This window comes from Actinoplanes sp. NPDC048796 (assembly GCF_040650035.1).
Taxonomy (GTDB): Bacteria; Actinomycetota; Actinomycetes; order Mycobacteriales; family Micromonosporaceae; genus Actinoplanes.
This window is the reverse complement of sequence record NZ_JBEZGO010000008.1, coordinates 328,932-382,044: the sequence shown is the minus strand read 5'-3', so window position 1 is coordinate 382,044 and position 53,113 is coordinate 328,932. Positions and strand designations below refer to the sequence as shown.

Here is a 53,113-nt window from a genome sequence, read left to right as displayed (position 1 = left end):
AACCCGCTGCGCGGCGTCGCCTCCGACGCCACCGCCGTGCGCGCCCTGCTCGACAGCATCGACGGGCCGATCGTGCTGGTCGGTCACTCGTACGGCGGCAGCGTCATCTCCAAGGCGGCAGCCGGCGACAAGGACGTCAAGGCACTGGTCTACGTCGCGGCCTTCCTGCCCCAGGCCGGCGAGAGCGCGGCCGACCTGTCCGGCAAGTTCCCGGGCAGCACGCTCGGTGACACGCTCAAGCAGGTGCCGCTGCCCGGCGGCCACGTCGACCTGTACATCGACCAGGACAAGTACCCGCGGCAGTTCGCGGCCGACGTCCCGCTCAAGGACGCCAAGCTGTCCGCCGTCTCGCAGCGCCCGATCGACCAGGCGGCGCTGGCCGAGGACGCGGCCGGCGCCCAGGCCTGGCAGACCATTGCGAGCTACGACCTGATCAGCGGGGCCGACAAGAACATCCCGCCGGCCGCCCAGCAGTGGATGGCCGAGCGGGCCCACGCCAAGGTGCGGACGGTCAAGGGCGCCTCGCACTCGGTCTTCGTCTCGCACCCCGGCACCACGGCCTCGTTCATCGAGAAGGCCGCGCGCGAGACCGTACGGTAAACAAGGAGAAAGACCACCTGCACCGGGTCGACGGCGCGGCGCCGGGGTTCAATGGCGAACGTGGCTGCGACGACGTTACGGTTCAGCGTTCTGGGCCCGGTGCGGGTCCGCAACGGCACGGTGGACCTCGAGCTCGGCGGGCGCCAGCAGCGGTTGCTGCTGGCGCTCCTGCTGGCCCGGGCGGGCACGGTGGTCGGCCTGGCTGAGCTGGTCGACGCCATCTGGGGCGACGACCCGCCGGCGAGCGCGGTGAACAGCATCCACCGCGCGGTCGGCACGCTGCGCCGGCTGATCGAGCCCACCCTGCCGGTACGGGCGGTCGGTGAGCACCTGGTGCGGCACTCGGCCGGTTACCGGCTCGAGGTCGACGAGGACGCACTCGATCTGCTGCGCTTCCGGGCCCTCGTGCGGCGGGCGCGGCAGGCGGCGGGCGAGGCCGAGGCGGTGCACCACTACGCCGAGGCGCTGGCGCTGTGGCAGGGTCCGCCGGCGGCCGGGCTCGAGCCGGTGTCCCGTACTCACCCGGCCTTCATCGCTCTCGAGGCCGAGCTGGCGCAGACCGTCCGTGAGGCGGGCGACGTGGCCCTGCGAGCCGGTCACGCCCGGCTGATCCTGCCCACGCTGCGGCGGATCGGCGGATGGCGGCCGTTCGACGAGGCACTGCAGACCCGCGTCATGCTGGCCCTGGCCGCCGAGGGCCGCCAGGCCGAAGCCCTGGAGGCCTTCCAGGAGATTCAGCGCCGCCTCTCCGAGGAGCTGGGTCTCGATCCCGGCCCCGAGCTCCGCGCCGCCCGCGACCGCGTGCTGCGCCAGCAGCCGGCCGCGGCGCCCGCGCCCGACGATCGGGCCGCGCCGCCGCGGGCGTTCGTTCCGGCTCAGCTGCCGGGCGACCATCCCTACTACACCGGCCGGGCCGACGTGCTCGCCCGGGCCGAGGCGATTCTGGCCGACGACCGCCGGCAGGGCCGCCCGACCGTGGCGCTCGCGTTCGACGGCATGCCCGGCGTCGGGAAGACCACCTTCGCCATCCACCTGGCCCATCGGCTCGCACCGTCCTATCCGGACGGGCAGCTCTACGCCGATCTCCGCGGCTTCGCCCCGGAGGGACCGATGACTCCGATCGAGGCCGTGCGGGGGCTGCTGAGTTCCCTGGGGGTACGCGGTGACGACCAGCCCGCCGAACTCCAGGCCGCGGCCGGGCTCTTCCGGAGCCTGCTGGCCGGCCGGCGGATGCTGCTCGTGCTCGACAACGTCCGCGACTTCGAGCAGATCCGCCACCTGCTGCCGGGCACGCCGGGCAGCCTCGTGCTGGTGACCAGCCGGGCCCGGATCACCGACCTGATCACGGCCGGGGCCCACCCGCTGCCGATCGAACTGCCCTCCACCGCCGAGGCCCGGGAGAACCTGGTCAGCCGCCTCGGCCGGGCCCGGGTCGGCGCCGAGCCGACCGCCGTGCAGGCCCTGATCGAGCGCTGTGGCCGGCACCCGCTGGCCCTGGCCATGGTGGCGGCGCGGGCGATGGCCCGGCCGGACACCCCGCTCACCGAGATCGCGGCCGACCTGGGCGTGAGCCCGGACCACCTGGACGGCTTCGACGACACCCTGACCGCCGTCTTCTCGTGGTCGTACCGGGCCCTCTCCCCCGCCGCGGCGGCCCTGTTCCGCCTGCTGCCGCTCTATCCGGGCCCGGAGATCACCGTGGACGTGGCGGCCGCCCTGGCCGGCACCGGCGAGCGGACCGCCCGGTCGCTGCTGGGCGAGCTGGCGCAGCAGATGCTGACCCAGGTCCGCGGTGGCCGCCACCAGGTGCACGACCTGCTGCGCGCGTACGCGGCCGATCTGAGCGCGGCCGAGGACACGCCGCGGAGCCGGGACGCGGCCGCGTCCCGGCTCTACGAACACCTGGGCTGGATCGATCAGCCGCGTCGCGTGCCCGCTCGGCGAGAAGCCGCCCGGCCGCCCGGATGATGCGCCCCCGCGTGTTCCCTGCCACGGTCCGCACCTAAACGACCCCCTTTCCTGAACCCGGGCGGGACAACCACCGTCGTATGGGTGACTGTGCAAAAAGAAAGGACCGGGACAATGGCCGATAATTGGCTTCCGCAACGCCAGGGACCGCGGGTCGCCGAGCAGGCTCTGTCGGCCGAGGAGATCGCGTTCCTCGACGCGTTCCTCAGCGCCGCGGTCACCGTGCAGCGCAACCTCGACTCCGACCTGAAATGTGAGCAGAACCGCACCCTCAGCGAATACATCACGCTGCGCCGCCTCGGTGACGCGCCGGATCGCCGGATGCGGATCAACGAGCTCGCCGCCACCGCCTTCCTGTCGCTGAGCCGGATGAGCCGCATCGTGGAGAAGCTCGAGCAGCAGGGCCTGGTCACCCGGGAGCAGGTGCCGGACGACCGGCGCGGCTGGAACGCGGTGCTCACCGAGGCCGGCCTCGAGTGGCTGCGGCGCGGCGACCGGGCGTACGCGGCCAGCGTGCACCGCCACGTCCTGGACCAGCTCGACCAGCGGGACCTGCCGGCGCTGACCAGCGTCGCCCGCGTGCTGGCCAACCTCCCCGACCGCAAGCCGGCCTTCATGCGCGCCGCCTGAGCGTTCCCCCGCGAGAAAGGGCCGGCGCAGCGCCGGCCCTTTCTCGTGAAGCGGGCTACTACTCCCGGTGGGCGGCGATGAACTGCAGCACGCTGTCCTGGAAGCGCTCGGGCTCCTCGACATTGCCGAGGTGACCGCTGTGCTCGAGGATGACCAGCCGCGAGCCCGGGATCAGGTCGTGCATCTCGCGGGCCCAGCGCTCGCCGCAGATGATGTCGTAGCGCCCGGCGATGACCAGGGCGGGCACCGCGATTCCGGCCAGCAACTCCCGGTCGTCGATCGGTTCCGCGTGCCCCTCGGCGTCACGGCCCGAGATGTAGTTGACCCGGATGTGCTCGCGGAACGGCTCGAACTCGGCCTCCCGGCCCCAATAGTCGGCCAGGTACGAGGGCAGCAGCCCGCGCAGCGCGAGGGTCAGCTGCGCGTCGTCGGTGATCGAGCCGACCGCCTGCAGCGACTGGAGCACCGCCGGCAGCTCGGGGTTGCCCTCGTTGCGCTTGACGAACAGCTCGACCTGGCGCCCCACCTCGGCGCCCTGTTCGGCCCCGGTGACCGGGGCGCTGTCGTACAGGATCACGCCGGCCAGGCGCCGCGGGCGGGTGGACGCGTAGTACTGGGCGACGAAACCGCCGTACGAGTGCCCGAGCAGGAAGACCTTGTCGGCGCCGAGGTCGTCGACGATCCGGTCGATCGCCGCCGAATAGAGCTCGCGGGTGTAGCCGTCCGGGTGGGTCGGCAGCCGGCCCGACTCGCCGGTGCCCAGCGCCTCGACGTACGCGACCCGGGCGTGCTCCTCGACGGCCGGGATCCGCAGGTAGTCCCAGAAGACGCCGGGGCCGCCGGGCATCGCCACGACGACCGCCGGCCCCTGCCCGTACACGTGATATCGCTGCTCGACGCCGTTGACGTCGACGGTGTGAATGGCCATGTCCGGTACAACGCGGCGGCCCCGGACCAGCTCACCGGTGTGACCGGCGGCATCACGCCAGCGCCTCGCGCAGCGACCGCAGGGCGTAGTGCGCGCGCGACTTCACCGTCCCGGCCGGCACGCCCAGGCCGCGGGCGATGTCGGCCACCGAGCGGCCCTTGACGTACAACTCGTCGAGGATGATGCGATGGGCCTCGCTGAGCGCGCGCAGCCCGTACCGCAACTGCTGAATCGCCACCGCCGTCTCCGCGGTGTCCTCGGCGTCCGGCATGGCGGCCAGGTCGAGGTTCTCCACCTCGGCCGGGCGGGCTTTGCGCATCCGCAGGGCGTCGATCGCGGCATTGCGCGCGACCGTGTAGAGCCACCGCCGCGCCGACTCGCCGTCCGCCGGCATGGCGTCCATCCGGCGCCAGGTGCGCAGCATCGTCTCCTGGAGCAGATCCTCGGCGAACGACCGGTCGCCCCTGGTGAATCCGCGCAGATAGCTCAGCAGGGCGTCACCGTGTTCCGCGTGCAGCGCTGTGAGCCGGGAACTGTTCTCGTTGGCCACGAGACGAAAGCTAGGTCGTGGCGATGGAGAAACAGTGGGGTTCGAATGGGCCGGCCGCGGCGGCGGAGGTTCAGTCGCCGCGACGGTAGAGGTAGACGGTGGGCCGCTCCGGCGCGGGCTTGCTGTCCGGGCCGGGCGCGGTGACGGCGGCCGCGTCGGCCGCGGTCCGCTCCTCGCCGCAGGCCGACGCGAAGGCGAGGCCGAAGCTCGCGACGATCGCTAGGGGTGCTATCCGGGCGAGACGCATGGTGGAACTCCTTCGATAGGTGCCGTAACTCCTCCACAACGGCTCGGGAACGCCCGGGTTCACCGGGGGCGACTATCTCTCAGAAGAGTTCGGTACGCCCGTACGGGCCGCTATCTTTGGCGCCGTTGTGAGCCAGAACCCGATCCGATTCACCGTGCTCGGGCCGGTACGGGCGTTCAGCGGTGACCGCCGCTACTCCGTCTTCCTCTCCATCGACGCCGAGTACGCGACGGTGGCCCGGGACGCGGCCCGCGCCGCCGTCGCCTTCGACCGCGTCGGCCAGATCCTGCCCGCCGTGCGCCGGGCGGCCGAGAGGAACCCGCTGGACGAGTCGCTTCAGGCCCGGCTGATGCTCATGCTGGCCGCCGACGGCCGGCAGGCCGACGCGTTCGCGCTGTTCCAGTGGGTCCGCGACACGCTCGCCCGGGAGCTGGGCGTGGACCCGGGAGCGGAACTGCGGGCCGCGTACGACGAGGTGCTGCAACCCCGGCCGCGGGCGGCCGAGCGGGCGGCGCTGGACGCGATCGTCGAGGCGTGCGGGCGGTGGCCGGCCGCCCTGACGGCGGTCGCCACCGAGACCTGTGGGCGCCTGGACGGACTGGCCGCGCGCCTGCGCCGGGACAGCCTGGACGCCCTCGGTGGGCTGCGGACGGCCTTCGCCGGGTCGTACGAGGCGTTGCCCGAACCCGCGGCCCGGCTGTTCCGCCTCCTGTCGCTGCACCCGGGGCCCGACCTGACCCCGGCCGCCGCGGCGAGTCTCGCCGGGCGGCCGGAACGGGAAACCGTACCCGTGCTGGCCCGTCTCACCGGCGAGAACCTGCTCCTGACCACACCGTCGCAACGACTCGCCTCGCATGCGCTGCTGACGGCGTACGCGAAAGAACTCTCGCCCAAGCGGGACCAGCCCGCCGAGCTCGACGCGGCGGAAACGCGCCTGTGCGCCCATTACCGCCACACGGCGTACGAGGCGAACCGGCTCCTCTGCCCTTTGCTCGAACCCCCGGATCCGGGTGTACGGCCGGAGGACGTGACCGTCGAGGAGTTCGGCGACCACCGCGGGGCGTTCCGGTGGTTCCGCGCCGGGCATCGCGTGCTGCGGGCGCTGATCGAACGCCGGGACGGGCCGGGCGTGTGGCAGCTCGCCACCACGATGGTGCCGTTCTATCAGGGCAGCGGGCTGCGGCACGAATGGCTCGCGACGGCACGGGCGGCACTGGTCTCGGCCGAGCGGACCGGCGACCGGCTCGGCGAGGCCCACATGCAGCGCTGCCTGGCCGGCTCTCTGCGCCTCGGCGACCGGCGCGGAGTGGCCGGCTGCCTGCTCGGCCTGGGCCGGCTGCGGCAGCGGGCCGGTCAGCCCGAGATCGCGGCCGGCCTGCTGCGCCGCTCGGTCGAGCTGCACCGCGAAGCCGGCCACCGGGCCGGGGAGGCCGAAGCCCTGATCGCGCTCGGCGACGCGCTCACCGGCGGCGACGCCCACCCGGCGTGGCGCGCGGCCCTCGACATCCCGGCCGAACTGCGGCTCCCGGCGATCCGGGACGTGCAGCGCCGATTGCACAGTGGAAGGGGAAAGACATAGAAACCGTCGCCGTGGTCGCGGCCGACCCGATCGTCCGGGCCGGCCTGACCCGCATCCTGACGTCGTCGCCCGGCCTCACCGTGCGCCACGAACTGGCCGACCTCACCGCCCTGCGCGCCGTGCCGCCGCCGACGCTGGTCGTCGTCGACCTGGACGAGCGGGTTCCGCCCGCATCCTGGCAGCGGCCGCGCGTCGTCGCGCTGGTGCGCCCGCCGAGCCCACCGGACCTGCTGGCCGCGCTGCGCGGCGGCGCCATCGGCCTGATCACCCGGCGCAGCGCGGCCACCGACCTGGGCCTGGCCGTGGAGGCGGTGCGCCGCGGCGGCGCCTACGTGGCGGCCGAACTGCTCACGGCACTGCCCACGCCCAGCCACGAACCGCGGCTGACCGACCGTGAGGTGGAAACCCTGCGCTGGGTGGCGCAAGGCCTGACCCACAGCCAGATCGGCCGCCGCATGGGCCTGACCGAGTCGACGGTCAGCACCTACGTGAAGCGGATCCGGACCAAACTCCAGGCCGGGAACAAGGCGGAGCTCACCCGGCGCGCCATCGAACTCGGCTTCCTCACGCGGTTTCCCCAGGGTCCCGGGTCACACATCTGAACACGCACGGAGGGGACGCGTTCAAGCGGTGAGGAGACACGTTCGTAAGGAGACCGACATGAGCCGCTGGACGCTCTACCTGTGGCAGGCGCTGGCCGCGCTGGGCGAGGCCGACTACCCGATGGACCGGGTCACCGCCGAGTACGAGAGGGAACGCCACCGCCGCTTCGAGGTCGACCTCGACGACGACCGGTCGGTACGGGCGGCGTTCCGCTCCATCATGGAATGGGAGTACGGGCCGAGCGCCTTCAAGTGACGGCTACATCCGTCCCGGCAGCGTGGCCAGCGCCGCCGACCGTTGCCGCACCAGATCGTCGTACGTGCCGTCGCGCTCGGCCCACCGGTGTGTGAGCACGCCCTTCACCAGGACCTCGTGCGGGGTCGGGCTCTGGCCGAGCTGCTCCAGGACCTCGTCGAGGAACGGCTCCAGATCGAGCGCGTGCGGGTTCAGCCGCTTCGCCTCGGGCACAGTGGCGACCGCCGGCGGAACGAGCTCGGCCACCTCGACGCCGGTGCCGTCGAGCTGCGCCCGAAGCGCCTCGGAGTAGGCGTGCACACCGGCCTTGGACGCGGCATAGGTGGGCATGAGCGGAAACGGCAGAAAACCGATCCCCGACGTCACGGTGACGAAGGCCCCGGCTCCGCGCCCGATCAGATGCGGGGTGAAGGCGTCGACGACCCGGATCGTGCCGAGCAGGTTCGTCTCGACGATGGCACGGGCGGTATCAAAGTGCGCGGGGTCCCGCAGATCCTCGGTCGCCATGAGCCCGGCCGAGACGACGACCAGGTCAAGCCCGGGGTGGCTGGCCAGCACAGCATCGCGGGCCCGCAGAACCGACTCGGCGTCGGTGATGTCGATCGTCACATCCGCGTCCTTACGGGCGGCGGTGACAACGGTGCTGCCGGCGGCGGCGAGGCGCCGCGCCAGCCCGGCCCCGATGCCCGTACTGCCACCAACGATGAGAGCGGTCCGATTCATGATGTCCATGGAGCCAATCTCCGTCCGGACGGCCACCCCAGTAAGGGCCCCACCGATCCTGGGACCGGCAGGACCACTTTTACGCGGCATCACCGACGTACGGCGCAAGGCCCGACGCGTGGCTCAGAATCGCGCTGGTCCTCGATACGCGACTTCGCCCGCCTCGGTAGCGGATCACCTTATAGGTGTCCGCGAAGGAGCGGGCATCACCTCAACGACGAGGAGGCACCCCGTGTACTCACGCGAATGCTTCTGCCTCCGCGACGCTGATGCTGCTTCCACAGCCGCCTATTTCGCCGGTCAGGAATAGCCTCTGATTGGCATGATCCTTCCTTTGATTTCGATCTTCGGGGTGCGAGATAATGCTTTATGGCACAGCTGGAGTTTTTCTCGAGGTCACTAGTTTCTACTATGCGGGATCGGACTAGGGCGCGGAATTACTCGCCGTCCCAAGCTGGTTTTCGGCGGGATCAAGCGGAGCGTCGGCGGTGGGGCCTCAAACGGCGCCATGCGTTGAAGTTGTGTCAGTTACATGGTTGTTCGCGGGCGTGCGGGGAGGTGGGCCTGCATGATCCGGTCGAGCGCATACCTCCGCTGATCTGGGACGACGAGGCCCCTGGCCCGCCGGCGCCGACCGGCGAGGCACCCTACGACCACGCCCAGTGGCCAGGTCCATGCGGCCCGGCTGACCGAGTGACGCCTGCTCGCCAGCTCGAAGGCCCAGCGCAAGCCGCGCCCGCGCGATCCACGAGGAAGACGTCCCACGCCAACCCGACGCCCCAGGCCGAACCGGTGACCAGGCCCGAGCCTATTGCCGAGCCCAAGCCTGATCCGGCAACCGAGGCGGAACCCGTAGCCGAGGCCGAACTGATGCCCAGGTCCGATCCGGTGACCGAGCCTGGACGCAAGCCCGAGCTGGCAGCCGAGCCCAAGCCCCAACCTGGACCCGAGCCGACAGCCGAGCCGACAGCCGAGGCCGAGCCGACAGCCGAGGCCGAGCCGACAGCCGAGGCCGAGCCGACAGCCGAGGCCGAGCCGACAGCCGAGGCCGAGCCGACAGCCGAGCCGACAGCTGGGGCCGAGCCGGTAGCCGAGGCATTGACCCAGACCGAGCCAGTGGCCAGCGAAAGCTCGACGATCGACGCCCAACCAACGGCCCAGACCGAGCCGGTGGTCGGAGCCGAGGCGCTGGCGGAGATCGAGGCGTTGGTCGAGACGGCCGCCAGCGCCAAGGCGGGGGTCAAGACAGAGGCGACAGCCGATGCCAAGGCGGAGGTCGAGGCCGAGACGGCCGCCAGCGCCGAAGTGAAGGCCGAGGCCGAGACGGCCGCCAGCGTCCAAGAGAAGGCCGTGACGGAGGCGACGGCCAGCACCCAGGAGAAGGCCGTGACGGAGGCGACGGCCAGCGCCCAGGCGGAGGTCGAGGTCGTAACGCGGGCTGAGGCGGCGGCGGTTCGGGGCGAAGCCGAGACTGTCTTGCCAGGCTTCTCAGCGGCCGGTGATGACGATCGAGCGCTGGCTATGACAGTGCCGTTCGCCGCTTACTTGTTCTCGCCGTGGCGGTGGCTTGTGGGAATGTCGCGCAACAATGGTATTACGGATCGATCGTCGGCTGCGGCGCGAATATGGCGATATCCGTGCCGCGCGTTATGCAGGTTGCGCCATACGAAGACATTCTCGAGTAACGAGCCAAGGGAGCCGCGCCCGAATACACAATAGCTAATCCGGTTGGCGCTGGGCAATGGCGGCGCTTGGTGGCATCGGGTAGGGCGATAGGAAGTCGCGCGGAGGCATGGATTGGCCACTGTCTCGAAGCAAGGCGCGCGTAGAGGGACTCACCGTCGGGATGGCCGGGCGGCGCGCGTGCTGCAAGGTGGCTCCGGTTGGGAAGCGAGGGCGTAGACGCCGACCGGGTGAGGGGCCCAGGCCCAGCTCAGCGGGTAGTTCGGTTGGGCGCGCTCCCACGTTTCCGGTGTACGCTCCGGCACGGACTAGGGGGAAGACGTGCCGGGTGAAGTGATGTTGCGTGGGCGCCGGCGCGAGCAGGAGACGCTCGACCGGCTGGTGCGTGACGTCCGTGCGGGGCAGAGCCGGGTGCTGGTTCTTCGGGGTGAGGCCGGGGCCGGCAAGACCGCGCTGCTGGATCACCTGGCTGAGCACGCTGATGGCTGCCGGGTGGTGCGGGCGGCGGGGGTCGAGCTGGAAAGTGAGATCGCCTACGCCTCGCTTCAGCAGCTCTGCGCGCCGCTGCTCGGGTACCTCGACGCCGTGCCGGAGCCGCAGCGGGATGCTTTGTCTGTCGCGTTCGGGCTCCGCGGCGGCAACCCGCCTGAGGCGCTGGTGCTTGGGCTGGCCGTTCTGCATCTGCTCGCTGAGGCGGCGGCCGAGCGGGCGCTGGTCTGTGTGGTCGACGACGCGCAGTGGGTCGACCGGATGTCGGCGACCATTCTCGCCTTCGCGGCTCGGCGGCTTGAGGCCGAGTCGGTGGCGCTGGTCTTCGCCGTACGGACCCCCGCCGATGACCAGACGCTGCGCGGGCTGCCCGAGCTGAGGGTCGACGGGCTGGCCGACGCCGACGCCCGGGCGCTGCTCGACTCGGTGCTTCCCGGTCCCGTCGACGACCGGGTGCGCGACCGGATCGTCGCCGAGACCCGCGGCAATCCCCTCGCCCTGCTCGAACTGCCTCGGGGGCTCACCCCGGCCGAGCTGGCGTTCGGCTTCGGCGGGCGGGGCAGTGCCCCGCTGGCCGGGCGGGTCGAGGAGGGCTTCCAGCGGCGTATCGCGGCCCTGCCCGCCGACAGCCGCCGGCTGCTGCTCACCGCCGCCGTCGAGCCGGTCGGGAACGTACCGCTGCTCTGGCAGGCCCTGGAACGTCTCGGCATCGGGCCCGAGGCCGCGGCCGCCGCCGAGTCGGCCGACCTGATCGAGGTGGGCGCGCGCCTGCGGTTCCGGCATCCGCTGGTCCGCTCGGCCGCCTGGCGGTCCGGGCACGCGGCCGAACTGCGCGAGGTGCACCGGGTGCTGGCCGAGGTCACCGACCCCGAGCAGGACCCGGACCGGCGGGCCTGGCATCGCGCGCACGCCACCCTCGGCTTCGACGACGAGGTGGCGGCCGAGCTGGAACGTTCGGCCGAACGGGCGCTGGCCCGGGGCGGCCGGTCGGCCGGCGCCGCCTTCCTGGAACGCGCGGCCGAGCTCACCCCCGACCCCGGCCGCCGGGCCGACCTGCTGCTGCGGGCCGCCCGGTCCCGGGCCGACGCCGGCTCCCCCGAGCTCGTGCCGGCGCTGCTGGCCACCGCCGAGCTGGCCCCGCTGACCCCGTTGCAGCAGGCCCGTGTCGAGCGGCTGCGGGCCCGCGTCTCCTTCCTCACCAATCCGGGCGTGTCCAGCGTGCATCCGCTGCTGGCGGCCGCCCGCAAGCTGGAGAAACTGGACGCGGACGGGGCCCGCGAGACCTACCTGATGGCGATCGGCGCGGCCATGTACTCGGGACGTCTCGGCGGGGCCGGCGACCTGCGCCTGGCGGCCGAGTCGGCACGCGGCCTGCCGCCCAGCCACAGCTTCGCGGGCCGGTTCCTGGCCGCGCTCACCACCTGGGCGGTGTCCGGGCACGCGGCGGCCGCGCCGGAACTCGTACAGGCGCTGGAATCGATGAACGACCGTGAGGACCTCGGATTGTTGTGGCTGGCCGCGCCGGCCGCGCACGAGGTGTTCCGGATCGACCTCGCGCGGCGGCGGGCCGAGCAGGCCATCACCTTCGCCCGGCGGATCGGCGCCCTGTCGATGCTGCCGACGGCGCTGAGTTTCCGGGCCGGCAACCTGATCATGCTGGGGCGGTTCTCGGACGCCTCGGGCCTGCTCGACGAGTGCGCGGCCGCCGCGGCGGCGACCACCATCCCGACGATCCCGTCGGCCGCGCTCACGCTGGCCGCCTACCGGGGCCGCGAGCGGGAGGCGGCCGAACTGTTCGAGCGGACCCGGGCCGACGCGCGGGCGCGGGGTCAGGGCCGGCTGATCGGCCTGACCGCGTACGCCGAAGCCGTCCTGCGCAATGGTCTCGGCCAGTACGCGGCGGCGCTGGCGGCGGCCCGTGAGGGCGTGTCCTATCCGGACCCGGCCGTCTACCAGTGGACGCTGGGCGAGCTGGTCGAGGCGGCGGTCCGGGCCGGTCAGCCCGCCGTCGCCGCCGAGGCCCGCGAGCGGCTGGCCGTGCGGACCGCGGCCGTCGGCAACGACTGGGCGCTGGGGGTTCAGGCGCTGGCCGACGCGCTTCTGGAGCCCTCCGACGAGCTTTTCCGCGAGGCCGTCGCGCGTCACGGCGCAGCCGCGATGCCGGTGCCGCAGATGAGGGCCCGATTGCTGTACGGCGAGTGGCTGCGCCGCGACAACCGGCGCGCCGAAGCGCGGGTCGAGCTGCGGGCCGCCCACGAGGCGTTCACCACCATGGGCGCCGAGGCCTTCGCCGAGCGGGCCGGCCGCGAGCTGACGGCGACCGGTGAGACCGTGCGCGCCCGCACCCCCGGCGCGCCGGCCGACCTGACCGCCCAGGAGGGCCAGATCGCCCGTCTGGCGGTGGCCGGCCGGACCAACGCCGAGATCGCCGCCGCGTTGTTCCTGAGCCCGCGCACCGTCGAATGGCACCTGCGCAAGGTTTTCACCAAGCTCGGCATCGGCTCACGCCGCGAGCTGGCCGGGGCCTTGGGCGATCACTGACCCGGGATCAGCGCGGCGATCGCCGCGGGGTCGGCCAGGTGCGGGAAGTGGCTGCCCGGCATCACGGTCACCGCGACCGACGGCAGGGCGGCGGTGAGCCAGCCCAGGTAGGGCAGGGGCGGCTCGCCGGCGGTCACCCAGCGGTAGCCGACCTCCCGTTCGCGCAGGGCGGCCAGGTCGGTCTGGCGCTCGGCCCGGATCGCCTCGTCGGTGTGGTGCAGGAGCTCGTCCCAGTAGCCGAGCAGCAGGTCGGGCCGCGGATCGGTGTCGTTCTCGACGATTTTCCGGGCCTCCGGCGGCAGGGTGCCGATCGCCATGCCGGCCAGCATCCGGTCCCAGAACTGGCGCCAGTCGGGACCGCGCAACAGCGGCTCGGCCTGGCGGACGGTGGCCCCGAACGGGCCGGGCAGCAGCGGCTGGTCGAGGTTGATGACGGCCCGGGCCGGGTAGAGCGCCGCGTACTTGGTGGCGATGATCCCGCCGATGGAGTGTCCGATGAGGACCGGTTCGGTCAGGCCGGCCGCGGTGACCTGGTCGTGGATGATCCCGGCGACCTCGGCCATCCGGTACGTGTCGCGGCGCGGGGCGTCGCCGTGGCCGGGCAGATCCGGGGCGAGCACCGGCCGGCCGGCCGGGAGCACCCGGCGCAGCGGGTCCCAGTGCCGCTTGTCGAAGGTCAGGCCGTGCAACAGAACGAGCGACATGGAGTCGTCCTCTCAGGGTGTGGTGAGCAGTTCGCGGATGAGGCTCTCGGTCTCGTCGTAGCCGCCCTCGCCGACCGCGATGTGCCGGACCTGGCCCATGGCGTCGACCAGGAAGAGCGAGGGCCAGGCCTGGACCCCGTACGCCTGCCAGGTCTGGTAGTCGTTGTCGACGGCGACCGGGTACTCGATGCCGTACCTGCCGACGGCCTTCCGAATTCCGGAGTATTCGTGCTCGAAGCTGTACTCGGGGGTGTGCACGCCGATCACCTCGAGGCCCTGGGCGTGGTATTTGGCGTACCAGTCCTCGATATGCGGGATGACGTGCCGGCAGTTGACGCAGTCGAAGGTCCAGAAGTCGACCAGCGCGACCTTGCCGCGCAGCTGGGCCAGCGTGACCGGGTCGCCGACCCAGTTCGTGATGCCGGTCAGGGCGGGCGCGGGCCCGCAGTCCTGGGCCCGGTCCGAGGGCGCGGTGGAGAGCGCCTGGCTGACGCACGCGGCCAGCACCGGCGGGGCGTCCGAGCCGGTCGGCACGTTCGCCGGGAGCAGACGCTGGATCTCGTGGTTGACGGCGGTCCCGTAGTCGGGCAGGTTCACGTTGAAGGTCAGCCCCAGGGCGAGCAGCACCACGGCTACGCCCGAGGCGACCCGGATGGCCCGCTGGCGGCGGCGGAACGCGGCCACCCGGACGGTGACGGCCCGCCCGGCCAACGCGAAGATCATCAGCGTGACGCCGGTGCCGACGCCGAAGCCCACGGCCAGCGCCACCGTCCCGGCCCCGACCCGGCCGGTGGCGCCGGCGACCGTGATGGCGGCCAGGACCGGGCCGGCGCAGGGGACGTAGACGGTGCCCAGCACCAGCCCGAGCACGAAGCCGCCGCGGTCGCGGCCCACCCGGCCCCGCGGCAGCCGGGCGAACGGCGCCTCCAGGATCGCCGCGAACCGCGGCACGATCAGCCCGGCGCCGAGCAGCAGGAGGGCCGCCAGCCCGGCCCAGCGGATCGCCCCGGGCGGAATGGGCAGGGCGGCCAGCAGCACCGCTCCCAGCAGCGTGAGCAGGCTGAAGCTCGTCACCAGCCCGGCCACCACCGGGTAGGGCCGGCGGTTCTGATCCGCGCCGGACAGGAAGATCACCGGGAGTACCGGCAGAATGCACGGCGACAGGGCGGTGATCACCCCGCCGACCAGGCCGATCAGTACGAGAGCGACATCCACACCCACCTACGACGCGCTTCGGCCGTCCGATCTCACGGCTGTGACCCGCGTTATAGGCGCCCCGATTCCTCAGCCGCCTCACAGCGCACCCGGACAACGCTCGGGCCGTGTCAATCGGGGAACTTGTCGTCGTGCTGGGCTCGGTCGCTCTCGTGGTGAGCCGCTGGCTGCCGTCCGCCGCCCGCCGTCCCACCGCCGTCGCGGCGGTCGTCGTGGTACTGGCCGGCGTCGCGGTCGGCCTGCCGGAAATACGCTGGCCGGTGATGTTGGTGCTGGCCGCCGACCTCCTGGCCGCGGCGGTGTGGCTGCTCCGCCGGCGCCGGTGGCCGGCCGTGTCCGCGTCCGTGGCGTGTCTCGCCCTCATCGCCGCGGGTGGTGGCGCGGCCTGGGCGCTGCCCGTGCCGGAGTTCCCGGAGCCGTCCGGGCCGGCCGCGGTCGGCACCTCGGTCATGCAGTGGGCCGACCCGGCCCGCGACCAGCGCCCCGTGGTCGTCCAGCTCTGGTACCCGGCGCAGGCGGTCAGCCCCGGCGCGCCGCGCGCGCAGTACCTCGGCCGCACCCGGCGGGAGGCGAAGACCGTGGCCGCCGCCGAGGCCGCCTACCTCGGAGCGCCCGCCTTCGTGCTGGACGGGCCGACCCGGGCCCACAGCCACGCGGTGGTCGACGCGACCCCGGCCGCCGGCCGCTTTCCGGTCGTGCTGTTCTCTCCCGGCCTCGGCGGCGTCCGCACCCAGAACACCGCCTGGGCCGAGGATCTGGCCAGCCGCGGCTACCTGGTGGCGGGGGTCGACCACCCGTACGACTCGGCCGCCGTCATCCTGGCCGACGGCCGCACCCTGCGCACCCGGGTCACCGCCGACGGCGACCGCGCCGCCTGGGTCGCGGCGCGGGCCGCCGACCTCCGCTTCGTCCTCACCCGGCTCGGTGGTGTCGGCCCGGCCGACACCACCCGGGCCGCCGCGACCGGGCACTCCATCGGCGGGGCGGCCGCCATGCGCGCCGCCGAGCAGGACCCCCGGTTCACCGCCGTCGTCAACCTCGACGGCGGTCCCGACCCGGACCAGGGCCCGCTGCGCCAGCCGGTGCTCGCCCTCACCCACGAGCTCAAGGACCGGGCCGACACCGACTACGTCGCACTCCTGTCGAAGATCCTCGGAGGCGGCTCCGCGACCAGCTACCGGCTCACCGTGCCCGGCAGCGCCCACCTCACCTTCACCGACGCCCCGCTTTTCCTGCCGCCCGTCCCGTCCCTGGCCGGCTCCCTCGGCCGTACCGCAAGCGTGCGAATGACCGTCGAGACCACCGCCGCGTTCCTCGACACCACGCTGCGCGGCAGCACGGCCGACCTGCCGGCCGCCCTGTCCCGCCACGGTGAGCTCCACACGATGCCGGCGGGTTAGGGCATGGGGGTCATGTGCTCGACGTCGAGGCGCAGGTCGATCAGGAGCGGGCCGCGGCGGTCGGCGATCACCTTGGCCACGTGGTCGAGGTCGTCGCCGTCGTGGACCGTGAAGCCCTCGCCGCCCGCGGCCGTGGCGACCGCGGCCAGGTCGGGCCAGGCGAACAGCGACAGCGACGGGTCCAGGCCGCGGCGGGTGAACTGGATGTGTTCGGCGCCGTAGCCGCCGTCGTCGCAGACCACCACGATCAGGTCCTGCCCCTCGCGGACGGCGGTGGCGAACTCGGCCACGCCGCCGTGCATGAAGCCGCCGTCGCCGGTGACCATCACCACCGTACGGGTGGGCTCGGCCGCTGCGGCGCCGATGGCCGTGCCCATGCCGAGCCCGATCGAGCCGAAGTTCGCCGGGAGCACGAAGTGGCCGGGGTCGGTGTGCAGGTAGCGCAGCGACTCCATCATGAAACGGCCGCCGTCGCTGACCACCAGGCGCCGGGCCGGCAGCACCTCGTCGAGGCGGCGCAGCGCGGTCGGCGCGTCGACGGTGCCGGGCGCGGTCCGCGGGCTCTCCCCCGGCTCGTCCTGGGCCGCGAGGGCGGCCGCCATCTCGGGCGTCCGGAACGCCCGCGCCGGCGTACCGCGCAAGTCCACAGCGTCGACCAGGGCGTTCGCCACCGCGCCGGCGTCTCCGACGAGGATCGACCCGGCCTCGGCCGGTACCGCCTCGGGCCGGGTGTCCACCGCGATCACCTTGCCGCCGGCCAGCAGGGAGCCACGGCGGGTGGTGTACGAGTTGAGCCCCGCGCCCAGGCTGACGACCAGGTCGGCCGAGTCGATGATGTCCCGGGTGGCCGGGCCGCCGAGGCTGCCCGCGATGCCCAGCGCGAACGGCTCGCCCCGGAACAGGTCACGCGCCTTGAGCGTGGTCGCCACCGGCGCTCCGATCCGCTCGGCCAGCCGCAGCACGGCGTCGCGGGCGTTCATCGCACCCCGCCCGGCCAGCACCACCGGGCGTTTCGCGGCCGCGATCCGGGCGGCCGCCCCGGCCACCGCGACCGGGTCGGGGAACGCCCGCTGCTCCTGGGGCAGGCGCAGCGGCACGTCGCGGTACTCGACGTCGGCCAGCATGAAGTCCGACGGCACGTTGAGCACCACCGGGCGGCGTTCCAGGATCGCCCGGCGCAACGCGACGGCCAGGTCGTCCAGGGTGCTCTCCGGCGTGCGGGCCTGCTCGAACCCGGCGCCGGTGGGCAGGACCACGTCGCGCTGGGCGATGTCCTGGATGTTGCCGCGGCTTCCGGTGGCCGTGTCGCCGGCGATCAGCAGCATCGGGGCCCGGCCCCGGACGCCCTCGACCAGCCCGGTCAGGGTGTTCGTCAGCGCCGGTCCGTGGGTGACGGTGACGACGCCGGGCCGGCCGGTCAGGTCGGCGTATCCGAAGCCCATGACAGTGGCGCCCGCTTCGTGGGCGGCGCCGATGTACTTCCCGTCGTACTCGTGCACGAAGCTGTGCACGAGGAACAGGTTCGCGTCGCCGATCAGGCCGAACATGGTGTCGACCTGGTGGGCGGCGAGGGCGCGTGCGAGCGCGGCGTGCAACTTCATCTCGAAACTTCCCTTCTCACCGTCCTTCCCGACGGATAAGCACCTTTCGTGTTCAAGATCCGTCCTGTGTCGAGTCTCATGCAATGCAACCTCGGCCACACACCCCAGCCGTCACATGAGGCAGGCTCGTACGGCGGAAAGGGGACGAACATGTACCGATGGGTGATCGCGGGGTTGCTGTGCGCCTCCGTGGCGGCGTGCGGAACCTCGAACCCTCCCGTCGAGGCGACCGTGCACACCCCACAGGCCCCGGCCCCGGCCCCGGCCACCGCGGCGCCGCCGTCGCGGCAGAAACTCGTCACCTACCCGGCCCACGGGGCCGCGAAGTGGTTCGTGGCGGCCGGGCAGGAGACGCCGGCCGCGGGCACGGGCGGGCGGCTGCTGCGCTATCGGGTCGCGGTCGAGACCGACATCCACAACCTGTCCACGCCGGCCTTCGCCGAGGCGGTCACCGCCATCCTGTCCGACAGGCGCAGCTGGGTGGGCGGCGGCACGCTACGGCTGCGACGGGTCGGTCCCGGCCAGCCGTACGACTTCACGATCTTCCTGGCCACGCCGGACACCCGTGACCGGCTGTGCGGCGACATCGCCGACGGCTACACGTCGTGCCGCAACGACGACGCCGTGGTGCTCAACGTCGCCCGCTGGGTCAAGGGCGTGCCCGGCTACGCGGCCGGCCTGGGCGTCTACCGGCAGTACATGGTGAACCACGAGGTCGGCCACCGCCTCGGGCACGGCCACGAGCTCTGCCCGGGGCCCGGCAAGCCGGCGCCGGTGATGCAGCAGCAGACCCTGGGCATGCACGGCTGCCGGCCCAACGCGTGGCCCTACCCGTCGGGGAGCAAGCTCTACCACGGGCCGTCCGGGCAGTACGACGACCAGCCGCCCCACCGCGACGAGGGCCGGCTGTCCTAGCCGGATTCAGCGGCCCGGGTAGCGTTCGGTGACCTCCTGCAGGAGGAAGCCGTTGCCGTCCGGGTCGCTGAACGAGGCGAACGAGCCGTACGACGCCCGGCCCGGGTAGAGCCCCGGCACCCGCTTGTCGGTGCCGGCGTGGTGGAACACGCCGTCCTCGTCGTGGAAGATCTCACTGACCTCGACGCCCCGGCCGAGCAGCTCGGCCCGGGCCTCTTCGATGTCCCGCACGGTCAGGTGGATGTTCTCCACAGTGCCCGGTGCGGCCGTGCCGATGCCGATGCCGACCGCTATCGAGCAGGGTGAGCCGGGCGGCGTGAAGTGCACGACCCGGAAGTCCTCCCCGTCGATGTAGTCGAGGTCCTCGCGGAATCCGATGCGCTTGAAGAACGCCTTGGACCGGTCGACGTCGGTCACCGGCAGAACGATCAGCTCGAGCTGGTAGTCCACCATCGTGCACTCCCCTTGGTGTGGAATCGGATCCCACGATCCCGCGCCGGGCGCTCCGATCGCCCCAGGGTGACACCCTGGGTGTCCCCCGTAAGTCACCGGTCACCGAGCGCCCGGGCGAGCTCCCGTCGCGAGGTGATGCCGAGCTTGGTGAAGATCTTCCGCAGGTGCCATTCGACGGTGCGCGGGCTCAGGAACAGCACGGCGCCGATCTCCGGGTTGGTCCGCCCGGCCACGGCCAGCCGCGCGATCTGCGACTCCTGGCCGGTCAGCGAGTCCGGGGCGGCGCCCGCGGTACGGGAGCGGACCGTCTCGCCGGTCGCGGTCAGCTCGCGGCCGGCGCGTTCGGCGAGGGCGACCGCGCCCATGGTGGTGAAGGCCTCGTGGGCGGCCCGCAGCTGGACGCGGGCGTCGGTGCGGCGGTTCTCGCGGCGCAGCCACTCGCCGTACAGCAACCGCACCCGGGCCACCGCGAGGCCGAGCCGCGACGCCGGCAGAAGCCGCAGCGCCTCGCGGAACTGTTCCTCGTCCTGATCGGCCAGCGCGCCGGCCAGGGCCAGCTCGCCGCGGGCCCACGCCGTCGGATTAGCCTCGGTCAGCTCGGCGATGCGATCGCGGGTCGCGGCGGCCGTCGCCGCGTCACCGGAGCGGGCGGCCGCCTCGACGAGCTCGTTGAGCACCCAGCGGTGAATGCCGAAGTCGGGATGCTCCAGCGAGGCCTGGGCGGCCGCCACCGCGGCCTGGTAGCGGCCGTGCTGATTGTGCAGCAGCGCCCGGTGGTACAGGACGTGGCCGACGACGCGGCCCTCACCCCGCTCGGCGGCGGCCTCGGCGGTCGCGTCGAGCAGGGCAAGCGCCTCGTCCTCGGTCTCGCGGTAGACCACCAGCGACAGTTCGGCGCCCGGCGGCGCGTACATCCCGGTCGCCTGATGGAACGCCCGGGCCTCGTCGACCAGCACCGACGCGTCGGCGAAGCGCCCGGCCTGCAGCAGCGCCCCGGCCCGGAAGGTCAGCGCCGCGGGCCGGCCGGAGAGGGCGGCGACGCCGTCGCGGACGAGCTTGACGGCGCGTTCGGTGAGCCGGTGGAAGGCCTCGTCGTCGCGGGCCTCGTGCAGCGCCGGCACGGCCATCCAGAGCGAGGCCAGGTCCTCGTCGTGGACGAACGCGGCGACCGCGCGGGCGATCAGCGGGATGGCCGGGACCGGGCCGTCGAGGGCCCAGCTGGTCATGCCGGTCAGCAGCAGCCCGGCGGCGCTGTCGTCGGCCGGCACCGTGCGGGCCTCGGCCGCGACCCGGCGCAGGTCGTCACCGCCGAGCCGGCCGGCGTGCACGGCCGCGCCCGACGCGGCGAAGTAGGTGCGGCTCGCGGCCGCCGGGTCGAGGTCGACGAGCCGGCGGGCCGCGCCCAGCAGCGGCTCGACGGCCGCGCGGCCCGGGTTGAGCGCGAACGCCAGCTGCGAGCGCAGGACCTCCACGTCGGCCCGCTGAAGCGGGTCGAGCGGGCCCAGCTCGGCCGCGGCCAGCAATTCCGGGACTTCGGCGGGGGCGCCGGCCGCGAACTGGGCCCAGGCCGCGGCCAGGGCCCGGCCGGCGCGCGGTTTCGGGTCGGGGGTCAGCTGGGCCGCCCGCTCCAGGAAGGCCGCGGCCGCCGACCGGCCGCCCCGGGCGAGGGCCCGGCCGGCCGACTCCTCCAGCTCGGCCGCGACCTGTTCGTCGGGGCCGACCGCGGCGTGCGCGCGGTGCCAGGCCCGCCGGTCGGGCTCCTGGGCCGGGTCGGTCACCTCGGCCAGCGCGGCGTGCACCCGCCGCAGGCCGGCCAGCGGCGCCGACCGCCAGGCGGCCGAGCGGACCAGGGGATGCCGGAAGCGCACCCGGGTGCCGATCTCGACCAGGCCGGCGGTCTCGGCCGGGCCGGCCGCGTCCACGCCGACGCCGAGCCGGTCGAGGGCCCGCCACAGCAGCGGCACGTCGCCGATCGGCTCGACCGCGGCCGCCAGCAGAACCGTGCGGGTGTCCTCCGGCAGCGCCGCGATGCGCCGTTCGAAACCGGCCTGGACGCGATTGGCCAGCGGCGCCGTGCCGGGGGCCCCGAAGCCGAAGGCCAGCTCGGCCGCGCTCATCCCGCGGGGCAGCTCCAGCAGGGCCAGCGGGTTGCCGCGGGTCTCGGCCACGATCCGGTCGCGGACCCGGGCGTCGACCCGGCTCGGCAGGACCGAGTCGAGCAGGGCCCGCGCGTCCGCGTCGGGCAGACCCTCCACGCGCATCTCCGGCAGCCCGCCGAGGAGCCGTTCGTCGCCGGGGCTGCGGGCGCCGAAGACCAGCGCCACCGACTCGGCGTCGAGCCGGCGGGCCACGAAGGTCAGGATCACCTCGGACATCCGGTCGAGCCACTGCACGTCGTCGACCACGCACAGCAGCGGCTGATCGGCGCCGGCCTCGGCGAACAGCCCGAGCACGGCCAGCCCGACGATCAGCGCGTCCGGCGGGTCGCCGGCGGCCAGCCCGAAGCCGGTCTCCAAGGCCTGGCGTTGCGGTTCGGGCAACCGGTCCAGGTAGGTCAGCAGCGGCGCGCAGAGCTGCTGGAGCCCCGAGTAGGCGATCTCGGTCTCCGGCTCGACCCCGGCCGTGCGGGCGACCCGCTCACCCGTCGCCGTCTCGGCCAGGTAGTCGAGCAGGGCCGTCTTTCCGGTGCCGGCCTCGCCCCGCAACACCAGCACGCGGCTGCGCTCGGACCGGACGTCGCGCAGCAGCCGGTCGAGTTCCTCCTGTTCGTGGCGCCGCCCGCGCAGAAGCGTCTCCATCTCAGATACCCAGGGCGTTGAACAGGTTGAGCCAGATCTCGCTGCGGGTCGGGAAGGCGGGGATCGCGTGCCGCAGCCGCCGGACCGGCACCTCGCCGACGATCGCGATGGTGGCCGCCTGGAGGAAGTCGGCCACCGCGGCGCCGGTGATGGTCACACCGACCAGCACGTCGCGGCCGGTGTCGATGACGAACCGGCTGGTGCCGCCCGCGCCGCCGGAGAACCGGCCGCCCGCGTTGCCGTCGGTCTCCACGTCGACCACTCGGACTGTGAGGCCGGCCTGTTCCGCCGCCCTCGCCGTATAGCCGACCGCGGCCACCTGGGGCTCGGTGAAGATGACCCGGGGCGAGTTCGGGCCGTCGGCCAGGTGCTCGGTGACGATGCTCCGGCCCAGGATCTCGCCGGCGGCGATGCCGGCCTGGTCCTTGGCCATGTGCGTGAACAGGGCCTTGCCGTTCAGGTCGCCGATCGCATACAGCCAGTCGTGCCCGGGCACCCGCATGCGCTCGTCGACCTCGATGTAGCCGTCCGTCTCCAGGCCCAGGTCGCGCGTCTGCGGCGTCCGCCCGGTCGCCACCAGAACCTCGTCGGCCCGCACCGAGCCGCCGTCGCTGAGGCCGACAGTCACGCCGCCGTCGTCACGGCGTACGGAAATCGCCATGGCTTTCTCATGGATCTCCACACCCTGTTTCCGCAGGTACGCCGCGACCTGCTCCCCCGCGAAGGGCTCCTCCCGGGGCAGCAGGCCGTGGTCGCCGACGATCACCGTGACCCGCGAGCCCAGCGAGGAGTACGCCTGGCTCAGCTCGGCCCCGACCACACCGCCCCCGATGACGATCAGCGAGGCGGGAACCGTCCCCGCCGTCGTCGCCTCCCGGTTGGTCCACGGCCGCGCCTGCGCCAGGCCCTCGATGTCCGGCAGCGCCGCGCGCGTGCCACCGGCCAGGATGACGGCCCGCCGGGCCTCGATGATCTCGTCGCCGACCGCGACCCGCTTCTGCCCCGCGAGCCTCCCCCAGCCCCGGATGAGCGTGATGCCACGCTCGGTGAGCCAGGGCACCTGGTAGCCGTCGTCGAGGTGGCCGATGAGCTCGTCCCGGTTGGCCAGCACGGCCGGCACGTCGAGCGGACCGGCGACCACACCAGCCGTCGTCCGTGCCTCGGCCAGCAGCTCCCCCGGCCGCAGCAGCGCCTTCGACGGGATGCAGGCGTAGAACGAGCACTCCCCGCCGACCTTGTCGCCCTCCACGATCGCCACACTCAGACCGGCCTCGGCCAGCTTCCCGGCGGCCACCTCGCCGCCGGGACCCGCACCGACCACCACCACGTCGAAACTTCGCATACCCCGATCTTCGTACACCGGGGCACCCGGCAGGCCCCCGTGGCCAACCCTGGTACTCCGGGACCAGGGTTCGCCTACTCGTCCCAGGTGCGGCCGGGATGCCGGGTGGTGACCTCCTGCACGAAGAAGAGGTTCCCGTCGGGGTCGGCGAAGGAGAACCAGGAGCTGTACGACTTGCGCTCCGGATGCGCCCCCGGAAGGCGGTCGCCGGTGCCCGCGTGGTGGAAGACACCACCCTTGTCGTGGAACACGTCGCTCACCTCGACCCCCTTGCCGGCCAGCTCGTCGCGGGCCTCGTAGATGTCGGACGTGACCAGCGTGATGCTCTGCGCGGTGCCCGGCTTCTCCTGGGTGACGGCGTTGCCCAGCATGATCGACGCCGCCGACCGGGGCGGGGTGAAGGCGACCAGCCGCAGGCCGTCGGCCCCGGTGTAGTCGGTGTCCTGACGCCAGCCCAGGCCGGCGAAGAACTCCTTGGACACCTCGACGTCGGCGACGGGCAGGACCACGACCTCGATCTTGAAATCAGCCATGACCCCAGCGTCGCCGCCGTCCTACTGGTCCCGCCCCGGTCGCGGTCCCTGGCTCGGCCACTGGCCCTCTTCTCCCCCGCGTGGTCGGCGAGCGGACGGAGCGAGAGAATGGCGGCGACAGGTGACGCCGGGCCGGACGTCGTGTTCGACGGTGTCGACGCCGAGAGCGGAAATCGGTTGACCGGGGTCGCATGCTGGCGGCATGGACGACAGACGAGAGCGGGCCCGGGCCTACCGCCGTCATCACGGCGGCGCCGTCGACGGCCTGTTGATGCTGGCCGTGGCGGCGCACCCGCCGGCCCGGTGGCCGGCCGGGGTCGAGGTCGACGTGGTGGACCACGCCTCGCCGCCGGCCCTCATCCGGGAGAACCTCGACGTCAACGAGCAGGGGTTCGATCCGATGGCGGCGCCGGTCGGCGACGAGCAGGCCGAGGCGTTCCGGTACGAGCTGGAAGGCGCCCGCGCGGTGACCGTGCGGGCCGGCGGGCGGCCGGTCGCGGCCGGGATGGTGCTGCCCGTCTGTGCCGGGGTCACCGAGGTCGCCGGTGTGGCCACCCTGGAGCCGTACCGCCGGCGTGGCTACGGGCGGATCGCCACCGAGGCCCTGCTCGCGGCCGCCGCCGGGCTCGGCGCCGACCTGGTGGTGCTCAGCACCGGCGAGCCGGTCGCGCGGCGGCTCTACGAACGGCTCGGATTCACCGCCGTCGAGTGACCCTCGTTCACCACGTACGCGCCCGTGGCCGGCTCGCCGGCGGCCGGGCTCAGGGTCATCGCGACGACGCCGCCGGGCAGCGCACGCGCGGTGGTGGCGAACGTCGAGGGTGCCGACCCGGCCGGGACCAGTAGCCACCGAGCAGGCCGTAGCTCGTACGGCCGAAAAGAAAGGCCCCGGCCTCGCGGAACCACCCCTCGACGACCTCGCTGGTGTGCGCCGAGGCGAACGGGACGACCCACCCGCCGCGGTCGAAGCCGTCCGAACGGTCCTCGTCCGGGTTTCCCGGTCCTTGCATGACGCCGTCGAGGCTGACGAAGACGTTGACGCTGAGCAGCACGAGATCCTCCGGATGGCTGACGTGGCGATCGGAGGCTAGTGAAGGGGTGAGCCTGGTGGAAGTGTACGAAGCGGTGAGCAGCCGCCGGACGGTGCGGGCGTTCAGCGATCGGCCGGTGCCCCGCGAGGTGCTCGAACGGGTGCTGGCCGCGGCGGCGCGGGCGCCGTCGAGCGGAAACCTTCAACCCTGGCACCTGTACGTGGTGACCGGCGCTCCCCTGGCCGAGCTGAAGCGGCGGGCGACGGCGCGGGCACTGGCGCGGGATCCGGGTGACGAGCGGGAGTACCCGATGTACCCGGCGGAGCTGGTGCCGCCGTACCTGGATCGTTTCTCCGCCGCCGCCACGCAGCGCTACGCCGCACTCGGCATCGACCGCGACGACCCGGACCGGCCCATGCGGATCGCCGCCCTGAACACGGGCGCGTTCGGTGCCCCGGCCGTCCTGTTCTGTTACCTCGACCGGAGCATGGGGCCCGGCCAGTGGGCCGACGCGGGGATGTACCTGCAGACGGTCATGCTGCTGCTCCGGGCGGAAGGCTTGCACAGCTGCCCTCAGGTGATGTGGACCATGTACCGCCGGACCGTCAGCGAGGCGGTCGGGGCCGGCGACGACCGGGTGCTGCTCTGCGGCGTCTCGGTGGGTTACGAGCGGGCGGGCGCGCCGGCGGTGCGCACCGGCCGGGCGGACCTGGCCGAGACGGTCACCTTCATCGAGGCGTGACGCGGGTGTCGACCGGGGTGCCGAGCTCGACCGTACGCGAGACGGTGCAGAGCCGGTCGTGCGACATCTTCGCGGCGCGGGGCAGGGCTTCGCGCGCCGCGTCGCCGGCGGCACCCTCGGGGAACGCCACGTCCAGCTCGATGGCCAGGTCGACCAGGCGGTTGGCGCCCCGCTCGTCGCGGAACTTCTCGCCGCTCACCTCGACGGTGAAGCTGTCCGGCTCGGCCCGCTTGCTGGTGATGTAGTCGACGTCGGCGCCCGTGCAGCCGCCGAGCGCGGCGAGCAGCAACTCCACCGGAGTGAAGTCGGCGCCGTCCCCGGTGCCGATGGTGATCGTGCCTCCGCGCGCGTTGCGCACCTCGTACCGGCCCAGGCTCGTGCGCCGCAGGGTCACCGAACGCAGGTTCTCATCCGCCATGCCGGCAAACCTATCCCAGGCTGATCACATGCCACGCGGGTGCCGTGTTCTAGCCTTTCGCTCGATGACTGACATGCATACCGACAAGGCCTGGGCCAGATTGGCACCGGCCGACGGCCTCGACCGGCGACTGGCCCTCGCCTGGCTTTTCGGGCTCGGATTCAACCGCTCGGCGCCCGAAGACGTGCTTCTCGGCCTGTTGGACGCCGGCGAGACCAGCCTTCTTCACCGGCAGGACGTTCCGGCCGGGGTCCTGGACGCCGCGATCGTCCACGACGCGGCGCAGGTGCGGGCCGCCGCCGCGGAGTCCGCCCATCTTTCGGCTGAGCAGTGGGACAGACTCGTCGCCGGCACGCCGGATCCGCGCCAGCGAGACATGTTCGCGGAGCTGGCGGCCGAACAACTGGCCGCTCGGCGGCGCTCCCGCGGTGGCCGGGGCGTCGGCCTCGCCCCGCACCCTGACGCCGCACCACCCGCGACGCCGCGGGAGATCGAGGCGATGGCGGCCGAGGTCCCCGACATCGACCCCGCTGACGTCACGACCGCGCTCTGGTGGATCGGCGCCCTCCACGGGAACGCGGAGGCCATGCGCCAGCTCGCCGCCTCGCCGAAACTGCTGGTCCGGCGCAGCGTCGCCCGGGCGCCCCGGCTGCCCGCCGATGTGGTGGCGGCGCTCTCCCGCGACGAGGACCGCATCGTGCGGCTCTTCCTCGCCGAGTCGTGCGACGACGCTCCGCCGGACATGCTCCTGGAGGTGGCCGCGTGGTGGGAGGGAAGCCTGTCTTTTCCCGGCCGGCCGCACACCCATCCCCGCTTCCCGCGGGACGGGCTGCTGCGCTACGCGGACGATCCGAACCCCCGGATGCGGATCCTCGCCCTCGCCGACCCGGCCTCCACCAGCGCGGTCGTGGAGGAGTTCAGCCACGACCCCGACCCGATCGTGCGCCGGGCCGCGGCCGCTGACCACCGTCTCTCGCCGGGGTCACTGCGCAGGCTCGCCGCCGACACCGATCAGCGGGTCCGCCTGCGCGCCTGGCTCAACCCGTCGCTGTCGGCCGGCACCCTGGTGACGCTGCTGCTCAACGCGGGCAGCGCCAAACACGCCGCCCGCAATCCCGGCATCCCGGTCCCCGTCCTGCGCCAGATGGTCACCACCGCGAGGCTGTCACGGCAATAGCAGCGACCCACGCTGCTGGACGGCGCGGGCGCCCACCTCGACGGCGGCGGTGACCGCGTCCGGGAGGGGGCGGTTGCGGGTCAGGGCGAGGGTGAGGGCGGCCAGGAAGGCGTCGCCCGCGCCGCTCGTGTCGACGGCCCGGACGTGGGGTGCGCTCACCGTGCCGGTTCCGGTGCTTCGGCCGTACGCGGCGCCGCGCGGGCCGGCGGTGACGACGACGGCCGGGATGCCCAGGTCGAGCAGGCCGTCCACGGCCTCGGCGGCGTCCACGCGGGTCGTGTCCAGGACGGCCGCCGCCTCGTGCTCGTTGACCACGTACAGGTCCAGGGTCGCCAGGAAGGCGCGGTCGAGGCCGGGGCCGGGGACGAGGTTGCCGATCAGCAGCGGCGGCCGGGGCAGCGCCCGTACCGCCGCGGCGGGGATGTCGAGCTGGGTGACCACGGTCTCGGCGCGGATCCCGGCCGCGTCCGCCGCGGTCGGGTCGGTCTCCGGTGAACGGGCGAACGTCACGTACGACTCGCCGTCCGGGGTCACCTCGATGATGGCGGCGCCGGTCGGCGTGGCGGGCAGCAGGCGGAAACCCGTACCGTCCACCCCGAACCCGGCCAGGGTGCGGGCCAGCATGCGGCCCCAGTCGTCGTCGCCGGCGTTCGCCACCAGGGCCGCCCGGCCGCCCAGCCGGGCCACCGCGCAGGCCTGGTTGAACGCCTTGCCGCCGGGGGTCACGGCCAGCGGCGAGCCGAACGCGGTGCGGCCCACCGACGCCCGGTGCGGGACCCGGACGGTCAGGTCGGCGTTGGCGCGGCCGAGGACCGCTATCTGTTCCGTCATGGCCTTCCCTCGGAGAGCTCGATGTAGCGCTTGCGCAACCCGGCGGCCTCCGGGCCGGTCAGCGCCAGGGTGTCATGGCCGACGCCGAGCGACGCCGGCAGGATCCAGGTGAGCAACCGCTGACCGCAGGCCTCAGCGATGCGCCGGGGCACGGTGACGGCGGCCACCGGGTCGACCACGCCGTCGGTCTCGCTGATCGCGACCGCGATCGAGCGCAGGCGGGTGCGCCGCGGCGGATCGGGCAGGCGGTGCACGATCGTCAGGTAGCGCGTGACCGCGGCCAGCGAATAGCCGCGCGACGTGATGCGGTCGGGCAGCAGTCCACGCCCGTACAGGAAAGTGAGAGGCCGGACCGCCCAGGCCGGCACGGACGAGGGGCCGAAGAACGGCGAGAGCAGCAGCAGACGGCGGACGGTGTCGCCGCGGTTCTGAGCCAGCCAGGCGGCCAGGACCGCGCCGCCGGAGATGCCGGCCACTGTCACCTCCTCACCCAGGCCGGCCACGACGTCAAGGGCTTGCGAGGCGTACGCCACGAGGGAAGCGGCTGTGACGCGATGATGCGCCAGCGGGTCGGTCGTGCCGTGGAACGGCGCGCGCGGCACCCAGACGTTGTAGCCGCGCTCGAAGTAGTCGCGGGCGAGGTCGTCGTACTGGCCGGGGCCGAGGGTGTAGCCGTGCAGCAGCAGGACGGCGCGGGGGGTGCGGCGGCCGTGGCTCAGCAGGCGGCTACGCGCCCCGGGCCGCACGGTCGCGTCGAGAAGCTCCATATCTCCCTACGAACGGACCCGGCGGCGCGGTGTTCATGTCGGTTGCCTCACACGGGCCCGCGCCGCCCACCGGCCGTCCTCGTGGGCCACGCTGATCGGGTGGCCGAAGGCGGCCGAGACGTGCTCGGTCGTGATGGTGGCCGCGGCCGAGCCGGCGGCGACCACGCTGCCGCCGCGCAGCAGCAGGGCGTGGCTGGTCGCGGTCGGCAGTTCCTCGAGGTGGTGGGTGACCACGACCGAGGCGAGCTCGGGCCGCACCGCGAAGAGCACGTCCAGGGTCTCGAGAAGTTGCTCGCGGGCGGCCACGTCGAGGCCGGTCGACGGCTCGTCGAGCAGCAGCAGGCGCGGCTGGGCGACCAGCGCCCGGGCGATCAGGGCCCGGCCGCGCTCGCCCTGCGACAGGGTCGGCCAGCGTTCCCCGGCGACCCCGGCCAGGCCCAGGTCGGCGATCAGCCCGTCGGCCCGGGCCTGTTCGGAGGGGCTGGGGCGCCACCGGTTGGGCGATTCGACCGAGCCGGTGAGGCCGGTCAGCACGACCTCGCGCGCGGTCAGCGGGGAGCGCAGCGGGTGGCGCGGGTCGACGTGCCCGATGCCGCGGCGCAGGGTCTGCAGGTCCACGCGGCCGAGCCGGTGGCCGAGGATCTCCACCGTGCCCGAGGTCGGGTGGGTCTGCGCGCCGCAGAAGCCGAGGATCGTGCTCTTGCCGGCGCCGTTCGGGCCGAGAAGCGCCCAGTGCTCGCCGGCGCGGACCGTCAGGTCGATCCCGTGCAGGATCTCCTTGCCCTGCCGGCGGAACCGCACCTCCCGCAACTTCACGATGTCGATCACGCCTGAACGCTACTCACCGGCGTGGGCGGCCGGCCGGGCGGCCGCCGCGCGGGCGCTCGTTGTCCGGGCCGGCCATCGAGCGGCGCAGCGACTGCAGGGCGTAGAAGGCGCGCGACTTGACCGTGCCGACCGGCACGCCCAGGCGCTGGGCGGTCTCCCGGGTGGAGCGGCCCTCGAAGTAGAGCTCGGTGAGGATGCGCTGGTGCATCAGGCTCAGCGAGCCGAGCGCCGAGCGCAGCGACTCCATCGCCACCACCATCTCGGTGATGTCGTCCATGCCGGCTGACGGGAACGCGTCGACCAGTTCGACGCCGACCGGGCGGACCCGGGTGCGGCGGATGGCGTCGATGCCGACGTTGCGGGCCACGATGAACAGCCAGCGCCGGGCGTGCTCGGGTTCGGCCGGCAGGTCGTCCAGGTGCCGCCAGACCCGGATCATCGTCTCCTGCAGGAGGTCCTCCGCGCTCTGCCGGCTCGCGGCGGTGAATCCGTTCAGATAGCCGAGCAGGACCTGACCGTACTCGCGGTGAATGTCACCGAGCCGCTGCGCCGGTGTTGCCGCTTCCATGATCGTCGATGCCACGTCAAGCCCCCAATGCGATTGATTGCCTCGGTATCCACCGTCGCTGTCCAGGGGGCCCGGGCGAACCCGTGCGGCACCCTGGTCGGCGTACTGGTGGCCCCGGGGTGTGCCCCGGTGCCCCGGGCCACAGGGAGTGGGCTTGCGGGTCCATTTTCGCGGCGTCACGGTTGCGCCATGAATCACCACTACCTGCTCGGCCGCTCCGGACTCCGCGTCAGCCGCCTGGCCCGCTGTCGACGCGGACCGCGCGGCCGCCGGCCTGATCGCCGGCGTCCAGGGCGGCGTCCTGCTGCTGAGCAACACCGGCCGTACGGACTATCTCGGATCCGCCCTCGACCTCGGGGTCGACGCCCTCAGGCGGGCCGCCTGAACGTCCCGTACCACTGAAGCCGGGCCAGCTCCCGCGCGACAGCGCCGTCCTCCTCGGGCGCGCCGGCGGCGACCTGGTGGGCGATGGCCTGCATCCCGCCGTAGATCATGAGCCGGCTCGCCGCGGCCGGCTCGAGGCCGGCCGTCGTGCGCCCGGCCGCCTGCTCGGCCGCGAGAAGCCGGGCGGCCAGCCCGGCGAACTGGTCGAGCTGACCGGCCCACGCGTCACGCACGGCCTCGTCGTACGCCGTCACCTCGAGCACGGCGGCCAGGGCGGCCGGCCGCTCGCGATAGAACCTGATCACCTCGGCCATCGTGCGCTCGAACGCCGCCAGCGCGTCCGGCGCAGCCGGATCCCACTTCTCCATGATCGCGAAAGCCGCGCCCGCGAGGCCACCGGCCAGACTCAGGGCGAGCTCGCTCTTGTCGCGGAAGTGCAGGTAGAACGTCGAGCGCGCCACCCCGGCCTCGGCCGCGATGCGCTGCACCCCGAGCTCGGTGAAGGTCGCTCCGCCGGCCAGCAGCCGCTCGGTGGCGGCCACGATCCGCGCCTGCACGGCGGCGCGCCGGCCGGGCCCGCCCGAGGGGCGGCGTGTGGTGGACGGCATAACCCGATCCTAGATCGCCGGATGTACGGTTCTCCGCGTCGGACACCGTGTCCGACACAGTGTCTCCGAAAGAGGACCCCATGACGACGGTGATGCTCGTCCACGGCGCCTGGCACCAGCCCAGCACCTGGCGCGAACTCGAGGAAGAGCTGCGCGGGCGGGGGTACGAGACGGTGACGCCGGCCCTGCCCAGCGCCGGCGCCGACCCCACCGGCGACGCGCACGACGACGCGGCCGTCATCCGCGCGGCGCTCGACGCGATCGACGGCGAGGTCGTCGTCGTGGCGCACTCCTACGGGGGCATCCCGGTCACCGAGGCCGCGGCCGGCGTCGAGCGTGTCATCTACCTGGCGGCCTTCGTGCCCGACGTGGGCGAGTCGATGTACACGATGCTCGGCATGCCCCAGCCGGCCGACAGCTCGGGGCTCTTCCCGCTGCCCGAGGACCCCCGGAACGCCCTCTACGCCGACGTCGCGGACGCGGACGCGGCCGTGGCGGATCTCGTCGGCCAGACCCACGCGTCGTTCGCCACCCAGGTCACCCGGGCGGTCTGGCACGACGTCCCGTCCACCTACGTCGTCACGGACCTCGACCGCTCACTCTCGGTCGAGGTGCAGAAAGAGCTCGCCAAGCGGGCACAGGACGTACGCCACCTGGCGAGCTCACACTCGCCGCACCTGTCGATGCCCGCCGAGCTGGCGAAGCTCATCGACGAGATCGTCAGTGCGGACTGACCTTGAGCTGGGTGTCGTCGAACCACGCGGCCTCGCGGAGGGTGGCCAGCAACCGCTCGCGCCCGGCCGCGTCCTGACGATCGATGAACAGGATGCCGTCGAGGTGGTCGGTCTCGTGCTGGACGCAGCGCGCCAGCAGACCCGTCCCCACGATCTGCACCGGGTCACCGTGCTCGGTGAAGCCCTTGGCCGCCACGTTCATGCGGCGCTTGGTGTCGAGGTAGACGCCGGGGATCGACAGGCAGCCCTCGGGGCCGTCCTGTTCCTCCTCGTCGGGAAACTCGAGCACCGGGTTGATCAGGTGGTCGAGTCCGGCGTCGTTGCCCGGCAGGTCGGGGTTGATGGCGAAGACGCGCAGTCCCACCCCGATCTGCGGTGCGGCCAGGCCGGCGCCGCGCGAGCCGGCCAGGGTCTCGTTGAGGTCGCGGACGAGCTTGCGCAGCTCGGCGTCGAAACTGGTGACGGGGTCGGCGACCCGGCGCAGCACCGGATCGCCGACCTTCCGAATGGACACAACGGTCATGGAAGAAACGTACCTCTGTCCTGCAGAGGTCATTCGGGAAAGTACTTGCCAAGCAGGAAAGTACTGGCCGATACTTCAAGCCATGGATCCCATCGACGCCGAACTCGCCTTGGCCGAGGTCCGCATCCGCCGCGACCAGGTCGTCACCTCCACCCTGGTCCCCACCTGGTTCTGGCCCACCGTCGGCGCCCTCATGCTGCTGTTCGTGGCCGCCGTCGAGAGCGGGGTCCCATGGCTGATCGCCACCGGTTCGGCCCTCTACGGCGCCGGCCTGTCCGCCGTCATCGGCGTGGTCGCCTTCCGCTCCCGCGTCCAGGTCCGCAACGCCCTCCTGGGCCCACGCGGCGCTCTCGCCATCGCCGGGTTCGCCCTCACCCTGGTCGCCCTCGGCCTCGGCCTGGCCTTCACCCTCCAGGCTCTGGGCCTCCCCCACCCGGCCACGATCGCCGCGGTTCCGGTAGCCCTGGGCATGACCTTCGGCGGCCCGCGCCTGATGGCGTACCTGCGCCGCCTCATGCTCTCCCGCCCACTGGCCGGCGCCCGGTGACCGGCGTCGAGCCGCGCTTCGACGACCTCATCCACGCGCCCACCCGTCTGGCCCTGGTGAGCCTGCTGACCGCCGCCGAGTGGGCCGACTTCAAGTTCCTCCGCGAGCAGACCGGCCTCTCCGACTCGGCCTTGTCGAAGCAACTGACCACATTGGAGGACGCGGGCTACATCGACATCCGCAAGTCCTTCGTCGGCAAACGCCCGCGCACCTCAGCCCGCCTGACCCCGACCGGCCGCGAGGCGTTCGCCGCCCATGTCGCGGCTCTGCAGGAGATCGTCTCGCGGGCGGGACTCGAGATAACCCCTTAGCGGGTGTTTTCGAGGGGTGCAGCTCGGGCTTGTCGCATGGTGCGGCGTTGCTGTCGCGCGACGGCCGCCCGGCGGCCATCCCGCAGCGCGGAAGATCACCGTGGACACACCCAACAAAAACAGTCACCTGGAGGTACGCCTTCTCGGCCCCCCAACCGCACTGTGGCCAACCCGGGGGCGCGGCGCGACCTCACCGCCGGTTGAGGCCGTGGGGCGTCTTTCGCGTGTATCGGTGGTTTGGGAAGACCGGTCGTCACGCCGTGATCGGCAGCGTGGCGGCGATCGGCCATGCCACCAGCAGCGAGCCGGCCAGCGCGATCGCCCAGCTGGGGGCGACCAGGCGGTTGAGCAGGGCGCTCCAGCCCGCCTGCAGTACCAGCAGCACGGCCAGCAGGGGGACGACCAGCAGAAGGAACCCGTTGGTCAGGCCCAGGACCGCCGCCGCGGTGAGGGCGGCGACCGTGGCCGCCGCGACCGCGAGGACGCCGAGCGTACTGCCCCGGGTGAGGCGCTCGGCGGCGTAGGACAGCAGAGCGAAACCCGCCCACACCACCGGCAGCAGCCACCACCGGGCGCCGGCCGGCCAGACGTTCGTGAAGCCCAGCTGCAGCGGGATGACGATCGTCGCCGCCGCGTAGAGCACGAGCGCCACCGCCGCGAGCACGCTTCCCCGTGGCGTCGCCGGGCCTCGGCGCGCCACGATGAGCAGGAGCGCGCCGAGCAGGAACGTGAAGGCGACCGCGTAGTCGCCCGAGTCGAGCGGGAACCACGACGTCGGCAGCACGGCCGCCACCAGGGCCGCCACGACCGCGCCGCCCGCGATGGGCAGCAGCAGGATCGGCCGGAAGCGAGCCCGCGGGGTTGAGCCGCGGAAGAGCAGGCGCGCCAGCGGATACAGGCCTACCAGGAACCCGGCGAACAGCAGGCCGGCGCCCGCCATCCGGTGCAGCGGCGACGGGATCGCCGCCCGTGTGATCGGACCGCCGAAGTGCTGGTCCAGCCAGTCGATGGTCTCCCGGTGCGTCCGGGGCGCGTACAGGATGGAGATGTGTTCCACGCCGGGGATCGTCACGGCCCGGCTGTCCGCGATCCGCGCGGCCGCCTCGGTGGCTGTCGTGCGGAAGCCCGGAAACTCGTTCCCGCCGACCAGCAACAGCAGATTCTTTGGTTGCCCGTCGGGTACCGCGGGCAGCGAGATGGCCGTGGTGGTCACGATTTCCGGATGTGCGGCCGCGTATTCGGTGACCGCCGACGCGCCCATCGAGTGACCCACCAACGCGATCCGCGCGCCGTCCACGTCGGGCAGCCCGCGCAGGTGGGTCACCGCCACCTCGAGTTCCCGCTGCAGGGCCGCGTTACCGGTCCGCGCCGCCGAGTTGGCTCCGTGGCCGGCGAAGTCGAGCAGGACCACCACGTATCCGCGGGCGGCCAGCGTGTCCGCGAACGGCATCATCAGCTTCGCCGACCCCGCGTACCCGTGGGCGACGACCACGCCGGGCCGCCGCTCCCCCGGTTTCAGGCCGGCCGGATGCGTCTCGTACAGCGGCACCCCCTCGACCACCTCCCGTCCCGGCGTCGCCGCACCACCGGCCGACGCCACCAGTCCCAGCCCGGTGGCGCCCAGGACCGCCGCGATCAACGCCACCATCAACATCCGCCTGCCTGAAAGCACAAGCGACGGTATCGATCCTCGCCCCTCGCGCACACTCCCGGAAACGTGCCGTCGGATTTTTTCATCAATGAGTCCAACTATTGCGGTCCTATGAAGTCGCACGTCATGATGACCGTCGATCCGGTTCCCCATCCCCGTCCCCGGATCGCCGGGAGTCCCCATGCCGCTCACTCGTCGTGCCCTCTTGTCGGCGGCCGCCGCCGGCTCCGCCGCCACGCTGCTCACCGACCTCAGCCCCGCGCTCGCCGCCTCCCCCGCCGGCGACGTCGTCGGGAAGATCAGCGTCGGCTATCAGGGCTGGTTCTCCTGTCCGGGCGACGGCGCGCCGATCGGCGGCTGGTGGCACTGGAGCCGCGACCGTTTCCAGCCGCCGTCACCCAGCAACACCACGATCGTGTCCTGGCCCGACCTCCGGGACTTCACCCAGACGTACCCGACGGCCTATCCCCCTCTGGGGAACGGCAGCCCGGCGGCGCTGTTCTCCTCGTACGACCAGCAGACCGTCGACACCCACTTCGCGTGGATGCGCACCTACGGCATCGACACCGCGGCCCTGCAACGGTTCAACCCGGTCGGCGACGAGGGCCCCACCCGCGACGCCATGGCCCGCAAGGTGCGCGCGGCGGCCGAGGCGACCGGCCGCAAGTTCTACATCATGTACGACGTCACCGGCTGGACGAACATGCAGTCCGAGCTCAAGACGGACTGGACCACCAAGATGTCCGCGCACACCGCCTCCCCGGCCTACGCGCGGCAGAACGGCAAGCCGGTCGTCTGCGTCTGGGGTTTTGGCTTCGACGACGACGGCCGCCCGTTCACCCCGGCCGCCTGCCTCGACGTGGTCAACTGGCTCAAGGCCCAGGGCCTGTACGTGATCGGCGGCGTGCCCACCTACTGGCGTGAGGGCAAGAACGACAGCCGCACCGGCTTCCTCGACGTCTACCACGCGTTCCACATGCTGTCGCCGTGGATGGTCGGCCGCACCGGCACCCTCGACGGCCTCGACTGGTTCCTGGCCAACGTGAACACCGGCGACCAGGCCGACTGCAACGCCCACGGCATCGACTACCAGCCGTGCGTGCTGCCCGGCGACCTCTCCTCGGGCCACCGCCGGCACGGCGACTTCTACTGGCGCAGCATCTACAACATGGTGCGCCTGGGCGCCCAGGGCCTGTACGTGTCGATGTTCGACGAGTTCAACGAAGGCAACCAGATCGCCAAGACCGCCGAGACGGCCGCCTCCGTGCCGGCCGGTTCGGGGATCCGCGCGCTGGACGAGGACGGCACCTTCTGCTCGTCCGACTACTACCTGCGCATCACCACCGACGGCGGCCGCATGCTCAAGGGCCAGCTCGCCCTCACCGCCGTACGGCCGACCACGCCGACGCTGACCACCCCACCGCAACCCACCGGCGACCTCGCCGCCGGCAAGGCGGTGAACGCCAGCAGCACCAACGGTTCCTTCGCGGCCGCCAACGCCGTCGACGGCAGCGCCGCCACCTATTGGGAGAGCGGCGGCGCGTTCCCGCAATGGTTCGAAGTGGACCTGGGCGCCGCCTACGCCGTCACCCGCGTGGTGCTGCGCCTGCCGGCCGGCTGGGAACGCCGCACCCAGACCATCGCCGTCCCGGGCGGCGCGGCCACCACGTACACCTTCGATCCGGCGTCCGGAAACGCCGTCACCATCACGCTGTCCGGCGCCGCGGTCCGCAACCTCCGGCTCACCTTCAGCGGCAACTCCGGCTGGCCGGCGGCGCAGATCTCCCAATTGCAGGTGTACGCCGACAGCACGCCCCCGCCCGCGACCGACGTCGCCCGCGGGCGCGCGACCACGGCAAGCGCCTCCGTGCAGAACTACGCCTCCGGCCACGCGGTCGACGGCGACGCCGGCACGTACTGGGAGAGCGCCAACAACGCTTTCCCGCAATGGATCCAGGTCGACCTGGGCGCCGCGACGACAGTTTCCCGCGTCGTCCTCAAGCTGCCGCCGTCCTGGGGCGCCCGCACCCAGACCGTGGCCCTCTCGGACGGCTCGACGACCCTGTCCGCCGCCGCCCCGCGCGTCTTCGATCCCGCCTCGGGCAACACGGTGTCCATCACGTGCCCGCCCACTCAGGCCCGCTCGGTCCGCGCGACTTTCACCGGCAACACCGGGTGGCCCGCCGGCCAGCTGTCGGCCTTGGAGGTCTATTCCTCCTGAGCCGCGTTCTTGAGACGGTCCAGGGCACCCGTCCAGTACGCCTCGTACCGCGCCACCCACGGCGCCATGGCCCGCGACATCGCCTCGCCGTCGATGGCATAGAACTGATGGCGTCCCTGCCGGGTGGCGGTCACCAGACCCGCCGCCCGCAGGGCCATCAGATGCTTGGAGATGCCGGAGGTGACCAGCCCCGGGAAGTGGGCCGCGAGCTCGCTGACGCTCAACGTCCCGTGCTCGGCGAGCAGATCGAGGATGCGGCGCCGGGTCGGGTCGGCCATCGCCCGGAACAGTTCCTCCTCAGACACCGCCGCCCACCGCCGCCGACAGGCGCCGCAACACCTGATGCTTGTCGGCGCCACGCTCGTACGCCTCAAGCGTCCCCTGCCAGTCGGCCTTGCCGATCCCCGCGAACCCGTCGTGCACCAGATCGACCCGCGTCCCGTTCGGCACCGCCTCCAGCGCGACGACGAGCCGGCCCGGATGCGCCCAGCCCGCCCCTTCCTCGAGCCAGGACAGGACCAGCCGCCCCTCGGGGACCAGCTCGAGCACCACTCCGCTGATCCAGGTCTCCCCGTCCCCGCCCGGCATCCGGTAGGCCCCGCCGACCCGCAGGTCGATCTGCACCTCGGGCGAGAGCCACTCGCGCAGGCCGTCCGCTGTGGACAGCAGTCGCCACACCGCGCTCGGCGGACGCGAGATCTCGATGGAACGCACGACTTCCGGCATGTCAGCTCCTTCGTCTTACCGTCTGGTAATGCATTACCGTACGGTAAGACATCCACCGCATGCAACGCCTTCGCGCTCACCGCCCTCGAAGCGTCCTCAGGACTGGGGTGCGCGGCCGGGAGGCTGAAGCACGCAGAACTCGTTGCCGTCCGGATCGGCGAGCACGTGCCAGGTCCAGCCGTCCTCCCGAACCGGGTCGTCCGTGACGCGGCGGGCGCCGAGCGCCACCACTCTGGCCGTTTCCGCGGCGAAGTCGGGTACGCGCAGGTCCAGATGCACTCGGTTCTTGGCGACCTTGGACTCGGCCACCCGCTGGAGCAGCACCTCGGGGCCGGGGCCGTCCAGGGGCGTCAGCGACCGGTACCGGCCGGACGAGTTGGGCTCGGCCCGGTACCCGAGAACGCCGCACCAGAACGTGGCCGACCGATCGAGGTCGGAACAGTCGACAACCACCACCAGCTCCATCTCCAGCAGGCTAGTCCTGGAAGGCGACCAGATGCCGTTCGCGGGCTCGGGTCAGATGCCGGCGCATCGCCTCCTCGGCGGCGTCGGGGTCGGCGCTGTCGATGGCCGCGGCGATCCGCTGATGCTCGTCGTTGGTGACGGCCGTCTGGGCGTACGGGAAATAACGCCTGTGCAAATGCAGGTGGGCGTGCAGCCTGGTGATGCTCTCGCGCAGCAGAGGGCTGCCCGAGGCCTCCGCCACGAGGTCGTGCAGGCGGGCGTCGAGGGCCGTGAACGCCGCGTGCCACTTGCGGTCGTCGCCCGGCTCGATGGTTCTCGCCGCCTCGGCGACCAGCGCGGAGCGCTGCTCCGGCGTCGCCCGGGAGGCGGCCCAGCGGGCGGCCGCGCACTCCAGCAGCAGCCGCAGGTCGAACATGTCGGTGAACTCGGCGCGGGTCAGCAGCGGGCTCACCGTGTAGCCGGCCAGGGGGCGCTTGCGGACCAGGCCCTCGGACTCCAGGCGGGCCAGCGCCTCTCGCACGGGCGTGGGTGAGACCTCGAGGTCGCGGGCCAGCGCGTCGATGTTGACCCGGTCGCCGGGCTTCATGACGTGCTCGAGGACGGCCGAGCGGAGCGAGTCGTAGACATCGTCGCCGAGAGTCGAGCGCTTGAGCCTTGGCAGCGTCACGGGAATATCCTATAGGATCTACGAAACCGCGTGCGAGCCGGTCGCGAGCGATTAGGGAGCCCCCGTGCCCGTCATCACCCACGCCGAGGCGTACCTCATCGACATCCCGGTCGAGACGTTACGTACCGACGCCCTTCAGACGTTCCTGGCGCAGGAGACCGTGTTCGTCGAGATCCGCACCGACGACGGCGGCGAGGGCACCGGCTACACGTACACGATCGGCACCGGCGGCACCGCCGTGCTCGCGCTGCTGCGCGACTATCTGCTGCCCCGGCTGCCCGGGCAGGACCCGCGGCGCGTGGAGGCGGTGTGGCGCGACCTGTTCCTGCACACGAAGGCGACCACCGTCGGCGCCATCACGTCCCTGGCGCTGGCCGCTGTCGACACCGCGCTGTGGGACCTGCGGTGCCGGGAGGCCGGGCAGCCGCTGTGGGTGCTGGCCGGCGGGGCCAAGGACCGCATTCCGCTGTACGACACCGAGGGCGGCTGGCTCCAGCTCACCACCGAGGAGCTGGTATCCGGCGCGCTCACCAGTAAGAAGGCGGGGTGGCCGGGCATCAAGATGAAGGTGGGCCGGTCACCCCGCGAGGACGCCGAGCGGGTCGGGGCCGTGCGGGCCGCGGTCGGCGACGACTTCGATGTCATGCTCGATGCCAACCAGGCGCTGACCGCGAGCGACGCCATCCGCCGGGCCAAGCTGCTGGAGCCGTACGACCCGTACTGGTTCGAGGAGCCACTGCCGGCCGAGGACGTCGCCGGGCACGAGGCCCTGTCCGGCAACACGACGATCCCGGTCGCGGTCGGTGAGTCCCTGTACGCGCCCGGCCAGTTCGCCGAGTACGTGCGCCGCGGCGCGGCCGGCGTCATCCAGGTCGACGTGGCCCGGATCGGCGGCATCACGCCGTGGCTGAAGGTGGCGCACCTGGCCGAGGCGGCGAACATCGTGGTCTGCCCGCACTTCCTGATGGAGTTGCACATCAGCCTGTGCTGCGCGGTGCCGAACAGCCGCTACCTCGAGCACATCCCACAGTTGCGGGCCATCACCCGCGACGAGATCGCCGTCGAGGACGGTAACGCCCTGGCCCCGTCGGCGCCCGGGCTCGGCATCGCCTGGGACCGCGACGCGATCGACGACCGGAGGAAGCGATGAACCCGATCGAACGGATCCCCATCGGCAGCACCGGGGTCGAGGTGACCCGGCTGGGACTCGGGCTGGCGCCGATCGGCGGTCTCTACTCGCCGGTGAGCGCGGAGCAGGCGTACGCGACCGTCGAACGCGGCTGGGATCTGGGGATCCGCTACTTCGACGTGGCGCCGCTCTACGGCAACGGGCTGACCGAGTCGCGAGCCGGTCACGTGCTCTCCCGCAAGAAGCGGTCCGACTTCGCGCTGTCCACGAAGGTCGGCCGGCTGCTGCGACCGGGCGGCGGAGAGGATCAGGGCATCTGGGCCGAGGCGGCCGACGTCTCCCCGGTGTTCGACTTCAGCGCCTCGGGAGTTGTGACGTCGTACGAGGAAAGCCTGGCCCGTCTCGGCCTGGACAGCGCCGACATCGTGCATCTGCACGACCCGGACGACCACTGGGCGGCGGCGTCGGCGGAAGCCCTGCCACAGCTGGTGAAGATGCGGGCGGAGGGCCGGATCGGCGCCGTGTCGGCCGGCATGAACCAGGCCGCGATGCTGGCCGGCTTCGTCCGCACCGGGCAGCTCGACAGCGTGCTGCTGGCCGGCCGGTACACGCTGCTGGACCGCTCCGGCGCCGATGAGCTGCTGCCGCTCTGCCTCTCCCGTGGCGTGTCGGTCATCGCGGCCGGCGTCTTCAACTCGGGACTGCTGGCCGACCCTTCCCCGGACGCCACGTTCGACTACGCGCCGGTGGATCGGGAGACCCTGGACCGGGCCCTCGCGATGCAGCGGATCTGCGCCGGGTACCGGGTTCCGCTGCGCGCGGCCGCTCTGCAGTTCCCGTTCCGTCATCCGGCCATCACCTGCGTGCTCGTGGGCGTCCGTTCGCCGGACGAGGTCGAGGACGCGGTGAAGATGGCGACCCTGCCCATCCCGGAGGCGCTGTGGAAGGACCTCGACGCGTGATCATCGACGCCCACCACCACCTCTGGACCGCCGACTACGCCTGGCTCCAGGACCCGTCGCTGGCCCGGATCCGCCGCGACTACACGGTGGACGATCTGCGGGCGGCGCTCGCGACCGCCGGCGTCGACCGGACCGTGCTGGTCGAGGCCGGCCGGGGCGACGACGCCGAGACCACGGCGTTCCTGGCGATCGCCGACGCGACGCCGGAGATCGCGGGCGTCGTCGGCTGGGCCTCGCTCGCCTCGCCGCGGCTGGCCGCGACCATCGAAAGCCACCGGGCCGGCACCGGCGGGCACCTCCTGGCCGGCATCCGCGACCAGGTGCAGGGCCACGGACCGGAACACCTCGACGGGCTGCACGCCGGGCTGGCCGCGGTCGCCGCCGCCGGCCTGGTGAACGAACTGGTCGTCACCGCCGACCAGCTGCCGTCGGTGGCCCGGGCCGCGGCCGCCTTCCCGGACTCGGTGTTCGTCCTCGACCACCTGGGCAAGCCCGCCATCGCGACCGGCGGGCTCGCCGCCTGGCGCGACCTCATCGCGCCCGTGGCCGCGTGCCCGAACGTCGTGGCCAAGCTCTCCGGCCTGGTCACCGAGGCGGACCACCGGAACTGGACGGCCGGCGACCTCGGACCGTACGTGGAGACCGCCGTCGCCCTGTTCGGCACGGACCGGCTGATGTTCGGCTCGGACTGGCCGGTCTGCGAGCTGGCCGCCACCTACGCCGAGGTGAGGGCCGCCCTGGTGGAAATCCTCGGCGGGACGCCCGAGGACGTCTTCGGCGGCACCGCCGTCCGCACCTACCGCTTGGAGCACCAGCTGTGAAGATCGCCGCAATCGAGACGTACGACGTACGATTCCCCACCTCGCGCGAGTTGGACGGCTCCGACGCGATGAACCCCGACCCCGACTACTCGGCCGCCTACGTGGTGCTGCGCACCGAATCGGGCGCCGAAGGCTACGGGTTCACCTTCACCATCGGCCGCGGCAACGAGGTGGTCCGGGCCGCGATCGACGCCCTGGCCCCGTTCGTGGTCGGGCAGGACGCGAGCGACCTCGGTGAGTTCTCCCGCCGGCTGACCCACGACTCGCAGATCCGCTGGCTCGGCCCGGAGAAGGGCGTCACCAGCCTGGCCACGGCCGCCCTCGTCAACGCGGCCTGGGACCTGGCCGCGCGGGCCGCCGGCCTTCCGCTGTGGCGTTACCTGGCCTCGCTGGAACCGGCGCGGATCGTCGACATGGTCGACTGGCGCTACCTCAGCGACGCCCTCACCCCCGCCGAAGCGCTGTCCATTCTCCAGAACGCCCGCGAGGGCCGGGACGACCGCATCGCCTACCTGCAGCGACACGGCTACCCCGCCTACACGACCTCCCCCGGCTGGCTCGGCTACGACGACGCCAAACTCGAACGCCTGGCCCGGGAGGCCGTAGCGGACGGCTACCAGCAGATCAAACTGAAGGTGGGCGCCGACCTCGCCGACGACGTACGGCGGATGCGGCTGGCCCGCTCGGTCGTGGGCGACGGCATCCGCATCGCGGTCGACGCCAACCAGCGCTGGGACGTGGCCGAGGCGATCGACTGGATGGCCGCGCTGGCCCCGTACGACCCGTGGTGGATCGAGGAGCCGACCAGCCCCGACGACATCCTCGGGCACGCGGCGATCCGGCGCGGCGCCGGCGTGCCGGTGGCCACCGGCGAACACGTGCAGAACCGCATCGTCTTCAAACAGCTGCTGCAGGCCGAGGCGGTCGACTTCGTGCAGATCGACGCCTGCCGGGTGGCCGGCGTCAACGAGAACCTGGCCATCCTGTTGCTGGCGGCCAAGTTCGGCAAGCCGGTCTGCCCGCACGCCGGCGGCGTCGGCCTCTGCGAGGTCGTCCAGCACCTGTCGATGTTCGACTTCGTGGCCGTCTCGGGCCGCCTCGACAACCGGGTCATCGAGTACGTCGACCACCTCCACGAGCACTTCACCGACCCGGTGGTCATCCGCGACGGCGCCTACCAGGCCCCGTCCGCGCCGGGCTTCTCCGCGCGGATGCTCCCGTCGTCGATCGCCCGGTACTCGTTCCCCGACGGGCCCGAGTGGGCCTGAGCCATGACGCCCTTCGCCCTGCTGTTCGTGTCGTTCCTGGTGACGTTCGTGGCGACGCGCGCCATCACCCGGATGATCCGGGCCGGGGTGGGGCCGTTCCGCAACAACGTCTCGGGCGGCGTCCACATCCATCACGCGGTGCCCGGCATCGTCCTGACGCTGGCCAGCGCCTACCTGTCGGTGGCGGTGGGCGGGCGCCGGCCGTGGGCTGACGTGGCGGCCGTGCTCATCGGGTCCGGGTCGTCGCTGATCCTCGACGAGTTCGCGCTGATCCTGCACCTGCAGGACGTGTACTGGTCGCCGGAGGGGCAACTGTCCGTGCGGATCGTGGCGCTGACGCTGAGCGTGCTCGGCCTGGTGCTGCTCGGCTTGAACCCGCTCGCCGGCGGCACCGGCCACCTGGCGGTGGTGCCGGCGGCGCTCGTGCACGTCGGGGCGCTGCTCATCTGCGTACGCAAGGGAAAGTATTCGACAGCGGTCCTGGGCGCCTTCCTGCCCCCGGTGGCCTGGATCGGCGCCGTCCGCCTGGCCCGCCCCACCTCGGCCTGGTCCCGCAAACGCTACGACGCGGCCCGCCGCGCCCGCGCCCAGGCCCGCGCCGACGGCCTGGACGCCCGCTTCGGCCACTGGGGCCTCGGCCTCGCCGACCTGGTCGCCGGCCGCCCCTCGGCCCCTAACCCACCAGCAACGCCGTCAGCGGCCCCCGAACATCGGCCGGGTGAAGGTTGAGCGACGCAGGGCCGCTTCGGCGCGCTCTCACCCGCCTCGACGTGGCCACCGGGCAGCACCGCGTAGTGGTGCCCGGGACAGTTCGGCCCTTGCCACCCGGCGTCCGCACACATGGGACAGTCGTCGTCGAGCCGCAGAAACCTTTTGATGACCAGCACCCGGCGCCCGTCGAGAACCACCGCGACCGCCCGGGGAACCCGCTCGCTCTTGTCCCGCACGCGGCCGACCTTACCGTCGCGTCCGATCCCCGCCAGACCCCACCGCACGCGTCGGCCAGGCTGGGGTCATGGACGAAAAAGTGGCACTCGTGACGGGCGGCGGCCGCGGGATCGGCGCCGCCGTGGCACTGCGGCTGGCCGAGGACGGTGCCGACATCGCGTTGACATACCACCATGATCAGGACAGTGCCGAAGCCGTGGCCGACCGTATCAAGGCCGTGGGACGGCGGGCCCTCGCCCTGCGAGCGGACAGCGCCGATCCCACAGCGGTGATCGGCGCCGTCGATCGGGCAGCCGGCGAGCTGGGGCGGCTCGACATCCTCGTCAACAACGCGGGCGCCTTCCGGCTGGGCCCGCTCGAAGAGCTGACCCCGGACGACCTCGAACAGACCATCGCGGTCAACATCCGGGCCCCGTTCCTGGCCTGCCAGGCGGCGGCCCGCCACCTGCCGCCCGGCGGCCGCGTCATCAACATCGGCAGCAACATGGCCGAACGCGCCGTCTTCCCCGGCTTCTCCCTCTACGCCATGAGCAAGACGGCCCTGACCGGCCTCACCAAGTCCCTCGGCCGCGAACTCGGCGGCCGCGCCATCACCGTCAACCTGGTCAACCCCGGCCCCACCGACACCGACCTCAACCCGGCCGGCGGCCCGAACGCCGCCGCCGTCACCGCTCTGACCGCCGTCGGCCACTACGCCACCCCACCCGACGTGGCCGCCGCAGTGGCCTTCCTGGCCAGCCCCGAGGCTCGTTACATCACCGGCGCCACCCTCAACGTCGACGGCGGCTTCACCGCCTGACCAGCCCGTCCCATGTCCGTGCGGCTGCGGAGGGAACGCCATCGCCGGAGGGGTCGCGGTGAGCTCGGCCGAGGTCGCCGCGGTCAGCGAACGCCTCGGCGACCACACCGAGCGGCCGGGCAGGCGCTCCTGGCCACTCGGGCGGGAAAGGCCGACGCCCAAGCAGGCATGCTCGGTCTCCCCCGCATCGGCGCGTTCGGTGGCGGGAACGGCACCACATCAGAGGCGGCGGTCAGGGCAGCAGCGGCGGGCCGACGATCTGGACGCCGTGGGTGGCGGCCAGGCGGGTCAGTTCGGCCGGGGTCGGGGGTGGGGTGATGGCGCCGACCTCGGCCACGAAGCGGTCGAAGCCGGCCGGTGTGTGCAGGGTCAGGAAGCGGGCCTGCGGGGACGTCACCACGAAGCCGTGGGCGAGGCCGCGAGGGAGCAGGGCCAGGCCGCCCGCCCCGACGTGGTGAACGTCGGGGCCGACCTCGACGCGGAGCGTGCCCTCCAGGACCAGGAAGGTCTCCTCGTCGGCCTCGTGCAGGTGCAGCGGGGACATGTAGCCGCGCTCGCCGTTGTGTTCGAGGACGGCGAAGCCGCCGTCGGTGTCGGCCCAGGTCGCCCGCATGCTGATCAGGCCGCCGAGGAAGTTCACGGCCTCGCGGGTCTGCGGGTCGGTCACGACGGGCTTGGCGAAAGAGCCGGTTACGTAGGTCATGTCACCAGCGAACCTGTCCGGAGGGGCAGACGTCCAAGTCCGATTCGCGATCGGGCCATGCCGCGCCGGCATCGGCGCGGGTAGCTTCGGCGGGGTGACCTCAGACCTCGAACCCCGGCTGCTGCGGTCCTTCCTCGCGGTGGCCGCGGAGGGGCATTTCGGGCGCGCTTCGCAGCGGCTGCGCCTTGCTCAACCCGCCCTCAGCCGCCAGATCCAGCAATTGGAACGCCAGTTGGGGGTCCTTCTCTTCGACCGTACGCCGGCCGGCGCCACCCTGACCGCGGCCGGGCGGGCCGTGGTGCCGGAGGCCGAGCGGGCCCTCGCCCAGAACGAGCGGGTGGTGCGGACGGCGCGGGCGGCCGCCGTCGCCGGGAGCCGGAGCATCACGGTCGCCGCTCCCCTGCCGAGCCCGCCGGGCGGCCTGCTCGCCGAGGCGATCCGGCGGTTGAAGACGGCCCGGCCCGAGGTACGGGTCGTGGTGGTGGACGTGGACGACGACAAGCAGAGCGCCGCGCTGGCCGCCGGCACGATCGACGCGGCGCTCAGCTGGGGGCCGCCGGATTCGGCTGAGGTACGGGGTGAGGTTCTCGCCGACGAGCCGTCGGTGGCCGCGGTCGCGGCCGGGCACCCGTACGCGGAACGCGATCTGATCCCGCTCGGCGCGCTCGCCGGTGATCCGCTGTTGTTCCCGGTGCGGGAGCGGGCGCACTGCTGGGCCAAGCTCGACGCCGCCGCCCGGGCCGCCCTGGTCGAGCTGAGCCCGGTGCCGACCGCGCCGGCCGCCGTGCCCGATCTGGTCGCCGACGGCCTCGGCGTCTCGGTGGTGCCCGCCTCGTTCCGGCTGGGCCGCTACCCGGATCTGCGGTTCGTGCCGGTGCCGGGCGTGAGCGGGCGGATGAGCGTGCTGTGGCGCCGTGACGAGAGCGACCCGGCGGTCCTCGACTTCGTCGACGGCTGCCGGGCCGCGGCCCGTGTCCTGACCGGCCGGCACCCGGAGGTGTGGCGGGCTCAGATGTCGATGAGCACCCGCCCGGCGGCCTGACCGGCGGCCGTCTCGACGGCGGCCGCGGCCTCGGCCAGCGGGAACCGCGTGACCGGCAGCCCGGCCCCGGCGCCGGCCCGCAGCCGGTGCGCGGCCACGGCCGCGCTCACCGACGCCACCGCCTCGTCCCGCTGCTCCTCCGTCATGGACCCGGCCGCGGCCACGTCCACGACGATGTCCGGCGGCTCGGAAAGCCCGCCGCCGCCATCCGGTTCCGGAAGACGGACGTGGTCGGCGCCGGCGGCCCGCGCCAGCTCCGCCTCGGCCGGGGAGGCGACGGTGACCACGACGTGCGCCCCCGCCCACGAGGCGAGCTGGATGGCGGCGTTCTCCACCGCCCCGGCCGCCCCCGGCACCAGGACCACCCGGCCGGTGAGCGCTCCCGGCACCAGCCGCCGCGGCTCGTCGCCGGCCATGGTGAGCGCCCGGTGGGCGGTCAGCGCCGGAACACCGAGCGAGGCGCCCACGTCGAACGAGACGCCCGGGGGCAGCGGCACGACGTGGCGGCGTGGCAGGACCACGTACTCCTGTGCTGTCCCCTGCGCGCCCCAGACCCAGACGAGGTCACCCACCGCCGGCCCGGGCACGTCCGGGCCGACCGCGTCGACCACGCCCGCGCCGTCCTGCCCGGGCACGCCGGTGGTCCGCCCCGAGCCGGCGTCCGCCGGGATCACACCCACGACGTGCATCCGGACCCGGATCTCCCCGGCCCCTGGCATGGGAACGTCCCGTTCCACTACTGATCGCATGCTGAGATGCTTCCCCGCCCGGCGGCCGTTCGACCGGTGGGCGAGACGGAGGTCACGAGGGCCAGGCGGAGTTCTCGATCACGTCCACGAAGTCGATGTGCCGGTAGCCGGGGACGCGGTGTTCGAGGACGTCGCCGTTCACCGTGCCGAACGTGGTGTCCGGCCGGTGGCGGAAGCCCTCGGCGAAGGCGTCGACGATGGCCTTCTTGAAGCCCGGTCGCGGATGGGCCTCGACCACCGCCCGTACGGCCGCCGGGTCGAGCTCGCCCAGCCCGAGGCCCAGCACGTCGGTCTCCACGCCCGCGGTGACCAGGGCGACCTCCGGCTCCAGCCGGTACGGGATCTCGGGCGTGGTGTGCAGCGCCACCGCTTCCCAGACGACGCGGGCCTCGTCCGGCCCGATGCCGTGGGCGAGCAGGAACCGGCGGGCCTCGTCGGCGCCGTCCATCTCGAAACGCTGGTCGTCGCGCCGGTAGCGCGGGGTCAGGCCGAGGTCGTGGAACAGCGCGCCCACGTACAGCAACTCGGGTCGGGCCTGAAGCCCGAGCCGGATCCCCCGCAGCGACCCGAACAGGAAGACCCGGTGGGAGTGGTGGAAGAGCAGGTCGTCGGCGGCCTCGCGGACCAGCGCGGTGGCCTCGCGGGCGAGCGGGGAGTCGGGAATGGCGATTCCGGCGATGTTCATGTGCCCACTCTCACGCGGGGCACGGCCGCGCCGCCGTGTCCTTCCTGCCATGCTTGCCTCGGATCGGGACATGGGAGGCCGCATCGTGCACAGGGTCGTCGCGCTCGTCTTCGACGGCATGAAGATGCTCGACCTGGCCGGGCCGCTGGAGGTGTTCGCCGAGGCCGGCGGCTATGAGCTCGAGGTGCGCTCGCCCGACGGGCGTGACGTGGTGAGCTCGACGGGCGTGCGCGTGCCGGTCGACGGTCCCGCCCACGAGGCGAGGGACGTCGGCACCGCGCTCATCGTCGGCGGCGACGCCCTGCCCGTGACGCCGATCCCGCAACCGCTGATCGATGCCGCCCGGCTGCTCTCGGAAAGGGCGGGAAGAACGGCTTCCGTGTGTACGGGGGCCTTCCTGCTCGCGGCGGCGGGTCTGCTCGACGGCCGCCGCGCGACCACGCACTGGCGTCACGCGCGGCTGCTCGGCGCCGCCTATCCGGGCATCGCCGTCGAGCCGGACGCCCTGTTCGTCGCCGACGGCGCCGTCTACACCTCGGCCGGGGTCTCGGCCGGCATCGACCTGGCCCTCGCCCTGGTCGAGCGGGACAACGGCGAGCAGACCGCCCGTACGGTCGCGCGGGAACTGGTCGTCTTCCTCCAGCGCCCCGGCGGCCAGTCCCAGTTCTCGCCCTCGCTGGCGCTGCCCCGCCCGACCACCCCGAAACTGCGGGAGCTGACCGACGCCGTCGCCGCCGACCCGGCCGGCGACCACGCAATCCCCGTCCTGGCCGCGAGAATCAGTGTCAGCCGGCGTCACCTGTCCCGGCTGTTCCGCGGCGAGCTCGGCACCAGCCCGGCCCGGTACGTCGAGTCGGTCCGGGTCGACGCCGCCCTGCGCCTGCTCACCGAGGGCCATTCCGTGACGGCCACCGCCCGGCGCACCGGCATCGGCAGCCCGGAGACGTTGCGGCGGGCCGTCATCGGCCGGATCGGCGTCTCGCCGCGCGCCTATCAACAGCGGTTCCGGTACGGTCGGCGCATGCCGGCGGAACTGCGGCCAGCCCGCGACGAGGACGTTCCCACGATCGCCCGGATCTGGGAATCGGGGTGGCGCGACGGGCACCGGGGTCACGTGCCCGAGGAGCTGATTCCGGTACGTACCGGCGAGTCCTTCCGCACCCGCGCCGCCGCGATGGTCTCCCGGACGACGGTGGCGGTGGCCGACGGCGCCACAGTGGGCTTCGTGACCGTGGACGGCGACGAGGTCGAGCAGGTCTACGTGGCCGCGGCCAGTCGCGGCAGCGGCGTGGCGGCCGACCTCCTCGACGAGGCGGAGCGGCAGGTCGCCGCGGGCGGCCACGCGACGGCCTGGCTCGCCGTGGTGGCCGGCAACGCGCGGGCCCGGCGCTTCTACGAGCGGCGCGGCTGGGCCGACGACGGCCCCTTCACCTACCAGGCCAGGTACCCGGGCGGCACGATCGGCGTGCCCTGCCACCGCTACGTCAAGCCGACTCCGTCCTCGGCCGGGCCCACGTCGTAGGGTCGGTTCATGCTCGAGCTGCCCGGTCCCGTCGTCGTCGCGCCGATGGCGGGCGGGCCCACCACGGCGGACCTGGTCGTCGCGGCCGGGAAGGCCGGCGCACTCGGCTTCCTGGCCGCCGGATACAAGACGCCGGAGGCGGTCGAGGCGGAGTTGCGGGCCGTACGCCGCGCCGAAGTCCCGTACGGCCTCAATATCTTCGTTCCGACGCCGTCACCCGCGGACGCGGAACCGATCCGGCGCTACCGGGAGACGCTGGCGGCCGAGGCGGCCCGCTACGGGGTGGAGCTGCCGCCGCCGCGCCTCGCCGATGACGACCATTTCGGCGCCAAGCTGGCCCTCGCCGAGCGGTACGCGGTGCCGTTCGTCAGCTTCACGTTCGGGGTTCCGCCAACCGGGGCGATCGCCGCGCTACGGGACGCCGGGTCCCGGGTGCTGATCACGGTGACCGATCGCGACGAGGCCGCCCGCGCGCTGGCCGGCGAACCGGACGCGCTGATCGCCCAGGCCGGGACGGCCGGCGGGCACGCCTCCACCACCGATCCGGCCGCTTATCTCGGGCACACCACGGCGCCCGAGGTGCTGGCCGACGTGCTCGGGGTGAGCTCGCTGCCGGTCGTCGCGGCCGGTGGCACCGGCTCGGCGGCCGACGTGGCGGCCCTGCTCTCGGCCGGGGCGGCCGCGGTTCAGGCCGGCACCTTCTTCCTGCTGGCCGACGAGGCCGGCACCCGCCCGGCCCAGCGGGCGGCCATGCTCTCCGGCGACTACCGGGAGACGGCCGTGACCAGGGCGTTCACCGGCCACCCGGCCCGGGGGCTGCGTAATCGGTTCATCGACACCTACTCCGAGGTGGCGCCGATCGGCTATCCGGCCGTCCATCACCTCACCGCCCCGATCCGCGCCGCCGCCGCGGCGGCCGGTGACGCGGCGGCCTTGAACCTGTGGGCGGGCACCGGATTCGCGGCCGCCCACCCGGGCCCGGTCGCGGAGCTGATCAGAGCGCTCACGCCGTAGCCGGGTCGCCCGGAAGGATTCGGCCGAACGGACCGAATGCCGGTTGTGGACCTTGCCGGGGGCGGGGACGGCCCGTACGGTCGCTGGTCATGGAAATGAGGCAGCGGGTGACCACGGCGGCCTGGCTGGCCCTGGCCCAGTGGTCCCAGCGGCTCGGCGCCGACGGCATGGAGGCCATGCGGTCACGGCCCGGCCTGGCCGCGGCCGTCGATCAGCACATCGCGCAGATCCGCGACACCATCGGGCACCCACGGCCGGAGGCGCTCGCCGCCTACGCCGACGGGGTCGCCGACACGGTCATGGCCAAGGGCTGGTCGGCCGACGAGACCGCGAACGGGTGGGAGGGCGCCTCCTGGCCCTCGCTGCACCTGCTCGCGGTCTGCGTCCTGGCCGCCCGTCTCAGCTGAACCGGCGGTTGTCGCCCTCGCCCGGCAGGTCGGCCTCGATGCGCTCCTTGCGCACCTCGCCGCTGACGGTCTCCTCGTCGGTCACGGTCTCCTTGTTCAGGCGGACCCGCTCGACCGGCACGGTCTCGGTCTCCACGACCGGGCGCTCGGCGTGCAGGGTGACCTCGTGCTCCGACTCGGTGAGGTCGGGGCCGGCGAACGCGGCGTCCCGGTTGGCGTCGGTGATCGGCTCGCGCTCGAGGCGGACCTCCTCGCGCTCGACCGGGATGGTGGCCTGCTGCTGCTCGGTCACCACGTACTTGCGCAGGCGGGCCCGGCCGGCCTCCTCGCGCCGCGTCCCGGCCTCGAGGCGCTCCTCGGAGCGGGTCATCGCCCCGTCGTCGTCGTGCCGGGCCGTGTAGTTGTCGTAGTTGTCGTCCTCACGCACCGTCGCGCCGGTGTAGTTGGCGTTTCCGGCGGCCGCGCCGGCCTCGTACGCCCGGTTGCTGTCCTGCCAGCTGAGCCCGTAGTACTCGTACAGCCGCTCGACGTCGTCGTTGGTCAGCGGCTCGTCGTGCGAGGCGTCCACGTTGGGGGCGTCCTTCACCTTGGCCTTGTCGAACGGCAGCACCAGCCGGTCACCCTGAAGGTCGGCCTGGCTCAGCGGCACGAACGACTCCTTGAGGCCGAACAGCCCGGTCTTGACGCTCGCCCACGTGGGCTGCCCGGAGCCGTCCTCCCACACCTGCCCGACACTACCGATCTTGTCGCCGTCGGGGCCGTACACGTCGTGTCCGCTCAGGGCGCGAACCTGGTCCAGAGCAATCATCAGGGGGTCCTCCTTGGAGCTGGGTATGCCCCAATCCGTACCCGCCGCCTTTGCCGCCATGCATGCGATTTCTAAAGTGTTTTACGCGGCCTCGTGGGTATCACCCGATAATGGCGATCTCACGGGAAGATCTTGACAACCTGAGCGGCGCCGAGGTCTACGACAATGCGGACCGGCGCCTCGGCCCGGTCGGCCAGATCTACCTCGACCCGCACGGCGGCGAGCCACTGTGGGTGACGGTCCGGACCGGAGCGCTGACGTTCCAGGAGTCCTTCGTGCCCCTGCGCGGCGCCCGCCTCGACGCCGGGCGGCTGCGGGTGGCGGTCGGCGAAGCCCTGGTCCGGGCCGCGCCCATGGTGGACACCGACGGGCCTTTGGAGTACGCCGACGCGGACCGCCTCCAGGCGCACTACGGCTCCCCGACCAGCGACGACGCCATGACCCGCTCGGAGGAACGGCTGGTCACCGGCGTACGGGAAGAGCCCGTGACCAAGGTCCGTCTCCGCAAGTACGTGGTCACCGAGGAACGTCAGGTGACCGTCCCGGTGACACGCGAGGAGGTCCGGCTGGAGCGCGTGCCGGTCGACGCCCCCGACGCTCCGGCCACCGACACGACCCTCTACGCCGAACGCCCCGTGGTCACCACCGAGAAGGTGCCGGTCGAGCGGGTCCGCCTGCGCAAAGAGACCGTGACCGACGAGGAGACCATTTCCGCTCCGGTCCACAAAGAACAGATCGAATACGAGCCGCCGGCCTGAAAAATGATTATCGCAGTTTATTGAGCGCGTCCCCGTAAAGGCGCGCGGGCACGGCTTCCGGATCGATCAGATGTTGCAGCGCCACCCCGATATCGAGCGCCAGCATCAATGCCGCCAACCGCTCGGCCGGCAGCGCCGAATCGCCATCGAGCGCCGTCACCTGAGCCGCGTGGCTCTCCCGGATGGTCCGCAGCCAGCGCGCGACGACGGCTCGGCTCGCCTCGTCGCGCATGCCGTGCAGCCAGAACTCGGCGAACGCCTGAATGAAGCGGCGGTTCTCCGGCTCGTCGATGGTCGCCTCGTACCGCGCCCCCAGAGCCTCGAGCCAGGACGTCAGCGGCCCGGCCGCCGGCTCCGGGTCGCCGTCACCGGCCAGCTTGCGCTCGAGGATGGCCGCGACCAGGTCGTTCTTGCCGGCGAAGTTGGCGTAGATGGCGCCCTTGGTCAGCCCCGCGTGCCGGGCCACCTCGTCCAGCGACGTGCGATGAATGCCGCGTTCGCCGAAGAGCGTCCTGCTTTCGTACGAGCTGAGCCGTTCCTGC

Annotated in this window: 58 protein-coding genes (2 of these 58 only partly in view); 29 read left to right on the top strand and 29 right to left on the bottom strand. The window is 72.9% G+C overall.

Annotated elements, in window-relative coordinates; genetic code table 11:
* From AB0C26_RS31115 to AB0C26_RS31105, 3 genes are all read left to right on the top strand, one after another.
* A protein-coding gene (locus AB0C26_RS31115) for an alpha/beta hydrolase (RefSeq protein WP_360254712.1) crosses the window boundary here: on the top strand, positions 1 to 600 show its 3' portion. Its footprint begins 207 nt before the window's first position; 600 of the gene's 807 nt are visible here — the last part of the coding sequence; its start codon lies off the left edge, out of view; its stop codon occupies positions 598 to 600.
* Positions 601 to 660: 60 nt separating this feature from the next.
* Entirely contained in the window at positions 661 to 2,568 is a 1,908-nt protein-coding gene (locus tag AB0C26_RS31110; RefSeq protein WP_360254711.1) for a BTAD domain-containing putative transcriptional regulator, read from the top strand.
* Positions 2,569 to 2,682: 114 nt separating this feature from the next.
* Positions 2,683 to 3,198, top strand: a complete 516-nt coding sequence (locus tag AB0C26_RS31105; protein WP_360254709.1) for a MarR family transcriptional regulator — start codon at positions 2,683 to 2,685, stop codon at positions 3,196 to 3,198.
* A 58-nt stretch (positions 3,199 to 3,256) separates the two neighbouring features.
* Here AB0C26_RS31105 and AB0C26_RS31100 read toward each other — a convergent pair whose 3' ends face one another.
* The 3 genes from AB0C26_RS31100 to AB0C26_RS31090 all read right to left on the bottom strand — a co-directional run bounded on the left by AB0C26_RS31100 (position 3,257) and on the right by AB0C26_RS31090 (position 4,923).
* Positions 3,257 to 4,126 carry an alpha/beta hydrolase gene (locus tag AB0C26_RS31100; RefSeq protein WP_360254707.1) on the bottom strand — a complete coding sequence of 290 codons (870 nt, stop codon included), beginning with the start codon at positions 4,124 to 4,126 and terminating at the stop codon, positions 3,257 to 3,259.
* 52 nt (positions 4,127 to 4,178) lie between these two features.
* Positions 4,179 to 4,676, bottom strand: a complete 498-nt coding sequence (locus AB0C26_RS31095; RefSeq protein WP_360254705.1) for a sigma-70 family RNA polymerase sigma factor — start codon at positions 4,674 to 4,676, stop codon at positions 4,179 to 4,181.
* 70 nt (positions 4,677 to 4,746) lie between these two features.
* On the bottom strand, positions 4,747 to 4,923 hold the full coding sequence (locus tag AB0C26_RS31090) for a hypothetical protein (RefSeq protein ID WP_360254703.1): 177 nt from the start codon (positions 4,921 to 4,923) through the stop codon (positions 4,747 to 4,749).
* Positions 4,924 to 5,050: 127 nt separating this feature from the next.
* Between AB0C26_RS31090 and AB0C26_RS31085 the strand changes: the two genes are divergently transcribed.
* Genes AB0C26_RS31085 through AB0C26_RS31075 form a run of 3 tightly spaced genes read left to right on the top strand, consistent with a single transcriptional unit; the run spans position 5,051 to position 7,360 of the window.
* Positions 5,051 to 6,502 (top strand): BTAD domain-containing putative transcriptional regulator, encoded by a 1,452-nt coding sequence (locus tag AB0C26_RS31085; protein ID WP_360254701.1) that lies wholly within the window; start codon positions 5,051 to 5,053, stop codon positions 6,500 to 6,502.
* A gap of 11 nt (positions 6,503 to 6,513) precedes the next feature.
* Complete coding sequence (locus tag AB0C26_RS31080) at positions 6,514 to 7,104, top strand: response regulator transcription factor (protein ID WP_360254699.1); 591 nt, start codon at positions 6,514 to 6,516, stop codon at positions 7,102 to 7,104.
* A 58-nt stretch (positions 7,105 to 7,162) separates the two neighbouring features.
* Positions 7,163 to 7,360, top strand: coding sequence for a hypothetical protein (locus tag AB0C26_RS31075; RefSeq protein WP_360254697.1), 198 nt, complete (start codon positions 7,163 to 7,165; stop codon positions 7,358 to 7,360).
* 3 nt (positions 7,361 to 7,363) lie between these two features.
* Here the strand turns inward: AB0C26_RS31075 and AB0C26_RS31070 are convergent, their stop codons facing one another.
* Complete coding sequence (locus AB0C26_RS31070; protein WP_360254695.1) at positions 7,364 to 8,092, bottom strand: SDR family NAD(P)-dependent oxidoreductase; 729 nt, start codon at positions 8,090 to 8,092, stop codon at positions 7,364 to 7,366.
* 783 nt (positions 8,093 to 8,875) lie between these two features.
* On the opposite strand from AB0C26_RS31070, the gene AB0C26_RS31065 reads away from it, so the two are divergent.
* Positions 8,876 to 9,802 (top strand): hypothetical protein, encoded by a 927-nt coding sequence (locus tag AB0C26_RS31065; protein ID WP_360254693.1) that lies wholly within the window; start codon positions 8,876 to 8,878, stop codon positions 9,800 to 9,802.
* Between the two features lie 285 nt (positions 9,803 to 10,087).
* Positions 10,088 to 12,796 carry an AAA family ATPase gene (locus AB0C26_RS31060; RefSeq protein WP_360254691.1) on the top strand — a complete coding sequence of 903 codons (2,709 nt, stop codon included), beginning with the start codon at positions 10,088 to 10,090 and terminating at the stop codon, positions 12,794 to 12,796.
* Here AB0C26_RS31060 and AB0C26_RS31055 read toward each other — a convergent pair.
* Together AB0C26_RS31055 and AB0C26_RS31050 are read right to left on the bottom strand one after the other, a co-directional pair.
* On the bottom strand, positions 12,790 to 13,500 hold the full coding sequence (locus AB0C26_RS31055; protein ID WP_360254689.1) for an alpha/beta fold hydrolase: 711 nt from the start codon (positions 13,498 to 13,500) through the stop codon (positions 12,790 to 12,792). The genes AB0C26_RS31060 and AB0C26_RS31055 overlap by 7 nt on opposite strands.
* A gap of 12 nt (positions 13,501 to 13,512) precedes the next feature.
* On the bottom strand, positions 13,513 to 14,715 hold the full coding sequence (locus AB0C26_RS31050) for a cytochrome c biogenesis protein/redoxin (protein WP_360254687.1): 1,203 nt from the start codon (positions 14,713 to 14,715) through the stop codon (positions 13,513 to 13,515).
* A 107-nt stretch (positions 14,716 to 14,822) separates the two neighbouring features.
* On the opposite strand from AB0C26_RS31050, the gene AB0C26_RS31045 reads away from it, so the two are divergent.
* Complete coding sequence (locus tag AB0C26_RS31045) at positions 14,823 to 16,115, top strand: hypothetical protein (RefSeq protein WP_360254685.1); 1,293 nt, start codon at positions 14,823 to 14,825, stop codon at positions 16,113 to 16,115.
* On the opposite strand, the gene AB0C26_RS31040 is transcribed toward AB0C26_RS31045, so the two are convergent.
* Positions 16,112 to 17,716 (bottom strand): thiamine pyrophosphate-binding protein, encoded by a 1,605-nt coding sequence (locus AB0C26_RS31040; RefSeq protein ID WP_360254683.1) that lies wholly within the window; start codon positions 17,714 to 17,716, stop codon positions 16,112 to 16,114. The two genes, AB0C26_RS31045 and AB0C26_RS31040, sit on opposite strands and share 4 nt — an antisense overlap.
* A 150-nt stretch (positions 17,717 to 17,866) precedes the next feature.
* Here AB0C26_RS31040 and AB0C26_RS31035 point away from each other — a divergent pair, with 150 nt between their 5' ends.
* On the top strand, positions 17,867 to 18,631 hold the full coding sequence (locus AB0C26_RS31035; protein WP_360254681.1) for a DUF3152 domain-containing protein: 765 nt from the start codon (positions 17,867 to 17,869) through the stop codon (positions 18,629 to 18,631).
* Between the two features lie 6 nt (positions 18,632 to 18,637).
* Here AB0C26_RS31035 and AB0C26_RS31030 read toward each other — a convergent pair whose 3' ends face one another.
* From AB0C26_RS31030 to AB0C26_RS31015, 4 genes are all read right to left on the bottom strand, one after another.
* Positions 18,638 to 19,084, bottom strand: a complete 447-nt coding sequence (locus AB0C26_RS31030) for a VOC family protein (RefSeq protein WP_360254679.1) — start codon at positions 19,082 to 19,084, stop codon at positions 18,638 to 18,640.
* A gap of 92 nt (positions 19,085 to 19,176) precedes the next feature.
* On the bottom strand, positions 19,177 to 21,882 hold the full coding sequence (locus AB0C26_RS31025; RefSeq protein ID WP_360254677.1) for an AAA family ATPase: 2,706 nt from the start codon (positions 21,880 to 21,882) through the stop codon (positions 19,177 to 19,179).
* A 1-nt stretch (position 21,883) separates the two neighbouring features.
* Positions 21,884 to 23,224 carry an NAD(P)/FAD-dependent oxidoreductase gene (locus AB0C26_RS31020; protein WP_360254675.1) on the bottom strand — a complete coding sequence of 447 codons (1,341 nt, stop codon included), beginning with the start codon at positions 23,222 to 23,224 and terminating at the stop codon, positions 21,884 to 21,886.
* 74 nt (positions 23,225 to 23,298) lie between these two features.
* Positions 23,299 to 23,757 carry a VOC family protein gene (locus tag AB0C26_RS31015; protein WP_360254673.1) on the bottom strand — a complete coding sequence of 153 codons (459 nt, stop codon included), beginning with the start codon at positions 23,755 to 23,757 and terminating at the stop codon, positions 23,299 to 23,301.
* Between the two features lie 202 nt (positions 23,758 to 23,959).
* Here AB0C26_RS31015 and AB0C26_RS31010 point away from each other — a divergent pair, with 202 nt between their 5' ends.
* A complete protein-coding gene (locus AB0C26_RS31010) occupies positions 23,960 to 24,469 on the top strand; it encodes a GNAT family N-acetyltransferase (RefSeq protein ID WP_360254671.1) in 510 nt (169 codons plus the stop codon).
* Between the two features lie 55 nt (positions 24,470 to 24,524).
* Here AB0C26_RS31010 and AB0C26_RS31005 read toward each other — a convergent pair whose 3' ends face one another.
* Positions 24,525 to 24,809 carry a hypothetical protein gene (locus AB0C26_RS31005; RefSeq protein ID WP_360254669.1) on the bottom strand — a complete coding sequence of 95 codons (285 nt, stop codon included), beginning with the start codon at positions 24,807 to 24,809 and terminating at the stop codon, positions 24,525 to 24,527.
* Positions 24,810 to 24,864: 55 nt separating this feature from the next.
* Here AB0C26_RS31005 and AB0C26_RS31000 point away from each other — a divergent pair, with 55 nt between their 5' ends.
* On the top strand, positions 24,865 to 25,530 hold the full coding sequence (locus tag AB0C26_RS31000; protein WP_360254667.1) for a nitroreductase: 666 nt from the start codon (positions 24,865 to 24,867) through the stop codon (positions 25,528 to 25,530).
* Here AB0C26_RS31000 and AB0C26_RS30995 read toward each other — a convergent pair.
* Positions 25,517 to 25,948, bottom strand: a complete 432-nt coding sequence (locus tag AB0C26_RS30995; protein WP_360254665.1) for an OsmC family protein — start codon at positions 25,946 to 25,948, stop codon at positions 25,517 to 25,519. The two genes, AB0C26_RS31000 and AB0C26_RS30995, sit on opposite strands and share 14 nt — an antisense overlap.
* Before the next feature lie 64 nt (positions 25,949 to 26,012).
* Here AB0C26_RS30995 and AB0C26_RS30990 point away from each other — a divergent pair, with 64 nt between their 5' ends.
* On the top strand, positions 26,013 to 27,125 hold the full coding sequence (locus AB0C26_RS30990) for a hypothetical protein (RefSeq protein WP_360254663.1): 1,113 nt from the start codon (positions 26,013 to 26,015) through the stop codon (positions 27,123 to 27,125).
* On the opposite strand, the gene AB0C26_RS30985 is transcribed toward AB0C26_RS30990, so the two are convergent.
* From AB0C26_RS30985 to AB0C26_RS30965, 5 genes are all read right to left on the bottom strand, one after another.
* Positions 27,114 to 27,956, bottom strand: coding sequence for a PfkB family carbohydrate kinase (locus tag AB0C26_RS30985; protein ID WP_360254662.1), 843 nt, complete (start codon positions 27,954 to 27,956; stop codon positions 27,114 to 27,116). The two genes, AB0C26_RS30990 and AB0C26_RS30985, sit on opposite strands and share 12 nt — an antisense overlap.
* On the bottom strand, positions 27,953 to 28,723 hold the full coding sequence (locus tag AB0C26_RS30980) for an alpha/beta fold hydrolase (RefSeq protein ID WP_360254660.1): 771 nt from the start codon (positions 28,721 to 28,723) through the stop codon (positions 27,953 to 27,955). The genes AB0C26_RS30985 and AB0C26_RS30980 overlap by 4 nt, the downstream gene beginning before the upstream one ends.
* A 33-nt stretch (positions 28,724 to 28,756) precedes the next feature.
* Positions 28,757 to 29,551: an ATP-binding cassette domain-containing protein gene (locus AB0C26_RS30975; RefSeq protein WP_360254658.1), complete on the bottom strand. Its 795-nt coding sequence runs from the start codon at positions 29,549 to 29,551 to the stop codon at positions 28,757 to 28,759.
* Between the two features lie 13 nt (positions 29,552 to 29,564).
* Entirely contained in the window at positions 29,565 to 30,134 is a 570-nt protein-coding gene (locus AB0C26_RS30970; protein ID WP_360254656.1) for a sigma-70 family RNA polymerase sigma factor, read from the bottom strand.
* A 353-nt stretch (positions 30,135 to 30,487) separates the two neighbouring features.
* On the bottom strand, positions 30,488 to 31,111 hold the full coding sequence (locus AB0C26_RS30965) for a helix-turn-helix domain-containing protein (RefSeq protein WP_360254654.1): 624 nt from the start codon (positions 31,109 to 31,111) through the stop codon (positions 30,488 to 30,490).
* 80 nt (positions 31,112 to 31,191) lie between these two features.
* Between AB0C26_RS30965 and AB0C26_RS30960 the strand changes: the two genes are divergently transcribed.
* Entirely contained in the window at positions 31,192 to 31,845 is a 654-nt protein-coding gene (locus AB0C26_RS30960; protein ID WP_360254652.1) for an alpha/beta hydrolase, read from the top strand.
* Here the strand turns inward: AB0C26_RS30960 and def are convergent.
* Positions 31,832 to 32,368: a peptide deformylase gene (gene def / locus AB0C26_RS30955; RefSeq protein ID WP_360254650.1), complete on the bottom strand. Its 537-nt coding sequence runs from the start codon at positions 32,366 to 32,368 to the stop codon at positions 31,832 to 31,834. The genes AB0C26_RS30960 and def overlap by 14 nt on opposite strands.
* Before the next feature lie 82 nt (positions 32,369 to 32,450).
* Here def and AB0C26_RS30950 point away from each other — a divergent pair, with 82 nt between their 5' ends.
* On the top strand, positions 32,451 to 32,915 hold the full coding sequence (locus AB0C26_RS30950) for a hypothetical protein (RefSeq protein WP_360254648.1): 465 nt from the start codon (positions 32,451 to 32,453) through the stop codon (positions 32,913 to 32,915).
* Positions 32,912 to 33,226: a transcriptional regulator gene (locus tag AB0C26_RS30945; RefSeq protein WP_360254646.1), complete on the top strand. Its 315-nt coding sequence runs from the start codon at positions 32,912 to 32,914 to the stop codon at positions 33,224 to 33,226. Before AB0C26_RS30950 ends, AB0C26_RS30945 begins: the two co-directional genes overlap by 4 nt.
* Before the next feature lie 253 nt (positions 33,227 to 33,479).
* On the opposite strand, the gene AB0C26_RS30940 is transcribed toward AB0C26_RS30945, so the two are convergent.
* Positions 33,480 to 34,874: an alpha/beta fold hydrolase gene (locus AB0C26_RS30940; protein WP_360254644.1), complete on the bottom strand. Its 1,395-nt coding sequence runs from the start codon at positions 34,872 to 34,874 to the stop codon at positions 33,480 to 33,482.
* A 184-nt stretch (positions 34,875 to 35,058) separates the two neighbouring features.
* Between AB0C26_RS30940 and AB0C26_RS30935 the strand changes: the two genes are divergently transcribed.
* Positions 35,059 to 37,098 (top strand): discoidin domain-containing protein, encoded by a 2,040-nt coding sequence (locus AB0C26_RS30935; RefSeq protein ID WP_360254642.1) that lies wholly within the window; start codon positions 35,059 to 35,061, stop codon positions 37,096 to 37,098.
* Here the strand turns inward: AB0C26_RS30935 and AB0C26_RS30930 are convergent.
* From AB0C26_RS30930 to AB0C26_RS30915, 4 genes are all read right to left on the bottom strand, one after another.
* Positions 37,086 to 37,403: a metalloregulator ArsR/SmtB family transcription factor gene (locus AB0C26_RS30930; RefSeq protein WP_360254640.1), complete on the bottom strand. Its 318-nt coding sequence runs from the start codon at positions 37,401 to 37,403 to the stop codon at positions 37,086 to 37,088. The two genes, AB0C26_RS30935 and AB0C26_RS30930, sit on opposite strands and share 13 nt — an antisense overlap.
* The gene (locus AB0C26_RS30925) at positions 37,396 to 37,824 is read right to left on the bottom strand and encodes an SRPBCC domain-containing protein (protein ID WP_360254638.1); all 429 of its coding nucleotides are present in this window, start codon (positions 37,822 to 37,824) and stop codon (positions 37,396 to 37,398) included. The genes AB0C26_RS30930 and AB0C26_RS30925 overlap by 8 nt, the downstream gene beginning before the upstream one ends.
* A 96-nt stretch (positions 37,825 to 37,920) precedes the next feature.
* Positions 37,921 to 38,289, bottom strand: coding sequence for a VOC family protein (locus tag AB0C26_RS30920; RefSeq protein WP_360254636.1), 369 nt, complete (start codon positions 38,287 to 38,289; stop codon positions 37,921 to 37,923).
* A gap of 10 nt (positions 38,290 to 38,299) precedes the next feature.
* Positions 38,300 to 38,956: a GntR family transcriptional regulator gene (locus tag AB0C26_RS30915; RefSeq protein ID WP_360254634.1), complete on the bottom strand. Its 657-nt coding sequence runs from the start codon at positions 38,954 to 38,956 to the stop codon at positions 38,300 to 38,302.
* A gap of 64 nt (positions 38,957 to 39,020) precedes the next feature.
* Here AB0C26_RS30915 and AB0C26_RS30910 point away from each other — a divergent pair, with 64 nt between their 5' ends.
* The 6 genes from AB0C26_RS30910 (at position 39,021) to AB0C26_RS30885 (ending at position 44,883) form a co-directional block, all read left to right on the top strand.
* Positions 39,021 to 40,106 (top strand): mandelate racemase/muconate lactonizing enzyme family protein, encoded by a 1,086-nt coding sequence (locus tag AB0C26_RS30910; RefSeq protein WP_360254632.1) that lies wholly within the window; start codon positions 39,021 to 39,023, stop codon positions 40,104 to 40,106.
* Positions 40,103 to 41,047 (top strand): aldo/keto reductase, encoded by a 945-nt coding sequence (locus AB0C26_RS30905; protein WP_360254630.1) that lies wholly within the window; start codon positions 40,103 to 40,105, stop codon positions 41,045 to 41,047. Before AB0C26_RS30910 ends, AB0C26_RS30905 begins: the two co-directional genes overlap by 4 nt.
* A complete protein-coding gene (locus AB0C26_RS30900) occupies positions 41,044 to 41,868 on the top strand; it encodes an amidohydrolase family protein (RefSeq protein WP_360254628.1) in 825 nt (274 codons plus the stop codon). Before AB0C26_RS30905 ends, AB0C26_RS30900 begins: the two co-directional genes overlap by 4 nt.
* Complete coding sequence (locus AB0C26_RS30895; protein ID WP_360254626.1) at positions 41,865 to 43,136, top strand: enolase C-terminal domain-like protein; 1,272 nt, start codon at positions 41,865 to 41,867, stop codon at positions 43,134 to 43,136. The genes AB0C26_RS30900 and AB0C26_RS30895 overlap by 4 nt, the downstream gene beginning before the upstream one ends.
* 3 nt (positions 43,137 to 43,139) lie before the next feature.
* Positions 43,140 to 43,865: a hypothetical protein gene (locus AB0C26_RS30890; protein WP_360254624.1), complete on the top strand. Its 726-nt coding sequence runs from the start codon at positions 43,140 to 43,142 to the stop codon at positions 43,863 to 43,865.
* Between the two features lie 286 nt (positions 43,866 to 44,151).
* Positions 44,152 to 44,883: a 3-oxoacyl-ACP reductase family protein gene (locus AB0C26_RS30885; protein ID WP_360254622.1), complete on the top strand. Its 732-nt coding sequence runs from the start codon at positions 44,152 to 44,154 to the stop codon at positions 44,881 to 44,883.
* Positions 44,884 to 45,115: 232 nt separating this feature from the next.
* Here the strand turns inward: AB0C26_RS30885 and AB0C26_RS30880 are convergent, their stop codons facing one another.
* Positions 45,116 to 45,586 (bottom strand): cupin domain-containing protein, encoded by a 471-nt coding sequence (locus AB0C26_RS30880; protein WP_360254620.1) that lies wholly within the window; start codon positions 45,584 to 45,586, stop codon positions 45,116 to 45,118.
* A 94-nt stretch (positions 45,587 to 45,680) separates the two neighbouring features.
* Between AB0C26_RS30880 and AB0C26_RS30875 the strand changes: the two genes are divergently transcribed.
* Positions 45,681 to 46,628 (top strand): LysR family transcriptional regulator, encoded by a 948-nt coding sequence (locus AB0C26_RS30875; RefSeq protein WP_360254618.1) that lies wholly within the window; start codon positions 45,681 to 45,683, stop codon positions 46,626 to 46,628.
* On the opposite strand, the gene AB0C26_RS30870 is transcribed toward AB0C26_RS30875, so the two are convergent.
* Positions 46,595 to 47,377 carry an alcohol dehydrogenase catalytic domain-containing protein gene (locus tag AB0C26_RS30870; RefSeq protein WP_360254616.1) on the bottom strand — a complete coding sequence of 261 codons (783 nt, stop codon included), beginning with the start codon at positions 47,375 to 47,377 and terminating at the stop codon, positions 46,595 to 46,597. The genes AB0C26_RS30875 and AB0C26_RS30870 overlap by 34 nt on opposite strands.
* 52 nt (positions 47,378 to 47,429) lie before the next feature.
* On the bottom strand, positions 47,430 to 48,062 hold the full coding sequence (locus AB0C26_RS30865) for an HD domain-containing protein (RefSeq protein WP_360254614.1): 633 nt from the start codon (positions 48,060 to 48,062) through the stop codon (positions 47,430 to 47,432).
* 85 nt (positions 48,063 to 48,147) lie between these two features.
* Here AB0C26_RS30865 and AB0C26_RS30860 point away from each other — a divergent pair, with 85 nt between their 5' ends.
* The 3 genes from AB0C26_RS30860 (at position 48,148) to AB0C26_RS30850 (ending at position 51,005) form a co-directional block, all read left to right on the top strand.
* Positions 48,148 to 49,584 carry a GNAT family N-acetyltransferase gene (locus AB0C26_RS30860; protein ID WP_360254612.1) on the top strand — a complete coding sequence of 479 codons (1,437 nt, stop codon included), beginning with the start codon at positions 48,148 to 48,150 and terminating at the stop codon, positions 49,582 to 49,584.
* Between the two features lie 9 nt (positions 49,585 to 49,593).
* Positions 49,594 to 50,598, top strand: coding sequence for a nitronate monooxygenase (locus AB0C26_RS30855; RefSeq protein ID WP_360254610.1), 1,005 nt, complete (start codon positions 49,594 to 49,596; stop codon positions 50,596 to 50,598).
* Between the two features lie 89 nt (positions 50,599 to 50,687).
* Positions 50,688 to 51,005, top strand: a complete 318-nt coding sequence (locus tag AB0C26_RS30850; RefSeq protein ID WP_360254608.1) for a DUF6401 family natural product biosynthesis protein — start codon at positions 50,688 to 50,690, stop codon at positions 51,003 to 51,005.
* Here the strand turns inward: AB0C26_RS30850 and AB0C26_RS30845 are convergent.
* A complete protein-coding gene (locus tag AB0C26_RS30845; protein ID WP_360254606.1) occupies positions 50,998 to 51,813 on the bottom strand; it encodes a PRC and DUF2382 domain-containing protein in 816 nt (271 codons plus the stop codon). The genes AB0C26_RS30850 and AB0C26_RS30845 overlap by 8 nt on opposite strands.
* 110 nt (positions 51,814 to 51,923) lie before the next feature.
* On the opposite strand from AB0C26_RS30845, the gene AB0C26_RS30840 reads away from it, so the two are divergent.
* Positions 51,924 to 52,571 (top strand): PRC and DUF2382 domain-containing protein, encoded by a 648-nt coding sequence (locus AB0C26_RS30840; RefSeq protein WP_360254604.1) that lies wholly within the window; start codon positions 51,924 to 51,926, stop codon positions 52,569 to 52,571.
* 7 nt (positions 52,572 to 52,578) lie between these two features.
* On the opposite strand, the gene AB0C26_RS30835 is transcribed toward AB0C26_RS30840, so the two are convergent.
* The gene (locus tag AB0C26_RS30835; protein WP_360254602.1) at positions 52,579 to 53,037 is read right to left on the bottom strand and encodes a TetR/AcrR family transcriptional regulator; all 459 of its coding nucleotides are present in this window, start codon (positions 53,035 to 53,037) and stop codon (positions 52,579 to 52,581) included.
* A 22-nt stretch (positions 53,038 to 53,059) separates the two neighbouring features.
* On the opposite strand from AB0C26_RS30835, the gene AB0C26_RS30830 reads away from it, so the two are divergent.
* On the top strand, positions 53,060 to 53,113 hold the start of the coding sequence (locus AB0C26_RS30830; RefSeq protein ID WP_360254600.1) for a hypothetical protein. 351 nt of this gene lie beyond the right edge of the window; 54 of the gene's 405 nt are visible here — the first part of the coding sequence; the start codon lies at positions 53,060 to 53,062; its stop codon lies off the right edge, out of view.

What these genes read in the sequence shown, in the direction of transcription:
- AB0C26_RS30965 (WP_360254654.1), bottom strand. Translation starts at nt 31,111, where the DNA reads ATGCCGTCCACCACACGCCGCCCCTCGGGCGGGCCCGGCCGGCGCGCC.
- AB0C26_RS31070 (WP_360254695.1), bottom strand. Translation starts at nt 8,092, where the DNA reads ATGGACATCATGAATCGGACCGCTCTCATCGTTGGTGGCAGTACGGGC.
- AB0C26_RS30880 (WP_360254620.1), bottom strand. Translation starts at nt 45,586, where the DNA reads ATGACCTACGTAACCGGCTCTTTCGCCAAGCCCGTCGTGACCGACCCG.
- AB0C26_RS30925 (WP_360254638.1), bottom strand. Translation starts at nt 37,824, where the DNA reads ATGCCGGAAGTCGTGCGTTCCATCGAGATCTCGCGTCCGCCGAGCGCG.
- AB0C26_RS30840 (WP_360254604.1), top strand. Translation starts at nt 51,924, where the DNA reads ATGGCGATCTCACGGGAAGATCTTGACAACCTGAGCGGCGCCGAGGTC.
- AB0C26_RS30870 (WP_360254616.1), bottom strand. Translation starts at nt 47,377, where the DNA reads ATGCGATCAGTAGTGGAACGGGACGTTCCCATGCCAGGGGCCGGGGAG.
- AB0C26_RS31100 (WP_360254707.1), bottom strand. Translation starts at nt 4,126, where the DNA reads ATGGCCATTCACACCGTCGACGTCAACGGCGTCGAGCAGCGATATCAC.
- AB0C26_RS31040 (WP_360254683.1), bottom strand. Translation starts at nt 17,716, where the DNA reads ATGAAGTTGCACGCCGCGCTCGCACGCGCCCTCGCCGCCCACCAGGTC.
- AB0C26_RS30990 (WP_360254663.1), top strand. Translation starts at nt 26,013, where the DNA reads ATGACTGACATGCATACCGACAAGGCCTGGGCCAGATTGGCACCGGCC.
- AB0C26_RS30885 (WP_360254622.1), top strand. Translation starts at nt 44,152, where the DNA reads ATGGACGAAAAAGTGGCACTCGTGACGGGCGGCGGCCGCGGGATCGGC.
- AB0C26_RS31055 (WP_360254689.1), bottom strand. Translation starts at nt 13,500, where the DNA reads ATGTCGCTCGTTCTGTTGCACGGCCTGACCTTCGACAAGCGGCACTGG.
- AB0C26_RS31015 (WP_360254673.1), bottom strand. Translation starts at nt 23,757, where the DNA reads ATGGCTGATTTCAAGATCGAGGTCGTGGTCCTGCCCGTCGCCGACGTC.
- AB0C26_RS30950 (WP_360254648.1), top strand. Translation starts at nt 32,451, where the DNA reads ATGGATCCCATCGACGCCGAACTCGCCTTGGCCGAGGTCCGCATCCGC.
- AB0C26_RS30845 (WP_360254606.1), bottom strand. Translation starts at nt 51,813, where the DNA reads ATGATTGCTCTGGACCAGGTTCGCGCCCTGAGCGGACACGACGTGTAC.
- def (WP_360254650.1), bottom strand. Translation starts at nt 32,368, where the DNA reads ATGACCGTTGTGTCCATTCGGAAGGTCGGCGATCCGGTGCTGCGCCGG.
- AB0C26_RS30960 (WP_360254652.1), top strand. Translation starts at nt 31,192, where the DNA reads ATGACGACGGTGATGCTCGTCCACGGCGCCTGGCACCAGCCCAGCACC.
- AB0C26_RS30980 (WP_360254660.1), bottom strand. Translation starts at nt 28,723, where the DNA reads ATGGAGCTTCTCGACGCGACCGTGCGGCCCGGGGCGCGTAGCCGCCTG.
- AB0C26_RS31030 (WP_360254679.1), bottom strand. Translation starts at nt 19,084, where the DNA reads ATGGTGGACTACCAGCTCGAGCTGATCGTTCTGCCGGTGACCGACGTC.
- AB0C26_RS31020 (WP_360254675.1), bottom strand. Translation starts at nt 23,224, where the DNA reads ATGCGAAGTTTCGACGTGGTGGTGGTCGGTGCGGGTCCCGGCGGCGAG.
- AB0C26_RS30865 (WP_360254614.1), bottom strand. Translation starts at nt 48,062, where the DNA reads ATGAACATCGCCGGAATCGCCATTCCCGACTCCCCGCTCGCCCGCGAG.
- AB0C26_RS30935 (WP_360254642.1), top strand. Translation starts at nt 35,059, where the DNA reads ATGCCGCTCACTCGTCGTGCCCTCTTGTCGGCGGCCGCCGCCGGCTCC.
- AB0C26_RS30890 (WP_360254624.1), top strand. Translation starts at nt 43,140, where the DNA reads ATGACGCCCTTCGCCCTGCTGTTCGTGTCGTTCCTGGTGACGTTCGTG.
- AB0C26_RS31105 (WP_360254709.1), top strand. Translation starts at nt 2,683, where the DNA reads ATGGCCGATAATTGGCTTCCGCAACGCCAGGGACCGCGGGTCGCCGAG.
- AB0C26_RS31035 (WP_360254681.1), top strand. Translation starts at nt 17,867, where the DNA reads ATGTACCGATGGGTGATCGCGGGGTTGCTGTGCGCCTCCGTGGCGGCG.
- AB0C26_RS30985 (WP_360254662.1), bottom strand. Translation starts at nt 27,956, where the DNA reads ATGACGGAACAGATAGCGGTCCTCGGCCGCGCCAACGCCGACCTGACC.
- AB0C26_RS30920 (WP_360254636.1), bottom strand. Translation starts at nt 38,289, where the DNA reads ATGGAGCTGGTGGTGGTTGTCGACTGTTCCGACCTCGATCGGTCGGCC.
- AB0C26_RS30850 (WP_360254608.1), top strand. Translation starts at nt 50,688, where the DNA reads ATGGAAATGAGGCAGCGGGTGACCACGGCGGCCTGGCTGGCCCTGGCC.
- AB0C26_RS31090 (WP_360254703.1), bottom strand. Translation starts at nt 4,923, where the DNA reads ATGCGTCTCGCCCGGATAGCACCCCTAGCGATCGTCGCGAGCTTCGGC.
- AB0C26_RS30995 (WP_360254665.1), bottom strand. Translation starts at nt 25,948, where the DNA reads ATGGCGGATGAGAACCTGCGTTCGGTGACCCTGCGGCGCACGAGCCTG.
- AB0C26_RS30855 (WP_360254610.1), top strand. Translation starts at nt 49,594, where the DNA reads ATGCTCGAGCTGCCCGGTCCCGTCGTCGTCGCGCCGATGGCGGGCGGG.
- AB0C26_RS31075 (WP_360254697.1), top strand. Translation starts at nt 7,163, where the DNA reads ATGAGCCGCTGGACGCTCTACCTGTGGCAGGCGCTGGCCGCGCTGGGC.
- AB0C26_RS30905 (WP_360254630.1), top strand. Translation starts at nt 40,103, where the DNA reads ATGAACCCGATCGAACGGATCCCCATCGGCAGCACCGGGGTCGAGGTG.
- AB0C26_RS30940 (WP_360254644.1), bottom strand. Translation starts at nt 34,874, where the DNA reads ATGGTGGCGTTGATCGCGGCGGTCCTGGGCGCCACCGGGCTGGGACTG.
- AB0C26_RS31010 (WP_360254671.1), top strand. Translation starts at nt 23,960, where the DNA reads ATGGACGACAGACGAGAGCGGGCCCGGGCCTACCGCCGTCATCACGGC.
- AB0C26_RS31025 (WP_360254677.1), bottom strand. Translation starts at nt 21,882, where the DNA reads ATGGAGACGCTTCTGCGCGGGCGGCGCCACGAACAGGAGGAACTCGAC.